At 68.2% G+C, this 54,293-nt stretch carries 54 protein-coding genes (2 of these 54 running past the window's edge); 28 read left to right on the top strand and 26 right to left on the bottom strand.

The genetic code is table 11. The features are described from left to right. Both ACSQ9E_RS21650 and hemC read right to left on the bottom strand, forming a co-directional pair. Nucleotides 1-356: the start of a uroporphyrinogen-III synthase gene (locus tag ACSQ9E_RS21650; RefSeq protein WP_057201275.1), read on the bottom strand. Its footprint begins 451 nt before the window's first position; the window shows 356 of its 807 coding nt (coding positions 1-356); it begins with the start codon at nucleotides 354-356; its stop codon lies beyond the left edge, outside the window. 1 nt (nucleotide 357) lies between these two features. Beyond that, entirely contained in the window at nucleotides 358-1,308 is a 951-nt protein-coding gene (gene hemC, locus ACSQ9E_RS21645; RefSeq protein WP_436219168.1) for a hydroxymethylbilane synthase, read from the bottom strand. A 112-nt stretch (nucleotides 1,309-1,420) separates the two neighbouring features. Between hemC and ppc the strand changes: the two genes are divergently transcribed. Then, entirely contained in the window at nucleotides 1,421-4,210 is a 2,790-nt protein-coding gene (gene ppc / locus ACSQ9E_RS21640; RefSeq protein WP_436219167.1) for a phosphoenolpyruvate carboxylase, read from the top strand. A 166-nt stretch (nucleotides 4,211-4,376) separates the two neighbouring features. Beyond that, nucleotides 4,377-6,407, top strand: coding sequence for an EAL domain-containing protein (locus ACSQ9E_RS21635; protein ID WP_436220249.1), 2,031 nt, complete (start codon nucleotides 4,377-4,379; stop codon nucleotides 6,405-6,407). Here the strand turns inward: ACSQ9E_RS21635 and ACSQ9E_RS21630 are convergent. Continuing rightward, on the bottom strand, nucleotides 6,396-7,745 hold the full coding sequence (locus ACSQ9E_RS21630) for an AI-2E family transporter (RefSeq protein WP_436177044.1): 1,350 nt from the start codon (nucleotides 7,743-7,745) through the stop codon (nucleotides 6,396-6,398). The two genes, ACSQ9E_RS21635 and ACSQ9E_RS21630, sit on opposite strands and share 12 nt — an antisense overlap. A 205-nt stretch (nucleotides 7,746-7,950) precedes the next feature. Between ACSQ9E_RS21630 and ACSQ9E_RS21625 the strand changes: the two genes are divergently transcribed. Beyond that, complete coding sequence (locus ACSQ9E_RS21625; protein ID WP_436220248.1) at nucleotides 7,951-8,733, top strand: hypothetical protein; 783 nt, start codon at nucleotides 7,951-7,953, stop codon at nucleotides 8,731-8,733. Further along, the gene (locus tag ACSQ9E_RS21620) at nucleotides 8,730-9,293 is read left to right on the top strand and encodes a FlgO family outer membrane protein (RefSeq protein ID WP_436219166.1); all 564 of its coding nucleotides are present in this window, start codon (nucleotides 8,730-8,732) and stop codon (nucleotides 9,291-9,293) included. The genes ACSQ9E_RS21625 and ACSQ9E_RS21620 overlap by 4 nt, the downstream gene beginning before the upstream one ends. Before the next feature lie 102 nt (nucleotides 9,294-9,395). Here ACSQ9E_RS21620 and flhC read toward each other — a convergent pair whose 3' ends face one another. From flhC to ACSQ9E_RS21595, 5 genes are all read right to left on the bottom strand, one after another. After that, nucleotides 9,396-9,950, bottom strand: coding sequence for a flagellar transcriptional regulator FlhC (gene flhC / locus ACSQ9E_RS21615; protein WP_057201271.1), 555 nt, complete (start codon nucleotides 9,948-9,950; stop codon nucleotides 9,396-9,398). A gap of 55 nt (nucleotides 9,951-10,005) precedes the next feature. Beyond that, nucleotides 10,006-10,332 carry a flagellar transcriptional regulator FlhD gene (gene flhD / locus ACSQ9E_RS21610; protein ID WP_007853391.1) on the bottom strand — a complete coding sequence of 109 codons (327 nt, stop codon included), beginning with the start codon at nucleotides 10,330-10,332 and terminating at the stop codon, nucleotides 10,006-10,008. A 248-nt stretch (nucleotides 10,333-10,580) separates the two neighbouring features. Continuing rightward, nucleotides 10,581-11,483: a sulfurtransferase gene (locus ACSQ9E_RS21605; RefSeq protein ID WP_436219165.1), complete on the bottom strand. Its 903-nt coding sequence runs from the start codon at nucleotides 11,481-11,483 to the stop codon at nucleotides 10,581-10,583. A 68-nt stretch (nucleotides 11,484-11,551) separates the two neighbouring features. Continuing rightward, the gene (locus ACSQ9E_RS21600; RefSeq protein WP_179683925.1) at nucleotides 11,552-12,463 is read right to left on the bottom strand and encodes a DMT family transporter; all 912 of its coding nucleotides are present in this window, start codon (nucleotides 12,461-12,463) and stop codon (nucleotides 11,552-11,554) included. A gap of 126 nt (nucleotides 12,464-12,589) precedes the next feature. Then, nucleotides 12,590-13,729, bottom strand: a complete 1,140-nt coding sequence (locus ACSQ9E_RS21595) for an aromatic ring-hydroxylating oxygenase subunit alpha (RefSeq protein WP_436219164.1) — start codon at nucleotides 13,727-13,729, stop codon at nucleotides 12,590-12,592. 332 nt (nucleotides 13,730-14,061) lie between these two features. Here ACSQ9E_RS21595 and xseB point away from each other — a divergent pair, with 332 nt between their 5' ends. From xseB to ACSQ9E_RS21570, 5 genes are all read left to right on the top strand, one after another. Further along, nucleotides 14,062-14,304, top strand: coding sequence for an exodeoxyribonuclease VII small subunit (gene xseB / locus ACSQ9E_RS21590; protein WP_057201267.1), 243 nt, complete (start codon nucleotides 14,062-14,064; stop codon nucleotides 14,302-14,304). Next, on the top strand, nucleotides 14,301-15,272 hold the full coding sequence (locus ACSQ9E_RS21585) for a polyprenyl synthetase family protein (protein ID WP_057201266.1): 972 nt from the start codon (nucleotides 14,301-14,303) through the stop codon (nucleotides 15,270-15,272). Before xseB ends, ACSQ9E_RS21585 begins: the two co-directional genes overlap by 4 nt. Nucleotides 15,273-15,383: 111 nt before the next feature. Beyond that, a complete protein-coding gene (gene dxs, locus ACSQ9E_RS21580; protein WP_436219163.1) occupies nucleotides 15,384-17,267 on the top strand; it encodes a 1-deoxy-D-xylulose-5-phosphate synthase in 1,884 nt (627 codons plus the stop codon). 168 nt (nucleotides 17,268-17,435) lie between these two features. Next, nucleotides 17,436-18,518: a TRAP transporter substrate-binding protein gene (locus ACSQ9E_RS21575; protein ID WP_436219162.1), complete on the top strand. Its 1,083-nt coding sequence runs from the start codon at nucleotides 17,436-17,438 to the stop codon at nucleotides 18,516-18,518. 218 nt (nucleotides 18,519-18,736) lie between these two features. After that, nucleotides 18,737-19,819, top strand: a complete 1,083-nt coding sequence (locus ACSQ9E_RS21570) for a TRAP transporter substrate-binding protein (protein ID WP_057264608.1) — start codon at nucleotides 18,737-18,739, stop codon at nucleotides 19,817-19,819. A 461-nt stretch (nucleotides 19,820-20,280) separates the two neighbouring features. On the opposite strand, the gene ACSQ9E_RS21565 is transcribed toward ACSQ9E_RS21570, so the two are convergent. The 3 genes from ACSQ9E_RS21565 to ACSQ9E_RS21555 all read right to left on the bottom strand — a co-directional run bounded on the left by ACSQ9E_RS21565 (nucleotide 20,281) and on the right by ACSQ9E_RS21555 (nucleotide 24,259). Further along, on the bottom strand, nucleotides 20,281-22,062 hold the full coding sequence (locus tag ACSQ9E_RS21565; RefSeq protein WP_436219161.1) for a TRAP transporter large permease: 1,782 nt from the start codon (nucleotides 22,060-22,062) through the stop codon (nucleotides 20,281-20,283). A 17-nt stretch (nucleotides 22,063-22,079) separates the two neighbouring features. After that, complete coding sequence (locus ACSQ9E_RS21560; protein ID WP_057201261.1) at nucleotides 22,080-22,700, bottom strand: TRAP transporter small permease subunit; 621 nt, start codon at nucleotides 22,698-22,700, stop codon at nucleotides 22,080-22,082. 434 nt (nucleotides 22,701-23,134) lie between these two features. After that, entirely contained in the window at nucleotides 23,135-24,259 is a 1,125-nt protein-coding gene (locus ACSQ9E_RS21555; RefSeq protein WP_436219160.1) for a substrate-binding domain-containing protein, read from the bottom strand. Between the two features lie 49 nt (nucleotides 24,260-24,308). On the opposite strand from ACSQ9E_RS21555, the gene ACSQ9E_RS21550 reads away from it, so the two are divergent. Genes ACSQ9E_RS21550 through ACSQ9E_RS21535 form a run of 4 tightly spaced genes read left to right on the top strand, consistent with a single transcriptional unit; the run spans nucleotide 24,309 to nucleotide 27,441 of the window. After that, complete coding sequence (locus ACSQ9E_RS21550) at nucleotides 24,309-25,046, top strand: ABC transporter permease (protein WP_436219159.1); 738 nt, start codon at nucleotides 24,309-24,311, stop codon at nucleotides 25,044-25,046. Then, complete coding sequence (locus ACSQ9E_RS21545; RefSeq protein ID WP_436219158.1) at nucleotides 25,043-25,792, top strand: ABC transporter ATP-binding protein; 750 nt, start codon at nucleotides 25,043-25,045, stop codon at nucleotides 25,790-25,792. Before ACSQ9E_RS21550 ends, ACSQ9E_RS21545 begins: the two co-directional genes overlap by 4 nt. Next, on the top strand, nucleotides 25,789-26,625 hold the full coding sequence (locus ACSQ9E_RS21540; protein WP_436219157.1) for an extracellular solute-binding protein: 837 nt from the start codon (nucleotides 25,789-25,791) through the stop codon (nucleotides 26,623-26,625). Before ACSQ9E_RS21545 ends, ACSQ9E_RS21540 begins: the two co-directional genes overlap by 4 nt. Before the next feature lie 15 nt (nucleotides 26,626-26,640). After that, nucleotides 26,641-27,441 carry a molybdate ABC transporter substrate-binding protein gene (locus tag ACSQ9E_RS21535; protein WP_057264597.1) on the top strand — a complete coding sequence of 267 codons (801 nt, stop codon included), beginning with the start codon at nucleotides 26,641-26,643 and terminating at the stop codon, nucleotides 27,439-27,441. A gap of 7 nt (nucleotides 27,442-27,448) precedes the next feature. Here the strand turns inward: ACSQ9E_RS21535 and ACSQ9E_RS21530 are convergent, their stop codons facing one another. The 7 genes from ACSQ9E_RS21530 to modA all read right to left on the bottom strand — a co-directional run bounded on the left by ACSQ9E_RS21530 (nucleotide 27,449) and on the right by modA (nucleotide 33,806). Then, entirely contained in the window at nucleotides 27,449-27,928 is a 480-nt protein-coding gene (locus ACSQ9E_RS21530; protein WP_436219156.1) for a DUF2269 family protein, read from the bottom strand. Next, the gene (locus ACSQ9E_RS21525) at nucleotides 27,925-28,293 is read right to left on the bottom strand and encodes a DoxX-like family protein (RefSeq protein WP_057264593.1); all 369 of its coding nucleotides are present in this window, start codon (nucleotides 28,291-28,293) and stop codon (nucleotides 27,925-27,927) included. Before ACSQ9E_RS21525 ends, ACSQ9E_RS21530 begins: the two co-directional genes overlap by 4 nt. Further along, nucleotides 28,290-29,432 carry a saccharopine dehydrogenase NADP-binding domain-containing protein gene (locus ACSQ9E_RS21520; RefSeq protein WP_436219155.1) on the bottom strand — a complete coding sequence of 381 codons (1,143 nt, stop codon included), beginning with the start codon at nucleotides 29,430-29,432 and terminating at the stop codon, nucleotides 28,290-28,292. The genes ACSQ9E_RS21525 and ACSQ9E_RS21520 overlap by 4 nt, the downstream gene beginning before the upstream one ends. Further along, the gene (locus ACSQ9E_RS21515; RefSeq protein ID WP_436219154.1) at nucleotides 29,429-31,132 is read right to left on the bottom strand and encodes an EAL domain-containing protein; all 1,704 of its coding nucleotides are present in this window, start codon (nucleotides 31,130-31,132) and stop codon (nucleotides 29,429-29,431) included. Before ACSQ9E_RS21515 ends, ACSQ9E_RS21520 begins: the two co-directional genes overlap by 4 nt. A 92-nt stretch (nucleotides 31,133-31,224) precedes the next feature. Next, nucleotides 31,225-32,316 carry a molybdenum ABC transporter ATP-binding protein gene (modC, locus tag ACSQ9E_RS21510; protein WP_436219153.1) on the bottom strand — a complete coding sequence of 364 codons (1,092 nt, stop codon included), beginning with the start codon at nucleotides 32,314-32,316 and terminating at the stop codon, nucleotides 31,225-31,227. Further along, the gene (modB, locus tag ACSQ9E_RS21505) at nucleotides 32,316-32,996 is read right to left on the bottom strand and encodes a molybdate ABC transporter permease subunit (RefSeq protein ID WP_436219152.1); all 681 of its coding nucleotides are present in this window, start codon (nucleotides 32,994-32,996) and stop codon (nucleotides 32,316-32,318) included. Before modB ends, modC begins: the two co-directional genes overlap by 1 nt. 42 nt (nucleotides 32,997-33,038) lie before the next feature. Continuing rightward, nucleotides 33,039-33,806, bottom strand: a complete 768-nt coding sequence (modA, locus tag ACSQ9E_RS21500; protein WP_436219151.1) for a molybdate ABC transporter substrate-binding protein — start codon at nucleotides 33,804-33,806, stop codon at nucleotides 33,039-33,041. A 127-nt stretch (nucleotides 33,807-33,933) separates the two neighbouring features. Between modA and ACSQ9E_RS21495 the strand changes: the two genes are divergently transcribed. Both ACSQ9E_RS21495 and ACSQ9E_RS21490 read left to right on the top strand, forming a co-directional pair. Continuing rightward, the gene (locus ACSQ9E_RS21495; RefSeq protein WP_436219150.1) at nucleotides 33,934-34,566 is read left to right on the top strand and encodes a LysE family translocator; all 633 of its coding nucleotides are present in this window, start codon (nucleotides 33,934-33,936) and stop codon (nucleotides 34,564-34,566) included. An 18-nt stretch (nucleotides 34,567-34,584) separates the two neighbouring features. Continuing rightward, entirely contained in the window at nucleotides 34,585-35,364 is a 780-nt protein-coding gene (locus tag ACSQ9E_RS21490) for a TOBE domain-containing protein (RefSeq protein WP_436219149.1), read from the top strand. 112 nt (nucleotides 35,365-35,476) lie between these two features. Here the strand turns inward: ACSQ9E_RS21490 and ACSQ9E_RS21485 are convergent, their stop codons facing one another. Then, the gene (locus ACSQ9E_RS21485) at nucleotides 35,477-36,625 is read right to left on the bottom strand and encodes a helix-turn-helix domain-containing protein (protein WP_436219148.1); all 1,149 of its coding nucleotides are present in this window, start codon (nucleotides 36,623-36,625) and stop codon (nucleotides 35,477-35,479) included. 237 nt (nucleotides 36,626-36,862) lie between these two features. Here ACSQ9E_RS21485 and ACSQ9E_RS21480 point away from each other — a divergent pair, with 237 nt between their 5' ends. From ACSQ9E_RS21480 to ACSQ9E_RS21450, 7 genes are read left to right on the top strand one after another with little or no spacing between them, the layout of a single operon-like run. Further along, entirely contained in the window at nucleotides 36,863-37,333 is a 471-nt protein-coding gene (locus ACSQ9E_RS21480) for a (2Fe-2S)-binding protein (protein ID WP_057201248.1), read from the top strand. A gap of 33 nt (nucleotides 37,334-37,366) precedes the next feature. After that, nucleotides 37,367-39,754 carry a xanthine dehydrogenase family protein molybdopterin-binding subunit gene (locus ACSQ9E_RS21475; RefSeq protein WP_436219147.1) on the top strand — a complete coding sequence of 796 codons (2,388 nt, stop codon included), beginning with the start codon at nucleotides 37,367-37,369 and terminating at the stop codon, nucleotides 39,752-39,754. An 11-nt stretch (nucleotides 39,755-39,765) separates the two neighbouring features. Continuing rightward, a complete protein-coding gene (locus ACSQ9E_RS21470; RefSeq protein ID WP_436219146.1) occupies nucleotides 39,766-40,557 on the top strand; it encodes an FAD binding domain-containing protein in 792 nt (263 codons plus the stop codon). 4 nt (nucleotides 40,558-40,561) lie between these two features. After that, complete coding sequence (locus tag ACSQ9E_RS21465; RefSeq protein ID WP_436219145.1) at nucleotides 40,562-41,470, top strand: AAA family ATPase; 909 nt, start codon at nucleotides 40,562-40,564, stop codon at nucleotides 41,468-41,470. A 1-nt stretch (nucleotide 41,471) separates the two neighbouring features. Beyond that, nucleotides 41,472-42,689, top strand: a complete 1,218-nt coding sequence (locus ACSQ9E_RS21460) for a vWA domain-containing protein (RefSeq protein WP_436219144.1) — start codon at nucleotides 41,472-41,474, stop codon at nucleotides 42,687-42,689. A 37-nt stretch (nucleotides 42,690-42,726) separates the two neighbouring features. After that, on the top strand, nucleotides 42,727-43,410 hold the full coding sequence (locus tag ACSQ9E_RS21455) for a CoxG family protein (protein WP_436219143.1): 684 nt from the start codon (nucleotides 42,727-42,729) through the stop codon (nucleotides 43,408-43,410). Between the two features lie 58 nt (nucleotides 43,411-43,468). Continuing rightward, nucleotides 43,469-44,542: an XdhC family protein gene (locus ACSQ9E_RS21450; protein ID WP_436220247.1), complete on the top strand. Its 1,074-nt coding sequence runs from the start codon at nucleotides 43,469-43,471 to the stop codon at nucleotides 44,540-44,542. A 23-nt stretch (nucleotides 44,543-44,565) separates the two neighbouring features. Here ACSQ9E_RS21450 and ACSQ9E_RS21445 read toward each other — a convergent pair whose 3' ends face one another. The 6 genes from ACSQ9E_RS21445 to hppD form a co-directional block, all read right to left on the bottom strand. Next, complete coding sequence (locus tag ACSQ9E_RS21445) at nucleotides 44,566-44,937, bottom strand: helix-turn-helix domain-containing protein (protein WP_436219142.1); 372 nt, start codon at nucleotides 44,935-44,937, stop codon at nucleotides 44,566-44,568. A gap of 17 nt (nucleotides 44,938-44,954) precedes the next feature. Next, the gene (locus ACSQ9E_RS21440; RefSeq protein ID WP_436219141.1) at nucleotides 44,955-45,266 is read right to left on the bottom strand and encodes a type II toxin-antitoxin system HigB family toxin; all 312 of its coding nucleotides are present in this window, start codon (nucleotides 45,264-45,266) and stop codon (nucleotides 44,955-44,957) included. A gap of 74 nt (nucleotides 45,267-45,340) precedes the next feature. Continuing rightward, nucleotides 45,341-45,862, bottom strand: coding sequence for a low molecular weight protein-tyrosine-phosphatase (locus ACSQ9E_RS21435; protein ID WP_436219140.1), 522 nt, complete (start codon nucleotides 45,860-45,862; stop codon nucleotides 45,341-45,343). 63 nt (nucleotides 45,863-45,925) lie between these two features. Further along, the gene (gene phhA / locus ACSQ9E_RS21430; protein WP_436219139.1) at nucleotides 45,926-46,828 is read right to left on the bottom strand and encodes a phenylalanine 4-monooxygenase; all 903 of its coding nucleotides are present in this window, start codon (nucleotides 46,826-46,828) and stop codon (nucleotides 45,926-45,928) included. Between the two features lie 9 nt (nucleotides 46,829-46,837). Then, nucleotides 46,838-47,140, bottom strand: coding sequence for a 4a-hydroxytetrahydrobiopterin dehydratase (locus ACSQ9E_RS21425; RefSeq protein ID WP_057201240.1), 303 nt, complete (start codon nucleotides 47,138-47,140; stop codon nucleotides 46,838-46,840). Next, nucleotides 47,137-48,243, bottom strand: coding sequence for a 4-hydroxyphenylpyruvate dioxygenase (gene hppD, locus ACSQ9E_RS21420; protein ID WP_436177067.1), 1,107 nt, complete (start codon nucleotides 48,241-48,243; stop codon nucleotides 47,137-47,139). The genes ACSQ9E_RS21425 and hppD overlap by 4 nt, the downstream gene beginning before the upstream one ends. 349 nt (nucleotides 48,244-48,592) lie before the next feature. Between hppD and ACSQ9E_RS21415 the strand changes: the two genes are divergently transcribed. The 6 genes from ACSQ9E_RS21415 (at nucleotide 48,593) to ACSQ9E_RS21390 (ending at nucleotide 54,161) form a co-directional block, all read left to right on the top strand. Continuing rightward, nucleotides 48,593-49,567, top strand: coding sequence for a Bug family tripartite tricarboxylate transporter substrate binding protein (locus tag ACSQ9E_RS21415; protein WP_436219138.1), 975 nt, complete (start codon nucleotides 48,593-48,595; stop codon nucleotides 49,565-49,567). Nucleotides 49,568-49,589: 22 nt separating this feature from the next. Beyond that, nucleotides 49,590-51,053, top strand: a complete 1,464-nt coding sequence (locus ACSQ9E_RS21410) for a sulfatase-like hydrolase/transferase (protein WP_428002141.1) — start codon at nucleotides 49,590-49,592, stop codon at nucleotides 51,051-51,053. Then, nucleotides 51,050-51,409: a YidH family protein gene (locus ACSQ9E_RS21405; protein WP_436219137.1), complete on the top strand. Its 360-nt coding sequence runs from the start codon at nucleotides 51,050-51,052 to the stop codon at nucleotides 51,407-51,409. The genes ACSQ9E_RS21410 and ACSQ9E_RS21405 overlap by 4 nt, the downstream gene beginning before the upstream one ends. Beyond that, nucleotides 51,394-51,738: a DUF202 domain-containing protein gene (locus ACSQ9E_RS21400; protein ID WP_428002139.1), complete on the top strand. Its 345-nt coding sequence runs from the start codon at nucleotides 51,394-51,396 to the stop codon at nucleotides 51,736-51,738. The genes ACSQ9E_RS21405 and ACSQ9E_RS21400 overlap by 16 nt, the downstream gene beginning before the upstream one ends. Beyond that, a complete protein-coding gene (locus tag ACSQ9E_RS21395) occupies nucleotides 51,735-52,658 on the top strand; it encodes a LysR family transcriptional regulator (RefSeq protein ID WP_057201234.1) in 924 nt (307 codons plus the stop codon). Before ACSQ9E_RS21400 ends, ACSQ9E_RS21395 begins: the two co-directional genes overlap by 4 nt. Before the next feature lie 90 nt (nucleotides 52,659-52,748). Further along, nucleotides 52,749-54,161 carry an FAD-binding oxidoreductase gene (locus tag ACSQ9E_RS21390; protein WP_436219136.1) on the top strand — a complete coding sequence of 471 codons (1,413 nt, stop codon included), beginning with the start codon at nucleotides 52,749-52,751 and terminating at the stop codon, nucleotides 54,159-54,161. A 4-nt stretch (nucleotides 54,162-54,165) separates the two neighbouring features. On the opposite strand, the gene ACSQ9E_RS21385 is transcribed toward ACSQ9E_RS21390, so the two are convergent. After that, nucleotides 54,166-54,293 carry the 3' portion of a glutathione S-transferase family protein gene (locus ACSQ9E_RS21385; protein ID WP_436219135.1) on the bottom strand. Its footprint extends 559 nt past the window's final position, so only the last 128 of its 687 coding nucleotides appear in the window; its start codon lies beyond the right edge, outside the window; the stop codon is at nucleotides 54,166-54,168.

Below are 54,293 nucleotides of genomic sequence, written 5' to 3'. Positions count from 1 at the left end.
TCGGCGGCGGGGCCATCGATGGCGGCAGGCGGTACGCCCAGCTGTTCCAGCGCGCGCGCCGTGCCTGGCCCGGGGGCCCATGCACGGGTGCCGGCCGGCAGGGGCAAGGCCCCCCCGTGCAGAAAATACAGCACCGCATTGCTGCTCACGAACATCAGCGCACGGTAGCCAGGGGCCTGGGCCAGTCGTGCGCGGGCTTCGGCCAGGGCCTGTACGGCCTGTGGGTCGGTACAGGGGCCGATGGCGATCAGCGGCAATGCCGTGGCGGCCAGGCCGCGCGCGAGGAGCTGTTCCACCCACTGGGCCGCCTCGCGCTCGGGGCGCGTGACGATCACCCGGGGCGCCGTGGCGGCCATGTCAGCCGGCGGCAGATGCCGGGTCCAAGCCCCGGGCACCGCCCGCGCGCAGGCGGCGGGCGATTTCGTCACCCAACGCCTCGGCCTGGGCCAGGGTGGCCACGGGGGCGCTGGCATGGGCGCGCACCAGCGGCGCATGGGCATCTTCGGGGTCGCCCCAGGCCGCATCGAGCTGCAGCGTGCCGTCGGCGCCCAGGGTGCCGTGCGCTGCCAGGGGCATGGAGCAGCTGCCGCCCATGGCGCGGCTCACGGCGCGCTCGGCGGCCACGGTGAGCCAGGTGGCCTGGTGTGCCAGGGGCTCCAATGCGGCGATGAGGTCCAGGCGGTCGCTGCGCACCTCGATGCCCAGGGCACCCTGGCCGGCGGCGGGCAGCATGGTGGCGGGCTCGAAAGCCAGGCGGATGCGTGATTCGAGCCCCAGGCGCTTGAGGCCTGCGGCCGCGAGCACGATGGCGTCGTACTGGCCTTCGTCGAGCTTGCGCAGGCGCGTGTCCAGGTTGCCGCGCAGGGGTTCGATGCGCAGGTCGGGCCGCAGGGTCTGCAGCAGCACCTGGCGGCGCAGGCTGGAGGTGCCCACCACCGCGCCCTGGGGCAGTTCGTCGAGCGAGGCGTAGCGGGGGGAGACGAAGGCATCGCGCGGGTCCTCGCGCTCCATCACGCAGGCCAGGGCAAAGCCCTCGGGCAGCTCCATGGGCACGTCCTTGAGCGAATGCACGGCGATGTGGGCGCGGCCTTCTTCCAGCGCGACTTCGAGTTCCTTGACGAACAGGCCCTTGCCGCCCACCTTGGACAGCGATTTGTCCAGGATCTGGTCGCCCTTGGTGGTCATGCCCAGCAACTCCACGGTATAGCCGCGGGCCTGCAGCAGGGCCTGCACATGCTCGGCCTGCCAGAGGGCCAGGCGGCTTTCGCGCGTGGCGATCACGATGGGGTGGGGCAAATGGCGGCTCAAGTTCGTAACCTGTTTGTAATTATTCAGGGGCGGGCGATGCTAGCATGCGCCCGCACTGGTGGTTTTCAGGGTACGCCTGCGGGCCGCCGCACTTCATCCCGGAGACCCTCGCATGAAACGATCCGACAAGGACCAGCCCCTGATTGACGACATCCGCCTGCTCGGCCGCATCCTGGGCGACGTGATCCGGGACCAGGAGGGCGTGGCTGCCTATGAGCTGGTGGAGCAGGTGCGCAAGCTCTCTGTCGCCTTTCGCCGCGACGCGGACCAGGAGGCCGACCGGGCGCTCAAGAAGCTGCTCAAGACCCTCTCGGGCGACCAGACGGTGAGCGTGATCCGCGCCTTCACCTACTTCAGCCACCTGGCCAACCTGGCCGAAGACCGCCACCACATCCGCCGCCGCGCCGTGCACGAGCGCGCGGGCGACACGCAGGAGGGCAGCATCGAAGTCGCGCTGTCGCGCCTGCGCTGGGCCGGCATCGCGCCCAAGACCATCTCGCAGACCCTGGCCGGCAGCTACGTGGCGCCGGTGCTCACGGCCCACCCGACCGAGGTGCAGCGCAAGAGCATTCTCGACGCCGAGCGCGACATCGCCCAGCTGCTGGCCGCGCGCGACGACATCCAGGTGCGTGCCCAGCTGTACAACACCGCCAAGGACGCGCTCACCCCGCGCGAGCTGGCCGCCAACGAAGCCCAACTGCGCGCCCGCGTGGCCCAGCTGTGGCAGACGCGCCTGCTGCGCTACAGCAAGCTCACCGTGGCCGATGAGATCGAGAACGCGCTGTCGTACTACGAAGCCACCTTCCTGCGCGAAATCCCCAAGATCTATGCCGACCTCGAGACCGAGCTCGGCCAGTACCCGGTGCACAGCTTTTTGCGCATGGGCCAGTGGATCGGCGGCGACCGCGACGGCAACCCCAACGTCACCGCGCAGACCCTGCAGTACGCCCTGGGCCGCCAGGCCGAGGTGGCCCTGCGCCACTACCTGACCGAGGTGCACTACCTGGGCGGCGAGCTGTCGCTGTCGGCCCGCCTGGTGCAGGTATCGGCCGAGATGGAGGCCCTGGCCGCGCGCTCGCCCGACACCAACGAGCACCGCCAGGACGAGCCCTACCGCCGCGCCCTGACCGGCGTCTATGCGCGCCTGGCCGCATCGCTCAAGGAACTGACGGGCGGCGAGGCGGCGCGCCATGCCGTGGCCCCACAGAATCCCTACGTGAGCGCCGAGGCCTTCCTGGCCGACCTGCGCGTGATCGAGGCATCGCTCAAGTCGCACCATGGCGAGGCCCTGGCCGCCGAGCGCCTGCACCCGCTGATCCGCGCCGTGCAGGTCTTCGGCTTCCACCTGGCCACGGTGGACCTGCGCCAGAGCTCCGACAAACACGAGGAGGTGGTGGCCGAGCTGCTGGCCACGGCGCGCGTCGAGACGGCGTACTCCGCGCTGTCCGAGACCGACAAGCGCGCGCTGCTGCTGCGCCTGCTCAACGACGCGCGCCCGCTGCGCGTGGTGGGTGCCAGCTACTCGGACCACGCCCGGGGCGAGCTGGCCATCTTCGAGGCGGCGCTGGCCATGCGCTACCGCTACGGGCACGAGGCCATCCGCCACTACATCATCAGCCACACCGAAACGGTGAGCGACCTGCTCGAAGTGCTGCTGCTGCAAAAGGAAGTGGGCCTGATGCGCGGCACGCTCGATGGCGATGCGCGCAACGACCTCATCGTGGTGCCGCTGTTCGAGACCATCGAAGACCTGCGCAATGCCGCGCCCATCATGCGCGAGTTCTATGCCCTGCCCGGCGTGGCGGGGCTGGTGCACCGTAGCGGCAGCGAGCAGGACATCATGCTCGGCTACTCCGACAGCAACAAGGACGGCGGCATCTTCACCAGCAACTGGGAGCTGTACCGCGCCGAGATCGCGCTGGTGGAGCTGTTCGACGAGCTGGCCACCAACCACGGCATCCAGCTGCGCATGTTCCACGGCCGCGGCGGCACCGTGGGCCGCGGCGGCGGCCCGAGCTACCAAGCCATCCTGGCCCAGCCCCCGGGCACCGTGCGCGGCCAGATCCGCCTGACGGAGCAGGGCGAGGTCATCGCCTCCAAGTACGCCAACCCCGAGATCGGCCGGCGCAACCTCGAAACCCTGGTCGCCGCCACGCTCGAGGCCACGCTGCTGCAGCCCACCAAGCCGGCCACCAAGGCCTTCCTGGAGGCGGCCTCGCAGCTCTCTCTGGCCAGCATGGGGGCCTACCGCGCGCTGGTGTACGAGACCCCGGGCTTCACCGAGTATTTCTTCAACTCCACGCCGATCCGCGAGATCGCCGAACTGAACATCGGCTCGCGCCCCGCATCGCGCAAGGCCAGCCAGAAGATCGAGGACCTGCGCGCCATCCCCTGGGGCTTCAGCTGGGGCCAGTGCCGCCTCACGCTGCCGGGCTGGTTCGGCTTCGGCGCGGCGGTCGATGCCTTCGTGAACGCCGAGGGCAAGGACCCCAAGGCACAGCTTGCGCTGCTGCAGAAGATGTACCGCCAGTGGCCGTTCTTTCGCACCCTGCTGTCCAACATGGACATGGTGCTGGCCAAGAGCGACCTGGCCCTGGCCTCGCGCTACAGCGAACTCGTCACAGACGCGCGCCTGCGCAAGAAGGTCTTCAGCGCCATCGAGACCGAATGGCACCGCACCGCCGAGGCGCTCACGCGCATCACCGGCGACAAGCAGCGCCTGACGCACAACGCGGCCCTGGCACGCTCCATCAAGCACCGCTTCCCGTACATCGACCCGCTTCACCATCTGCAGGTCGAGCTGGTGCGCCGCTGGCGTGCAGGGCAGGGCGACGAGCGCGTGCAGACCGGTATCCACATCTCCATCAACGGGATCGCGGCGGGGCTGCGCAATACGGGCTGAACTGGTCGGGCCGAGCTGGTCCGGCCACTTTGCCATCCCGGTGCCTGCCTGCTAGCATGGGGCTGACCGCAGTGCGCGGCAGGGAGGGCATGGTGTGGGCATTGGTATCGCGGCCCTGAAGGTGCGGCTGTCGCTGCGGCTGCAGGCGGTCGCGCGCGCCGACTCCATGCGCGCCATCCGCGAGGGACTGCTGTGGGTGCTGCCCTGCCTCATGGTGTCGGCGGTGTTCCTGGTGTCGTCGGTGCTCACGCGGATGCTGGGCCTGCCCACGCAGACCACGGACCTGCTGGCTGGCCTGCATGCCGAGATCAGCCGCATCCTGCCGCTGCTGATCGCGGCCTCCATCGGCTACATGCTGGCCATCCGCCACAGCCTGCCGCGCCTGCCCGTGGCCTTCCTGTGCTTTGTGTACGTGGCGCTGGCCGCCTACCTGCTGCGCGGGCACCCGCGTGCCGCCGCCACGCTGGTGCTGTTCATCGCCATCGCCTCGCCCATCGTCAACGTGCCCCTCATGGCCCGGCTGATGCGGGTGCGCTGGCTGCAGCTGTCGCGCGGCTCGCTGGTCAGCGACAACGTGGAAGATGCCATGAACATGGTGTTGCCCGGTGTGCTCACGGCAGGATTGCTGGTCGTGGTGCTGACGCTGCTGCAGCAATGGTCGGGCCTGGCGCACTGGAGCCTGCCCCTGGATGTGGTGGACCCGGACCGGCCTTACCTGAATGCCGTGGCGATCACGGGCATGAATTCGCTGCTGTGGTTCTTCGGCATCCATGGCTACCATGCCTTGCAGCCGCTGTTCCAGGTGCTGGAGCTGGCCGTGGGGTGGAATGCCATCGAGGTGCTGGCAGACCAGCCACCGCCCTACCTGCTCAACGCCGGCCTGCTGGGGGCTTTCGCCTTCATCGGCGGGGCGGGGGCCACCCTGTCGCTGGTGGTGGCCGTGCTGTGGCGTGCGCGCAGTCCCGGCCTGCGCCTGCTGGCCCTGGCCAGCTTGCCCATGGCCCTGCTGAACGTGAATGAGCTGCTGCTGTTCGGCATTCCCCTGATACTGAATCCGCGTCTGCTGCTGCCGTTCATCCTCGTGCCGGCCGTCAACGCCTGCCTGGCGCTGGGCGCCGTGCAGGCGGGCTGGGTGCCGGTGGCCACGATGGCAATGCCGCTGAATGCCCCCGTCCTCTTCAACGCCTACGCCAGCACCCAGGGCTCCTGGCCAGCGGTGGTGCTGCAGCTGGCACTGGTGCTGCTGGGGGCCTGCATTTACGCGCCGGCGGTGCGGGCGCTGGAGCGCCACAACGCCACCACGGTGCACCTGCCGGGGCTGGACACCACGTTCTCGCGCCTGCAGGAGCAGGGCCGCCTGTATGCCAGCGACCCGGTGGTCCTGGCGCAGCAGCGGCAGGCCGGCCGCGAGGAGCTGCTGGCCCAGGTGCGCCGCATGGGCGAGTACGAGTTCTTCCTGGAGTACCAGCCCCAGGTGTCGCCACGCACGGGCGAATGCGTGGGTTGCGAGGCGCTGCTCAGGGCCCGCGATGGCCGGGGGCGCACGCAGTCACCGGGGGCTTTTCTGGCGTGGCTGACCGAGGCCGGGCTCATGAAGGATGTCGACCTGTGGGTGGCCGACGCGGCCCTGCAGCAGTACCGGCGCTGGCGCAGCGCGGGCTTCGAGTTGCCCATCTCCATCAATGTCACCGGGCCCACGCTCATGTCGGCAGCGCACTGCCAGCGGCTGGTGGCGTTGATAGCGCCTGCCGGCGGCTGCATCAGCGTCGAACTCACCGAGGATGCGCTGGCCGCCGACGTGGGCCAGATGCGCGACGCCATCGCCCGCATCCACGCCGTGGGTGCCCAGGTGGCCATCGACGACTTCGGCACCGGCTATTCCTCGCTCAGCTACCTGCACGCCTTTGCGGTGGACACCATCAAGATCGACCGCAGTTTCGTGGTGGCCAGCGCCGACCCCCGGGGGGCTCGCCTGCTGCAGGGCCTGCTGCATTTCTGCCAGAGCCTGGGGGTCGCCATTGTGGTGGAGGGGGTGGAGACGCTGGAACAATTGCAGGTGCTGCCCGCAGACATGGACCTGCAGGTGCAGGGCTGGTACTACGGCCGCGCGATGGGGGCCGACGACCTGCCGGCGTTCGTGCAGCGCTGTACGCTGGCCACCGCCGAACAGGACGCCAGCTCTGCCTCAGTCTCCTAAAAGTTCTCCCACCGCCTTGAGGTCCTCCACCCGGTCGCAGACCGCCTTCACGGCCATCATGACCGGGATGCCCAGGAGCAGCCCCCACAGCCCCCAGAGCCAGCCCCAGGCGAGCACGCTGACGAACACGGCCACGGGGCTCATGCTGCTGGTGCGGCTGGTGAGCCAGGGGGTGAGCAGGTTGCCGATGAGGGTGTGGATGACCAGCGATGCGCCGCCAATGGCCAGGGCCATGTCGATGGTGCCGAACTGCAGAAAGGCCACCAGCGCCGACGCGCCGGCCGTCAAGGCCGAACCGATGTAGGGCGCGAGGTTGAGCACGCCGGCCACCACGCCCCACACCGCCGCATTCTCCAGCCCCAGCGCCCAGTAGGCGCAGCCCGTGGCCACGCCCACCAGGATGCTGGTGAACACCTGCACCAGCAGGTAGCGCTGGATCTGGCCGGTGATGTCGTCGAGCACCTGCATGGTGATGTTGCGCCGCTCCAGGCTGCTGCCCGCAATGCGCACCAGCTTCTGGCGGAACAGGTTGCCCGAGGCCAGCGCGAAGTAGGTCAGGAACACCACCACGGTGAGCTGGCCCACGGCCGATACCAGGCCCATGGTGCCGCTCCACAGGTAGTCGCGGATGTTGAAGGGCGGGCGCTCCACCACCACGCGCTGCACGCCGCGCCGCGCGGGGGTGGCGGCGCTGTTCTCGGCAGCAGCCTGTTCGATCTGGGCAGCGGCCTTCTGCATCGTGTCCAGCGTGCTGGGCATGCCCGCGCGCGCGCGCAGGTTGTCGCGCACCTTCTTGGCCGCCACAGGCAGCGAGTCCACCAGTTGCACCGCCTGGTCGCTCAAGGACCAGGCCATGCTGGCCATGCCCCCCACGATGGCGATGAGCAGCAGGGCCGCGCCCAGCGGGCGCGGCAGGTGCCAGCGGCGCAGGATGTTGACGGCAGGGCGTAGCGCCGTGGTCAGCAGCAGGCTCAGCATCAGCGGGATGAACACCGCGCTGGCCCAGTGCAGCAGGGCCACGCCGGCGAACAGGGCCAGCAGCGCCAGGGACATGTTGCGCACGTCCACCGGCATCTGCAGCATCAGCTGGGTGGGCGTGGCAGGCGCCGCCATGGCGGGCGGGGCGGGCAGGGTCGGGTGCGCGGCTGCTGCCAGGGTGGCGGCATCGGGCGGGCTGGCCATGCGTTCTGGCCCGGCTTCGGGTTGCGGATCGGCGGCGCCGGGCGTTGCCTGCGCCCCCCCCGGCGCTGTGCCGTCGCACGTGTCGGCAGCTGGCGGCTGCTGCGGCAGGGCCGTGGGTGGAGCGTTGGGGTGGGAGGGGGCAGGCACGGCGGTCATGCGGGGATTGTCACGCACTGTGAGCAAATGTTGTGTAGGTGCCGGCGCCAACGCGCTGGCCGCGCAAATGCAACGCAATTGCCCCGTTATTCGCGCCATGGGGGCGCCGCCGGGCCGCTAGCATGGCTGCATGCAAGTTGAACCATTGGCTGGCGGTCTGCCGCAAGGCCCATCCCAAGGACGGCTGCCCGCCGGGCAGTCCGGCATGGCAGTGACCGCGCGCGGCGATGTCCGTGCCCGGCCCGCCCTGCACCGTGTGGTCGTGCCGCTGCTGGCGGTGGCCTCGCTGCTGGCGGCTGGCTGTTCGTCGCTGGACGTGCCGCGGGCCGACAACTACCCGGCATCGAACCAGAAGAAGGCACGCGCCGTGCACCACTGGGACGTGCTGGCCGACGATGTGGCCACGCGCATCACCGGCAAGATCCGCGACTGGCCTGCGGGCGAACACCCCATCTATGTGTCCGCCTCGGGCGACACCAGCTTCAACAACGGCTTTCGCAAGCTGCTGATCACCCGCCTGCTGGACCGGGGCGTGGTGCTCACCAACCAGCCCTCGGCTGTCACCCTGGCGTTCGAAACCCAGCTGGTGCAGCACCCGGGCCGTGTCTCCAACAGCCTGCCCATGCCCTGGACCCGGCTGGCCCTGGGCGTGGGTGTGGCGCGCGACTGGGCCCACCGTGCGCCTGGCGCCGGCTCCATCGTGGCCGGGACGATCGCGATCGGGGCGCTGGCCGATGCCGCGCAGTACACCACCGACGGCCCCGCCGCGGGCGGCCCCACGCGCACCGAGGTGCTCATCACCACGTCGCTGGAAAGCGGCGACCGCTACCTGGCCCGCACCTCCGACGTGTACTACATCGAGCAGGACGATGCCGTGCTCTACCAGGTCCAGCAACCGCCGCCACCTCCCCCCCCGCCGCCCGCACCCACCCCGGTCAAGACCTGGCAGGTGGTGAGCCCGCCGGTGATGATGATGGTGGCGCCATGAAGCGGCGCACCCTGCTGCGCACGGCCGGCGCGCTGCTGCCGGTGCTGGCCCTGCCGGGCTGTGCCTCGTACTATTACGGTGACAAGTCCGGTGGTGGCGGTGGCGGGCTGATGGACCTCATCACCCCCAGCACCATCGAGCGCAACCACCGCGCGGCCGATGCGCTGCTGCTGCAGGCCCCACTGGACCCTGCGCATGCGGTGCTGGTGGCCACGCTGGTCAACGTGGACCGGCTCAATGAATCCTCGCGCCTGGGGCGCATCTTTTCCGAGCAGATCGGCTCGCGCCTGGTGCAGCGCGGCCTGCGCGTGACCGAACTCAAGCTGCGCGAGGACGTGGCCATGCAGCGCACCGGCGAGTTGCTGCTCTCGCGCGAGGTGCGCGAGGTGAGCCGCGCGCACGATGCACAGGCCGTTGTGGTGGGCACATACGCCGTTTCGACCACCACACTGTTCATCAGCCTGAAGATCGTGAACCCGGTGGGCAACACCGTGGTGGCCGCGCACGACTATGCGATGCCGGTGGACGAGAACGTGCGCTCGCTCCTGGCGGCGCGGTAGTCCGGGGCCGTCGGGAAATCCTCTTTCCAGCAAAAAGCCCCGCACGGCGAAACCGGCGGGGCTTTGTCATTCGTGCGCAGTCCGGCGTTGCCGGGCTGGGAGTCAATGCAACATCAGGGCACCGGCGTTCTTGCTCTTGCCAGCGCGGGCAGGCGGGTTGCACAGGCCGCAGGTGTAGTGGCGGTTTTCATAGAGTTCGGTCACGAACTGGCCCTTGCAGTCAGAGCACTGGGTGCGGGTGAGCATGCCGGCGTCCACGAACTTCACCAGGCGCCAGGCGCGGGTGAAGGACAGCAGGGGTTCGATCTCGGCAGTGGTGACCTGCTCGTTGTACAGGCGGTAGGCCTTGGTCAGCAGTTCCACCGAATCCAGGTCCACGCCCTTGGACAGGTATTCGTAGATGTTCAGGAACAGCGAGCTGTGGATGTTTTCCTGCCAGGTCAGGAACCAGTCGGTCGAGAAGGGCAGTTGGCCCTTGGAAGGCGACTTGCCGGCGATCTCCTTGTACAGGCGGATCAGGCGTTCATAAGACAGCGTGGTCTCCGACTCCAGCACCTGCATGCGGGCCCCCATGCCGATCAGCATCGCAGCGCGCTCGATCTGCTTGGATTCGTTGAGGACGCTCTTGGCTGGGGCTTTGGCGGCAGGCGTGGTCATGGCGGGCTTTCGAGAGGGGCGGTGAACAGGAAGGGCTGCAGGAAAGTGCGGTGCTTCAGAGCACTTCCGACACGCGGCTGGCCATCAGGATGTTGGCGTGCAGGGTGTTGGTGGCTTCGTTGCCCACCTTCTTGGCCGTGTGGTTGGTCAGCAAGCTCCACACCAGGTTGTCGTCCACGCGGAAGCTGCAAAGAAGCGTGTTCCGGGAGGCCAGTTTCAGCACTTGTGCGGCCGACAGCGATGCCAGAATATCGGCAGCGTCTTCGTTCATGCCCAGACGGAACACTGCTTCTGCCTTGTCGTGGCGAATCAGGTTCTGCGCCAGCATCAGGTAGGTCAGGTTGGCTTCGCGGATTTCGGCGAGCAGTTGTTCGTTGGTCATGGCAGGGTTCCTTTGTTCCAGTTCCGGGTCTTCGCCTTGCCATGCTGTTTGCATGTTTTGCGTGATCCGTTGAAATGGATTGTGAAACCGGGCCAATCAAAAATTAAGTCAGCGTTGCTCTGTGCAGCGTGTCTGGTTCAGGGGTGGTGCGTGTAGGAATTTGCCTTACAAAACACCAAGCCCCGGTCCTGCGCCCCAGAGCGCTGCGGCCTGCTGCCGCCAGGTGGTCAAACCGCCCCCAACCCTGCTCAGCCGCGTTCCACCGGGCGCGAAGAATCGCTCACCCATTCGCCCCAGCTGCCGGCAAAAAGCGATGTTTTTCCGAGTCCGGCGACTTCCATGGCGATCAGGTTGGGCAGCGCGCTCACACCGCTGCCGCACTGGTGCACCACGCCGGTCGGATCGCGGCCTGCCAGCAGGGCGTCGAACTCGGCGCGCAGCACGGCTGCGGGCTTGAACTTGCCATCGGGGCCGATGTTGTCCACGAAGGGGCGGTTCAGGGCGCCGGGAATGTGGCCGGCCACCGGGTCCAGCGGCTCCACCTCGCCCCGGTAGCGGGGCGCAGCGCGTGCGTCGACTACGGTCTGGCCGGGTTGCTGCAGGTTGGCCAGCACATCGCTGGCCGTGGCCAGGCGGCGCAGCGGCTCCTTGAGTTCGAAGTTGGACTGGAAGTGCGCTGGTTCTTCACCGCTGGCGACTGCGCCGCCCGCGGCCTGCCACGCCTGCAGGCCACCGTCGAGCACGGCCACGGCATCGTGCCCGGCCCACTTGAGCATCCACCACAGGCGGCCGCAGTAGTTGGCCCCCTGGCGGTCGTACACCACAGCCTGCATGCCATTGGCAAAACCCACGCTCGACAGCCAGATGGCAAAGCGCTCGCGGCTTGGCAGCGGATGGCGGCCGCCCGATGCGGGCATGTCCGCCTCCTGGGCCGTCAATACGGTGCCGGAGGCGCCGGGCGCGCCGTGCTTTGCACTCAGGTTCTCGTTGAGATCGGCATACACCGCGCCGGGAATATGGGCCTGCGCATACTGCTGCGCGCCTGCGCTCGATTGCATCAGGTCGAAGCTGCAGTCGAACACCATCAGCGGCGCGCCGCTGGCGATCAGGGTTTGCAGTTCGGTGGCGGAGATCAGGGTGGTGTAGGTCATGGCAGCGGTTGGGGCAATGGCGAAGGGAATGCCTTGCATTGTGTCAATGGTTGGTGTCCACAGTCGTATCAATGTTCTTCAGCCGGGGCTCCGGGGGCCGCGCGGGCGCGCAGCACGGTGGCCGCGATGCCGCTGCCCACGATGAGCACCATGCCCGCCCAGGCGATCGGGGGCAGGTCATCACCGAACAGCGTCACGCTGTAGATGGCCGCGAAGACGATGCCCGAATACTGCAGGTTGGCCACCACCAGCGTGCCGCGCTGCGTCTTGGCGCTGGCGTAGGCCCGGGTCATGCACAACTGGCCGCCAGCGGCCAGGATGCCGATGGGCAGTAGCCACAGGGCCTGCCAGCCCGGCCACACCGAGGTGCCCGTGAACAGCAGGGCCACGCCGCCGGCCACCGCCGAGCCCACCGCGAAATAGAACACCGTGCGCGATTCAGGCTCACCCAGGCGCGAGAGGGCCACCACCTGCATGTAGGCAAACGCGGCCGACAGGCCCGACATCAGCCCGATCATGCCGGCGAAGGCCTGGTTCTGGTCCAGACTGGGGCGCAGCATCATCACCACGCCGACGAAGCCCGTGAGCACGGTGACGATCAGCGTGCCCTGCAGCGCCGGGCGCGGCGTGGCGGCCGAGGGGCGCCACGCCAGCAGCGTGCCGCCGACCAGGAAGGCGGCAATCCACACGCTGCTCATGTAGTTCAGGGTCATGGCAGTGGCCAGGGGCAGGTGGGCAATGGCATAGAACCAGGCACCCAGCGACATCACCCCCACCAGACTGCGCCAGGCGTGCATGCCCGGGTAGGCGGTGCCCAAGGTGACCTTCTGCGAGCGCGCCAGCAGCCACAGGATGGCCATGCCGATGAGGCCGCGGTAGCAGACCAGTTCGGCCGAATTGAAATAGGCCGAAGCGATCTTCACGCACACCCCCATGCTCGCAAAGAGGAACGCGGCCAACACCATCCAGAGGGCTTGCATGGGGAAATGGAATTCGAAAGTGAAAATAGCTGCCGTGCTTGAAGGCCAAGCAATGGCAGCTATTGTAATGAGAGCGCTTTGGGCAATGGCCGCTATTCGGCGGCGTTTACCTTGCTGTTCCGGTTTTCAGCGCTGGGGGACTGCCTCGCCCATGGCGTTGCGGTACCACTCGTGGAAGTGCTGCATGCCGTCTTCCATGGGACTTTGGTAAGGGCCCACTTCGTTGTCGCCGCGCGCCAGCAAGGCCTTGCGGCCGGCGTCCATGCGCTCGCCGATCTCGTCGTCCTCGATGCAGGTCTCCATGTAGGCGGCCTTCTGCGCCTCGACGAACTCGCGCTCGAAGGCGGCGATCTCCTCGGGGTAGTAGAACTCCACCATGTTCAGCGTCTTAGTCGGACTGATGGGGTGCAGTGTGGAGACGGTGAGCACGTGCGGATACCACTCCACCATGATGTGCGGGTACAGCGTGAGCCAGATGGCGCCGTGCTTGGGCGGCTTGCCGCCGCGGAAGGCGAGCAACGCCTCGTGCCAGCGCTCGTACACGGGGCTGCCGGCCTTGCCCAGGCGGTTGGCCACGCCCACGGTCTGCACCGAGTAGTTCTTGCCGAACTCCCAGCGCAGGTCGTCGCAGGTCACGAAGCTGCCCAGGCCCGGATGGAAGGGGCCTACGTGGTAGTCCTCCAGATAGACCTCGATGAAGGTCTTCCAGTTGTAGTTGCACTCGTGCAACTCCACGTGGTCGAGCACGTAGCCGCTGAAGTCCAGGTCGGCGCGCGGGCCCATCTGGGCCAGGTCGGCCGCCACGTCGCAGCCGTTGTCCTCGAACAAAAGGCCGTTCCACTCGCGCAGCGGGTAGTTGTTGAGGTTCAGGCAGGGGTCGTCGGCAAAGTGCGGCGCACCCAGCAGTTCGCCCTTGGCGTTGTACGTCCAGCGGTGCAGCGGGCACACGATGTTGCCGCCCGCGCTGCCCTTTTGCTGCGTGTGCAGCGAACCGCGGCCCTTGAGCATGACGGCCTGGCGGTGGCGGCAGACATTGGAGACGAGCTCCACCCCACCCTGGGCATTGCGCACCAGGGCCCGGCCCTCGGCCTCGTGAGGCAGGGTGTAGTAGTCGCCCGCGTTGGGCACGGACAGTTGGTGCCCCACATAGCGGGGCCCGCGCTGGAAGATGGTGTCCAGCTCGCGCTGGAACAGCGCTGGGTCAAAGTAGCTTGAAACTGGTAGTTGGCTTGCGGCCTGCTGCAGTTGAAGACTTAAATCAGACATGGGTGACCTGACCTAAAGACTCCCCACAGGGAGGTGTGCCACGGTTGGCACATCTGGAAAAAAGAAACCGGCGCATAGGCCGGCTGGACGAGAATGGGATTATAGCCAATGGGGTTATTCGGCGCCCCCATTCCCGCACCCCCCCTGCGTGTATTGGCGCGCTGGCAGCAGTGCGCGCGCCGATGGTGTGGGGTCGGCCGGGCGTGCCTGCCTTCTATGCGGTGGCAACGTTTACCGGCAATGCTCTCCAAACCGGGCCCTGTGCTGCGGCCGCTGGTTCGCTGGGCCTAAAATCGGGGGTTTTTCCATTTGCGGTGCTGCCGCCTCCACCCATGCCCAAGGCCACCGCCACCCCCGCGCCCCCTGCCGAACCCGCCAGCTATGAAGCGGCGCTGGAAGAGCTGGAGCAGCTCGTGGGCCGGATCGAGTCGGGCCAGTTGCCCCTGGACCAGATGCTCGCGGGCTACCAGCGTGGCGCCGCGCTGCTGGCCTTCTGCCGCAAGCGCCTGGATGCCGTGCAGGACCAGATCAAGGTGCTGGACGAAGGCGGCCTGCACGCCTGGACGCCCGAATGAGCGCGGCGCCCGTGGTGAACTCCCCCCTCGACCTGTCTGCCTGGAGCCAGCGGCACCTGGCCCGTGTGGAAGAAGCCCTCTCCCGCTGGGTGGGCGAGGGTGCGCCCGCCGGCCTGGGCGAAGCCATGCGCTATGCGGTGCTCGACGGCGGCAAGCGCCTGCGCCCGCTGTTGGTGCTGGCGGCCGAAGAGGCTGTGTGCAGCGGTGCCGAGGTCGAGGCTTCGGCACACGCCGTGTCCGACGAAGCGGCCCTGCGCGCCGTATCTGACGAGGCTGCCCTGCGGGCAGCGTGCGCCGTCGAGCTGATCCATGCCTATTCCCTGGTGCACGACGACATGCCGTGCATGGACAACGACGTGCTGCGCCGCGGCAAGCCCACGGTGCACGTGCAGTTCGGCGAGGCCCAGGCCCTGCTGGCCGGCGATGCGCTGCAGGCTTTTGCCTTCGAATTGCTGACCCCCGACGACGGCAGCGTGCCCCCGGCAGTGCAGGCCATGCTGTGCCGCCTGCTGGCGCGCGCGGCCGGTTCGGCCGGCATGGCCGGCGGCCAGGCCATCGACCTGGCCAGCGTGGGCGTGGCCCTCACCGAAGACCAGTTGCGCCACATGCACCGCCTCAAGACCGGCGCGCTGCTGCAGGGCAGCGTGATGATGGGCGTGGCCTGCGGCCCGGCGAACGCCCAGGCGCACGAGGCCCTGTCCGACTACGGCGCTGTCATGGGCCTGGCCTTTCAGGTCGTGGACGACATCCTCGACGTGGTGGCCGACTCCGCCACGCTGGGCAAGACCGCCGGCAAGGACGCCGCGAGCGACAAGCCCACCTACGTCTCGCTGCTCGGCCTGGCGCCCGCCCAGGCCTATGCCCGCGAGTTGCAGGTGCAGGCCCATGCCGCCCTGGCACGCAGCGGCCTGGCCGACACCCGCGCCCTGGCCGCCCTGGCCGACATGGTGGTGGACCGCACGCATTGATGGCTGCGGCTGCACTCCCCGCGTCCGTTGATACGATGCACCCAGACCAGGTGCCCACCGGGGGCTGTCCCTTGCCCAGTGAGCACTGATCGATCCGAAAAAGAATAGCCAATGTCAACGACCTCCTACCCCCTGCTGCAGAACGTGAACGACCCGTCGGATCTGCGTGCCCTGTCGCGCGCCGATCTCAAGGCCCTGGCCACCGAGCTGCGCGCCTTCGTGCTCGAAAGCGTGTCGCAGACGGGCGGGCACCTGAGCTCCAACCTGGGCACGGTGGAGCTCACCGTGGCCCTGCACCACGTCTTCAACACGCCCGAAGACCGGCTGGTGTGGGATGTGGGCCACCAGACCTACCCGCACAAGATCCTGACCGGCCGGCGCGACCGCATGCACACGCTCCGCCAGATGGGCGGCATCTCGGGCTTTCCGCAGCGCGCCGAAAGCCCGTACGACACCTTTGGCACGGCACACTCCAGCACCAGCATCTCGGCCGCGCTGGGCATGGCGCTGGCAGCCAAGGTCAAGGGCGAGAACCGCCATGCCGTGGCCATCATCGGCGATGGTGCCATGACGGCCGGCATGGCCTTCGAGGCGCTGAACAACGCCGGCGTGGCCGATGCCAACCTGCTGGTGGTGCTCAACGACAACGACATGAGCATCAGCCCACCCGTGGGCGCGCTCAACCGCTACCTGGCCCAGCTCATGAGCGGCCAGTTCTACGCCGCCGCCAAGAACGTGGGCAAGACCGTGCTGCGCCCGGTGCCGCCCCTGCTGGAGCTGGCCAAGCGCTTCGAGCAGCAGGCCAAGGGCATGGTGGTGCCGGCCACGTTGTTCGAGAAGTTCGGCTTCAACTACATCGGGCCCATCGACGGCCACGACCTCGATTCGCTGATCCCCACGCTGGAGAACATCAAGGGCCTCAAGGGCCCGCAGTTCCTGCACGTGGTTACCAAGAAGGGCCAGGGCTACAAGCTGGCCGAGGCCGACCCCGTGGCCTACCATGGCCCGGGCAAGTTCGACCCGGCCGTGGGCCTGGTCAAGAGCACGGCGACCCCCAAGCAGACCTTCACCCAGGTGTTTGGCCAGTGGCTGTGCGACATGGGCGCGCAGGACCAGCGCCTGGTGGGCATCACCCCCGCCATGCGCGAAGGCTCGGGCATGGTGGAGTTCGAAAAGCGCTTTCCCGAGCGCTACTACGACGTGGGAATTGCCGAGCAGCATGCCGTCACCTTTGCGGCCGGCATGGCCTGCGAGGGCCTGAAGCCCGTGGTGGCCATCTACTCGACCTTCCTGCAGCGCGGCTACGACCAACTGATCCACGATGTGGCGCTGCAGAACCTGCCCGTGGTGTTCGCGCTCGACCGTGCCGGCCTGGTGGGGGCCGATGGCGCCACCCACGCCGGTGCCTACGATATTCCCTTCGTGCGCTGCATCCCCAACATGAGCATGGCCTGCCCGGCCGACGAGCGCGAGTGCCGCCAGTTGCTCAGCACCGCCTTCGCGCAAAGCCACCCTGTGGCCGTGCGCTACCCGCGCGGCAGCGGGGCCGGCGTGGCGCCGCTCGCGGGCCTGGAAGGCCTGCCCTTCGGCAAGGGCGAGATCCGCCGCGAGCGCAAGGCCGCTGGTGGGGCGCAGGGCCCGCGCATCGCCATTCTGGCCTTCGGCACGCTGCTGTACCCCGCGCTTGAGGCCGCCGAGGCGCTCGACGCGACGGTGGCCAACATGCGCTGGGCCAAGCCCATCGACGTGGAGTTGCTGCGCGACGTGGCCGAGCGCCACGACGTGCTGGTCACGCTCGAAGAAGGTGCCACCATGGGCGGAGCCGGCAGCGCCGTGACCGAGGCCCTGAACGAGGCCGGCATCGTGCGCCCGGTGCTGCAACTGGGCCTGCCCGATGTGTTCATCGAGCATGGCGACCCGGCCAAGCTGCTGTCGCTGCAGGGCCTGGATGCAGCGGGCATCGAGCGCGCGGTACGCGCCCGCTTCCTGGCCTGAGAAGTCCGGCCCTGGGCAGTCCCGCTGCGCGGGTGCTGTCGAAAACCCGCACAGCCCGCTGGCGGGGCACCTCCTACAATGCAGGCGCGCTGCATGGATCTGCACGCGCGCCCCTGCGCAGCAGTCGCTGCCGCATCCACCCCCCCGCGGAAACAGGAGACCAGCCGTATGCATCGCCGTTCGCTCATCAAGCACACCGGCCTGGCGGGTGTACTGGCCTCTGGCGTCGCGCCGGCCGTGCACGCCCAAGCCACGCTGCGGTGGCGCATTGCATCGAGCTTCCCCAAGTCCTCGGACACCATCTACGGCGGCGCCCAGGTGTTTGCCAAGGCGGTGCGCACCCTGTCCAACGGCAAGTTCGAAATTTCCGTGCACCCCGGTGGCGAGCTGATGCCGCCCTTCGATGCGGTGGATGGCGTGCAGAGCGGTGCGGTGGAGATGTGCCACGCGGTTCCCTACTATTTCTACGACAAGAACCCGGCGTTTGCCCTGGGGTGTGCCGTGCCCTTCGGTTTCAACGCGCGCCAGATGAGCGCCTGGATGCTGCACGGCAACGGGCGCAAGCTCATGAACGAGTTCTATGCCGGGTTCAACATCGTGAGCTTTGCCTGTGGCAACACCGGCACGCAGATGGGCGGCTGGTTCCTGCGCGAGGTGAAGACCCCCGCAGACTTCAAGGGCCTCAAGATCCGCGTGGGCGGCGGTTTGGTGGCCGAGGTCATGCAGCGGCTCGGCGCCATTCCCCAGAGCCTTCCAGGCGGCGAGATCTACCAGGCACTGCAAAAGGGCAGCATCGACGCGGCCGAGTGGATCGGCCCCTACGACGACCAGAAACTGGGCTTCAACAAGGTCGCGCCGTTCTACTACTACCCCGGCTGGTGGGAGGGCGGGCCCGAGGTGGACCTGTTCGTGAACAAGAAGGCCTACGACGCGCTCACCCCCGACTACCGCTTCATCATCGAAGCGGCGGCCTCCTTCGCGCACGCTGATATGCTGGCCCGCTACGACGCGCTCAACCCCAATGCGCTCAAGCAATTGGTGGCCGCCAAGACCAAGGTGCTGCCTTTCTCGCAGCTCATCCTGGACGCCGCATTCCGCGCTTCGATGGAAGCCTTTGCGCACAACGACGCGAGAAGCCCCGAGTGGAAGAAGATATACGCCGACATGCGCAACTTCCAGCGCGACCAGATTCTCTGGTTCCGCTTTGCCGAGGCGCGTTACGACACCTTCATGTCGGCGCAGAAGATCTGACGGGCAAGCCCTGATGTGCCTCGCCTGCTGGGGAGGCTTGGCACCGTTGCTTGCAGAACCCTGAAGCCCTCTTGCGATAGCCGGGATTTCACGGGAAAACCCGCAAATCTGCAGGGGGGCATGTTCCTACAATGATCTCGGCTGAAACCAGTCCTGGGCTTTCCGTGCACAACGCGTGCTGCCCGGGTTTTGCAATCAAATACATTGGAGAGAACCTCATGGATCGTCGCTCAATCATCAAGAATGCCGGTATTGCTGGCGTGCTGGCCGCAGGCATTGCGCCTGCCGTCCACGCACAGGCCGCCATTCGCTGGCGCCTGGCTTCCAGCTTCCCCAAGTCGCTGGACACCATCTACGGCGGTGCCGATGTGTTCTCCAAGGCCGTCAAGGCCATGTCGGGCGGCAAGTTCGAAATCTCCGTGCATGCTGGTGGCGAGCTGATGCCTCCCTTCGGCGTGGTGGATGGCGTGCAGCAGGGCACCGTCGAAATGGCGCACACCGTGCCGTACTACTTCTATGGCAAGAACCCTGCGTTCGCACTGGGCTCGGCCGTGCCGTTCGGCCTGAATGCGCGCCAGATGACCGCCTGGATGATGCACGGCAACGGCCGCACGCTCATGAACGAGTTTTATGCCGGCTACAACATGATCAGCTTTGCCGGCGGCAACACCGGCACCCAGATGGGTGGCTGGTTCCGCAAGGAAATCAAGGCGGCAGCCGACTTCAAGGGCCTGAAGATGCGCCTGGGCGGCGGCCTGATCGGTGAAGTCATGCAGAAGATGGGCGCCGTGCCCCAGAGCATTCCTGGCGGTGAAATCTACCAGGCGCTCGAGAAGGGCACGCTGGATGCCGCCGAGTGGGTGGGTCCTTACGACGACCAGAAGCTGGGTTTCAACAAGGTCGCTCCGTTCTACTACTACCCCGGCTGGTGGGAAGGCGGCCCGGAAGTGGACTTCTACGTCAACCAGAAGGCGTTCGACGGCCTGTCGGCCGAGAACAAGGCCATCGTCGACGCCGCATCGAAGGCAGCCCACGTCGACATGCTGGCCAAGTACGATGCCCTGAACCCCACGGCCCTCAAGCAACTGGTGGCCGCCAAGACCAAGGTGCTGCCTTTCTCGCAACCCATCCTGGAGGCATCGTTCAAGGCCTCGATGGAAGTGTTCGCCGAGAACGACGCCAAGAGCCCCGAGTGGAAGAAGATCTACGCGGACATGCGCTCCTTCCAGCGTGACCAGGTTCTGTGGTTCCGCTTCGCTGAATCGCGTTTCGACACCTTCATGGCTGCCCAGAAGCTCTGAGGTCCGCCAAGGCGTGGCGGCGGTCGCCGCTGCCGCGCCATGGTCCGAAAACCCGCCCTTCATTGGCGGGTTTTTTTTCGCCCGCCTTTCTTGGTCGAGCAGCGCCATGGCACATGCACCCATGGTTTTCGATGGCCTGCCTATCGCGGGAGCGCTGCCCACGAACCCCATGGCGCCAGCTTCCTGCGCATGCCTGTGGCTCGCGCGTGGGGTCAAGTCCCCGAAGCCCCCGCCAGTGGCCCATTTTGTTGTGCGCGCTTCTTGTGCGCGCACAAGCAGACAGGCCCAGGTTGGCAGGGCAACGAAGCACGCTGATGCCACGGAGTCGCTGCCTGGTCGCCGCCTGGGCAATGAATGCAGGCCGCCAACAAAAAAGCCCCTGCAGGTCCAGAGAGCATGTCTCCATCTGCAGGGGCTGCTGGATGGGGCCGTCATGGTCCCACCCGGTGCTGGTGTATTGCCTACTTCTTGTCGGTGGACATCGAGTCTTGCAGTGCCTTCATCGGGTCATCGGCCTCAGGTGCGGCGTCCGAGGCCGGGGCCGCTGGTGCGCTGCCTTCCATGCCCGCCGTCGGGTCCGCCGCGTCAGGTGCGGTTTGCATGGTGGCTTCCATTTCCTGGCGGACCTTGTCGAGGTCATACACGACCTCCTTGTCCAGCCCGCTGGAGACGATGCCCGGGAACGCAATGACCAGGCCCACCATGATCAACTGGATGATCACGAACGGCACGGCACCCCAGTAGATCTGCATGGTGGTGATCGGCTGGGTCAGCTTGCCGGTCACCTTGTCTATGTACTCCTTGGTCGGCGCCACGCTGCGCAGGTAGAACAGGGCGAAGCCGAAGGGCGGGTGCATGAACGAGGTCTGCATGTTGATGCCCAGCAGCACGCCGAACCAGATCAGGTCGATGCCCAGCTTGTTGGCCACCGGCGCGAGCAGCGGGACCACGATGAACGACAGCTCGAAGAAGTCCAGGAAGAAGGCCAGGAAGAAGATCATGATGTTCACCACGATCAGGAAGCCCAACTGGCCACCCGGCAGGCCGGTGAGCAGGTGCTCCACCCACAGCGGGCCATCCACACCCTGGAAGGTCAGGCCGAAGATGGTGGCCCCCACCAGGATGAACACCACGAAGCATGACAGCTTGGTCGTGGTCTGCATCGCCTGTTTGAGCAGCGTCATGCTCAGGCGGCCGCGCACCAGGGCCATGATGAATGCGCCCAGCGCGCCCATGGCGCCGCCTTCGGTGGGGGTGGCCACACCGAGGAAGATGGTGCCCAGCACCAGGAAGATCAGCAGCAGTGGCGGGATCAGCACGAAGGTCACGCGCTCGGCCACCCGCGAAAGCAGGCCCAGGCGGGTGATCTTGTTGACCATGGCTGCGACGAACGCCAGGGCCACGCCGAAGCACATGGACACCACGATGGTTTCGTCCAGTGCCACGCGCTCCACCGTTTCGCCGGACCACCAGGTGTGCAGGGCGGGCATGTTCTTGGCTACGTAAACCGAAGCGGCCGTGCAGACGATGGTCAACACCGCCAGCGAGGGCAGGCCGTTGTTTCCGTTGTCTTCGCGCAGGGTGCGGGCTTCGGGCGGCAATGCCGGTACCCAGTTGGGCTTGAAGATCGCGATCAGGATCACGTACAGGGCATAGAAGCCGCACAGCATCAGGCCGGGAGCGAAGGCGCCCTTGTACATGTCGCCCACGGAGCGGCCCAATTGGTCGGCCAGGATGATGAGGACCAGGGACGGCGGGATGATCTGCGCCAGCGTGCCGGATGCAGCGATGACCCCGGTGGCCAGACGCCGGTCATAGCCGTAGCGCATCATGATGGGCAGGGAGATCAGACCCATCGAGATGACCGAAGCAGCGACCACGCCGGTCGTGGCCGCCAGCAGGGTGCCCACGAAGATGACGGCCAGTGCCAGGCCGCCGCGCACGGGGCCGAAGAGTTGGCCAATGGTCTCCAGCAGGTCTTCCGCCATCCCGCTTCGCTCCAGTATCAGTCCCATGAGCGTGAAGAACGGAATGGCCAGCAAGGTGTCGTTCTGCATGATGCCGAAGATCCGCAGCGGCACGGCCTGCAGCAGGGCTTCAGGCAGGACGCCGAGCTCCACGCCGATGAAGGCGAAGAACAGGCCGCAGGCCCCCAGGCTGAAGGCCACGGGAAAGCCCAACAGCAGGAAGACGATCAGCCCCGCGAACATGATCGGGGCGAGGTTGTGTATGAAGAATTCCATGATTTTTGGGTCCCCGCTCAAGCGGCCTTGTCGGCGGTGTTACCGGTGTTCTTGGCGGCTTCGGACAGGCGGCGGATCGAGTCGGCCAGCTCTTCCTCTGCCGTCTTCTCGGCTTTCTTGGTCGTCGGGTCTTCGATCAGGCCTTGCAGGAAGGCGATGCGCTTGATGAGCTCGGACCAGCCTTGCAGCAGCAGCAGCCCGAAGCCCAGCGGCATCATGAGGTACACAGGCCAGCGCAGAAGGCCACCCGCGTTGTTGGACATTTCGCCCGAGACGAACGCGCGGTAGAAGAACGGAATGCCGTACCAGAGCACGGCCAGGCACACGGGCGTGAGAAAAACGATGAAGCCGAAAATGTCGATCAGGATCTGCTTGCGCTTGGACAGGCGGCCGGAGATGACATCGACCTTGACATGCTCGTTCTGCAGCAGCGTATAGCCTGCCGCAAGCAGGAACGACGCCGCAAACAGGTACCACTGCACTTCGAGAAAGGCATTGGAGCTGATGTTGAACGCCTTGCGCACGATGGCATTGACGCCGCTGATCAAGGTCGAGGCCAGAATGAGCCAGATGACGTATTTGCCGATCTGGGTACTTAGCCAGTCGACCCCCCGTGAGAATTTAAGTAGAGCCTGCATGGTGTCTCCAATAAAAAGGCTGTGCGTAGGACATGCACGACGCATCCACGGATAGGTGCATGCATCGTACAAACTGTGACAACGGCGCGATTCTACGGAGCACTTTAATGGGAGCCTGACGGCAGCGTGACGGTGTTATCCCTTGTTCCAGCCTCAATTTGCTGCTCTTAAATGTATAGCAATTAGGGTTTCTTCCTAGGCCAAAAACAGCGCCAGACGCGGGAAAAGGGGCAGCCAGGCCCAGTGATGCGGGGGTGAACTGAGCCCTCCCCCGGCGGGGGCCTGGGTTCATGGCTATCGATGCCATACCTCACAGAGTCTCTTGCCCGCTCGGATGGCCGCGCAGGTAGGTTGCGAAGCACTGTGTGGCGCAACTTGCGGCGTTCGGTGGGATCTCCGATGGGCAATGTGCCTGGCCCCTTCAGGCAGGATGCTCAAAATGCCGGGGGCCTTTGGCTGCGCTTGGGCTGGGCAAACTGCCACCAGGGCAGCACGGCGCTCATGGACAGCACCTCGCCGCAGTGCATGGGTGCGTACCCGGGCAGCGCCGCCATCTGCGTCTGCCAGGCCGGGGTCTGCAGCAGGTCGCGCAGCGCCTGGGTGGCCGGCTGCTCCAGGGTCGACTTCAGGCAAGCCAGGTGGTAGCGCTCCTGCACCAGGGGCACGAAGCCCAGCCCCCGCGCATGGGCCGCCAGTTCGATGCCCATGCCCACGTCGGCGGCGCCCGCCGCCACCGCCTGGGCCACGGCCGTGTGCGAGGGCTCATGGCGCTCATAGCCTTGCAGGTCGCCAGGGCCCAGATCCGATTGCGCCAGCAGGTCGTCCAGCAGCACCCGCGTGCCGGTGCCCAGGGGCCGGTTCACGAAGCGCACGCCCTGGCGGGCCACGTCGGCCAGTGTCTGCAGGCCCAGCGGGTTGCCCCGCGCGACGATCAGCCCCTGGGTACGCTGCGCAAAGCCGATGATCTTGTGGCGCCCCGGCCGCAGCAGGGGCTTGTAGGTGCGTGCAGCCAGCGAATTGGCGGCGGGGGCCTCCCGGGTGTGGAAGCCGGCCATCGTGCAGCGGCCTTCGTTGAGCGCCCGGATCGCGTCCACGCTGCCGGTGAAGCGGATATCGAGGTGCAGCGCCCCGGTCTCGCCCGGCGTCGCGGCGTAGGCGCGCAGCGCAGCGAGGGCATCGTCATGGCTGGCATACATGGTGAGCACATGCGCCTGGTCGTCGAAAGCCACAGCAAAGGCGCGCTCCAGGTCGGCATGAAGGGCGGCGATCTGCGGCGCCAGGCGGGCCTGGGCCTGGCGCTCGGCCCATAGCAGCTTGGCGCCGAACTCGCTGAGCTGGGCGGATTGCCCCTTGCCCCAGATGATGAGTTCGCCCCCCAGCTGCTCCTCCCAGCGCTTGAGGGCGCCCCACACGTGGCGGTACGACAGCTGCAGGGCGCGCGCCGCGCCGGAGATGGAGCCTTCCTCGGCCACTGCCTGCAGCAGTTCGGGCAGGGGGTTGCGGATCTGGGCGTCGCCCGCGTTGCGGCTGAGCGTGTAGTGAAGTTGGACCCTATGCACGGACGTTCATATCGCTGGAGATGGAGGAGGTCCCTACGATAGCCCAAGCATGTCCACCCTGACGCAAAGCGCCGCCACCGCCCTCGAACTCACCCTGTCGGCCGACCCGGCGCTGTGGACCATCGTCGGCCGTTCCCTGTCGGTCAGCGCCACGGCCTGTGCGCTGGCATGCGCCGCGGGCCTGGTGCTCGGGGCCTGGCTGGGCGTGGCCCGTTTCGCCGGACGGGGCGCGGTGCTGGCGCTGCTCAACACCCTGCTGGCCGTGCCCTCCGTGGTTGTCGGGCTGGTGGTGTACCTGCTGCTGTCGCGCAGCGGCCCGCTCGGTGCGCTGGGCTGGCTGTTCAGCTTCAAGGCCATGGTGCTGGCCCAGGCCATCCTGGTGCTGCCGGTGGTCACCGCGCTCACGCGCCAGGTGGTGGAAGACGCCGAACGCGCCCATGGCGAGCAGCTGCGCTCGCTGGGCGCCGGCACGCTGCTGCGCAGCCTGCTTCTGGCCTGGGACGAGCGCTATGCGTTGCTCACGGTGCTCATCGCCTCGTTCGGCCGCGCCATCTCCGAGGTCGGCGCGGTGATGATCGTGGGCGGCAACATCGATGGCTTCACCCGGGTCATGACCACCGCCATCGCGCTGGAAACCAGCAAGGGCGACCTGCCCCTGGCGCTGGCGCTGGGCCTGGTGCTGCTGGGCGTGGTGCTGGCGCTCAACGTGCTGATCGCACTGCTGCGCCGCTGGCGCGAACGCGTGGACGGCGGCACGTCCGACGCCCTGGTGGGGGTGGCCGCATGAGGCATCCAGAACCCCTCCCCGTGGCTGTGCCCGCCGCCTCCCCGCTGATCGACCTGCGCGGCGTGGCCGTGCGCTATGGGCGCGTGCAGGCGCTGGCCGACATCGACCTGCGCATTGCCCCCGGTGAGCGCGTGGCCCTGGTGGGTGCCAACGGCAGCGGCAAGAGCACCCTGCTGCGCGTGCTGCACGGCCTGGTGGCACCCAGTGCCGGCCAGGTACAGCGTGGTGCCAGGCAGCGCCAGGCCATGCTGTTCCAGCGCCCGCACATGCTGCGCACCAGCGCCCGGAACAACGTGGCGCTGGCCCTGTGGCTGCGCGGCACGCGCTGGCGCGATGCGCGGGCCCAGGCGCTGGCGGCACTGCGGCGCGTGGGGCTCGAATCCATAGCCCAGCAGAACGCGCGCACCCTCTCGGGCGGGCAGCAGCAGCGGGTGGCGCTGGCGCGGGCCTGGGCCCTGCAGCCCGGCGTGCTGCTGCTCGACGAGCCCACCGCCAGCCTGGACCCGCATGCCAAGCGCGAGGTCGAGGGCCTGATGGCCGACCTCGCAGCCAGCCCTGCCGATGGCAGCGCGCAGGCCGTGACCATGGTCTTCAGCAGCCACAACCTGGGCCAGGTCAAGCGGCTGGCCAGCCGCGTGGTCTACCTGGAGCAGGGCCGCATCGTGGCCGACCTGCCGGTGCACGAGTTTTTCAACGGCCCCCTGCCGGAGGCCGCGCGTTTGTTTGTCAAAGGAGAAATCGGATGAGACACCACTACAAGACCCCACGCAGCCGCCTGCCGTTCGTACCCCACGTGCTCGCACTGGCCATCGTCTTCGCGCACGGCGCGGCGTCGGCGCAAACCACGATCACCATGGCGTCCACCACCTCCACCGAGCAGTCGGGCCTGTTCGGCTACCTGCTGCCCGAGTTCAAGAAGGCCAGCGGCATCGACATCAAGGTGGTGGCCCTGGGCACCGGGCAGGCGCTGGACATGGCGCGCCGCGGCGACGCCGACGTGCTCTTCGTGCACGACCAGGTGGCCGAGGAGAAGTTCGTGGCCGATGGCTGGGGCGTCAAGCGCTACCCGGTGATGTACAACGACTTCATCCTCATAGGCCCCAAGGCCGACCCGGCCGGCACGCAGGGCAAGGATATCGTCGAGGCCCTGAAGAAGCTGGCCACCGGAAACGTCGCCTTCATCTCGCGCGGCGACAAGAGCGGCACGCATGCCGCCGAGCTGCGCTACTGGAAGCTTGCGGGCGCCGAGGCGGCCAAGGGCAGCGGCTACAAGGAGTGCGGCTGCGGCATGGGCCCGGCGCTGAACATCGCCGCCTCCAGCGGCGCCTACGTGCTGGCCGACCGGGGCACCTGGCTCAACTTCAAGAACCGCGCCGACATGGTGGTGCTGGTGGAGGGCGACACGCGCCTGTTCAACCAGTACGGCGTGATGGTGGTCAACCCGGCCAAGCACCCGCAGGTCAAGGTGCAGGACGCACAGAAGTTCGTGGACTGGGTGGTCTCGCCCGGCGGGCAGGCCAGCATCGCCGGCTACAAGATCGGCGGCGAACAGCTGTTCTTCCCGAACGCCGGCAAGTAGGGGTGGGCCCGCGCCATGCACCGGTGGATGCCCACGGCCCTGGTGGCAGGGGCCATGCTGGCCATGGCGGGCTGCGCTAGCCCGCCCGTGGCGCTGCAGGTCTATGCCGCGGGCAGCCTGCGCGAGGTGTTCACCGAGGTGGGCGCCGCGCACCAGGCGCGCACCGGCCAGCCGGTGGAACTGAGCTTCGGCGCCTCGGGCCTGCTGCGCGAGCGCATCGAGCACGGCGCGCCGGCCCAGGTGTTCGCTTCGGCCGATACGCAGCACCCGGCGCGCCTGGCGGCCCGGGGCGGCTGGCAGGCGCCGGTGGTGTTTGTGCGCAACGGCCTGTGCGCGTTGGCCGGCGAGCAGGTGCAGGTGGCTTCCACCACGCTGCTGGCGACCCTGCTGCGGCCCGACATCCGCGTGGGCACCTCCACGCCGCTCGCGGACCCGTCGGGCGACTATGCCTGGGAGCTGTTCCGGCGTGCCGAGGCGGTGCAGCCGGGGGCCTTCGCGGTGCTGGACGCCAAGGCATTGCAGCTCACGGGCGGTGCCCACTCGCCCAAGCCCCCCGCCGGGCGCGGCACCTATGCCTGGATCATGGACCAGGGGCAGGCCGATGTCTTTCTGACCTACTGCACCAACGCCATTGCCAGCCAGCGCGAACTGCCGCGCCTGCAGGTGGTGCAGGTGCCTCCCGAACTGCAGGTGGGCGCGGCCTACGGCGTGTCGGTGCGTGCGGACGCACCGCCCGCCGCCCATGCATTCGTGCAGACCCTGCGCTCGGAACCGGCCCAGGCGGTGTTCAGGCGAATGGGCTTTGCAGCGCCCTGAAGGGTGCTCAAAAATCCAAGGAAGGCTTGGCCACCATGAGGTAGAACACCACGGCCATGGCCACGAAGGCCGGGTAGCCCAGCGCCTCCCACCAGCGCGCACAGCGCCAGTAGGTGGCGGGAAGGGCGTCGCTGCCGGCGTCAAGCGCCTGCTGGGCCAGGGCGCGCATGCGCAACTGCAGCCACACCACGGGCAGCCAGCACAGGCCTGCCAGGGCGAAGAGCGCCAGCGACACGGCGAGCCAGGGCGTGGACAGCGGCAGCCCTGCCAGGTGCGCCATGGCCAGCCCCGTGGCAGGCTGAATGAACACCGTGGGCGTGGTGAACCACCAGTCCGCCCGCACCACCAGCCGCGCCACCACGGCCTGGGCCTGCAGGTTGCCGCTGCGGTTGGCAAAGAACATGTAGTAGGCCGAACCCAGGCCCGTGCCCACCAGCAGCACGCTGGAGAAGATGTGGATCCATTTCAGGGTGAGGTACAGGCTCATGGCTTGGCGTCGCGCAGCAGCACGATCAGGATGGCCGCGATCGGCAGGTTCTTGGTCAGCGGGCCGAAGGGGTGCAGCCACCAGGCCGGCTCGATGGCGGTGGCCAGCAGCGTCATCGCCACCATCAGCAGCAGCGCCACGGCATACGCGGCGCGGCCGGGCCACAAGGCGATCCACAGGCCCACCACGGCATCGGCGGCGGCGCCGGCCAGCACCAGGGCGGTGATGAGTTCGGGGCTGCTGAAGGGCAGGGTGGCCAGCAATTGCCGGCTCTGGCCGTCGAGCTCCCAGACGCTGACGACTGCGGTGGCAAGCCAGACGAAGACCAGGCTGTAGCGCAGCAGGCGGCGTTGTGCGTCGCTCACGGGGTGGTGGCCTCTTCCACCACATCCGTCAGCATGCCCCACTTCGCGAACTCGGGGGCGAAGGCATCCAGGGGCAGCAGGCTGGTGCTGGTGTGCGCACCAATGGGCAGGATGGGTGGAACGGCCTCGCCGCGCGCGAGCTGGCGCGCCAGCAGGATGGCGGCCATGCACGGGATCTCGGGGCCATGGTCGTTGTCGGCGGCAATGTGCCAGGCACGGTGCCGCAGCGCGCCCTCTGCATCGGCGCCGGCCACGCGCACCACCATGCCGCCCAGCGGCGTTCCCAAAAAGTCGAACGCCCCGCCGGTGTGGTGCATGAGTCCGGCCAGGCGCTCGGGGCGGCGCAGCACGCCCCAGGCGCGCAGTGCGGCGATGGCGGCAAAGGCGCGCTGGGCCAGGCCCACTTCGAGCGCGGCGCGAAAGCTCACGCGCTGCGTGACCCGGTAGTGGGCGGGCAGCAGCTCCAGGTCGGGGATGTCGCACACCGCTGCCAGGCGGGGGCGCAGGCGCTGGAACTGCACCGGGGTGGGCGCCGCCCAGCCGAGCCGGTTCTGCCAGCGGCCTTGCTCCCACACGGCAATGGCTTCGCCGCAGTAGCTGAGGACGGCCGCCAGCGTGGCCTGGCCGCGCGGTGCGCGCTGGGCCGGGGCGATGCAGGTGTCGATGCTGTCGATGCGCTGCCAGCCGGCGCACAGGTGGCCCACCACGGCCGACGACAGCGCCGGCACCGTGCTGGCCCCGCAGACCGCCGTGCGCCCCGCCGCCGTGAACCGGGCATGCAGCGCCTCAGGGAAGTCGCAGACGAAGCGGCGTCCGTCGGCCAGGTCGATGTAGTGGGCGCCCGCTTCGGCGGCCGCCTCGGCCACCGAATAGCCCTGCGCCTGGAACGGCCCTGCCGTGTGGACCACCAGGCCCACGCCGTGCGCGCGCAATGCCTCAATCAGGCCGGGTGCGGTGTGGTCCAGCGCGATGCCCCGGGCACCCGGGCCCAGCGTGGCGGCCAGGGCCTGGGCACGGGCGGCGCTGCGGCCGGCCACCAGCAGGTGGATGCTGCTGTCGCCTGCCAGCGCCCGGCAGATGCGTGCGCCGAAGTTGCCGTAGCCCCCCAGGACCAGCACGGTCAACGGTGTTGCGCTCATCGGCCGGACCCCTGCGTCTGCATCCACTGGGCGGGCGCTGCAGGGGCACCGCCCGCGCCCGGCACACCGGCTGTGGTGCCCAGCTGTGCCCGCAGTGCGGCCAGGTGCTGGTGCCATTGGGTCTGGTTCCAGCCGGGCACGTCGGCGGCCGGCATGGGCTTGCAAAAGACATAGCCCTGGATGGTGGCAAGCCCGCAGGCCGCCAGGGTCTGCAGCTCGGCCGCGGTTTCGACCCCTTCCACCACCACCGACAGGCCGAACTCGCTGGCCAGCGCCCCCACATGCCGCAGCATCGACTGGCGCCGCGGGTCCTGGGTCAGCTGGCGCACGAAGAGGCGGTCGCACTTGATGCCGGCGATCGGCAGGTCGGCCAGCATGCCCAGCGAGGAATAGCCCGCGCCGAAGTCGTCCATCAGCACGCCCACGCCAATGGCCTGCAGGTGGCGGATGGATTCGAGCATGCGCGGGCCGCTGGCGATCAGCGCGTGCTCGGTCAGCTCCAGCTTGAGGCAGTTGCCGGGCAGGGCATGGCGCGCGAGCTCGGCCTGCAGCCAGGACGCAAAGCCTTCTTCGAGCAGGGTGGCCGGCGCCACGTTCACGCTGAACTTCGCGCCTGCCATGCCTTCGCCACGCCATCGGCAGGCCGAGGCCATGGCGTTGACCAGGATCAGCCGGTCCACCAGAGGAGTCTTGCCCTGCAGTTCGCAGACCAGCAGGAAGGCCTCGGGGTGGATGGCCCCGAGCAGCTCGCTTCGCACACGTAGCAGCGCCTCGAACTGCACCTCGCCGCGGTCCAGGTCGACAATGGGCTGGAAGTGCAGGGCCAGTTGATCGGGCTGCAGCAGCATCGGCAACTGGTCCGCGATCAGGGACAGCTGAATGTCTCCCTCGGGTGGGTGCACTTCGTAGCTCGACGTGCGCATCAAGGACAGGCCGCGGCGCAGCAACTGCTGGCGCGCCTGGTCGAAGCGCATGTTGCTCAACTGCTCGGTGGCGATGGCCATGCCGAACAGCAGCACGATCACCAGCAGAGCCACCCCGTCTGTGGGGGCGGCGCTGTCGGGCCATTCCAGGGGAAAGGTGTTCACCAGCAGCCAGTGCAGCACCAGGATGGCGGCGCCGGCCAGCAGCTTGTCGTGCCATTGCTGGGGAATGTAGATGCGCGTCAGGGCCTTCATCTTGGCCGCGCGGTGGCGTATCGAGGTGTACGCGGTGATGCCTATGGCCGTGGCCAGGGCCAGCACGATGGCCAGACCGTTCACCCGCGCGTAGCTCGATACATAGCCCTCGGAGATGGTGAAGTGCGCGGCCAGCATGCCCAGCGACAGCCCGGCCCCGGCCAGCAGGATGCGCGCCTTGCGGGTGCTGGTGCTCAGTGTGGGAACGGTCAGCCGCGCGCTCAGTGCCATGATGACCAGGCCCGTGAGCGCCGGCACCAGGCCCAGCGTATGGCCAGCCAACTCGGCATACATGAGCATGCCCACCACGTCCAGCGCCCAGACCACGCAGCCGATGCACAGGGCGGCCTGCGATCCGCTGATGCGCCGGCTCGACGGGTCGATGGCAAAGGCCGTGTGCTCCACGAGCCGCTGGCACACATGCACCACCAGCGACGCGAAGATCCAGAACAGCAGGCTGTGCAGCAGCGGCGGAAAGCCCACCGCGAACATCTGCGCGGTGTCGTGCCCGATTGAAAACATTCTGTCCCTTCCCCCCAAATCGTGTGCAGTCATCATACGACCTGCCGATAGCGAGGCCTGGGGGATTGTCCGTGACGAAAGGCCCTCGGAGATCAGTTCACGATGGCAACGCCCTTGACCTGGGCGTACACGCGTTGGCCCGGCTCCAGCGCAAGGGCCACGGCCGAGCGCTGGGTCACCCGCGCCAGCAGCCGCGTGGGGCCGGCATCGAGCGCCACCATGCACTGCCCGGGGCTGTCTTCGCTGACCTGCACCACCGTGGCGGGCAGGATGTTGAGGATGCTGGTGTCCACCTGCTCGGCCAGGGTCAGGCTCACATCGCGCGCCTGGATGCGCAGGCGCACCGGCTCGCCTGCCGGCCGGGCCGTGGCGCTGGCCAGCAGCAGTTGGCCGCCGGCGAACTGCACGGTGGTGATATGGTCAGCCGCGTCATGGCGCAGCACCGTGCCCTCGACCACCGAGGCGGCCGCATCGCCATGCGCCAGCGGCAGGTCCAGCCGCACCAGCATGTCCTCGGTGCGCCCGCTGGCCAGCACCCGGCCGTCCTGCATCAGCACCATGTGCGCAGCCAGGCGCGCCACCTCGTCGATGGCGTGGCTCACGTACAGCACGGGTATGTCCAGCGCCTGGTGCAGCCGCTCCAGGTAGGGCAGCACCTCGGCCTTGCGTTCCCCGTCCAGCGCGGCCAGGGGCTCGTCCATCAGCAGCAAGCGCGGCCCGGTGGCCAGGGATCGGGCCATGGCCACGCGCTGCCGCTCGCCGCCCGAGAGCGCGTGCGGCCGGCGGTCCATCAGGTGGGCGATGCCCAGCAGGTCCACCGCCTGGTCCAGCGCCACGGTGGGCCGCTCCCGGGGCGTGCGTTTGCGGCCATAGTCGATGTTGCCGCGCACGCTCAGGTGTTCGAACAGGCTGGCCTCCTGGAACACATAGCCCAGCGCACGCTGGTGCGTGGGCCGCCAGATGCGCTGGCCGTCGTCCTGCCAGACCTCGCCGTTGACCACCACCCGGCCCGGCTCGGCGCGTGCCAGCCCCGCGATGGCGCGCAGGCAGGTGGTCTTGCCGCAGCCCGAGGGGCCGAACAGGGCGGTGACGCCGCGCCCGGGCAGCGTGAGGTCCACGTCCAGCGTGAAGCCGCCGGGACGGGCGAGCACCAGGCGTGCGGCGATCTGGTCGTCTGCGGCCATCAGGACACCATGGACGCGCGGCGGCGCGTGAGGTTCAGCCCCAGCAGCACCAGGAAGGAGAACAGCACCATGCCGCCCGCCAGCCAGTGCGCCTGTGTGTATTCAAGGGCTTCCACATGGTCGTAGATCTGCACCGAGACCACGCGCGTCACGCCCGGAATGTTGCCGCCCAGCATGAGCACCACGCCGAACTCGCCCACCGTGTGGGCAAAGCTCAGGATGGCCGCGGTGATGAAGCCCGGGCGCGCCAGCGGCAGCGCCACGGTGAAGAACCGGTCCAGCGGCCCCGCGCCCAGCGTGGCCGCCGCTTCGAGCGGCCGGTTGCCGATGGCCTCGAACGCCGCCTGCAGCGGCTGCACCGCGAACGGCAGCGAATAGATCAGCGAGCCCGCCACCAGCCCCCAGAAGGTGAAGGGCAGGGCGCCAATGCCCAGCCACTGCGTGAACTGCCCGATGGGCCCGTTGGGCCCCATGGTCACCAGCAGGTAAAAACCGATCACCGTGGGCGGCAGCACCAGCGGCAGCGCCACCACGGCCGACACCGGCCCGCGCCAGCGCGAGGGCGTGTGTGCCAGCCACCAGGCCAGCGGTGTGCACAGCACCAGCAGCAGCGCCATGGTGGTGCCCGCGAGCCGAAGCGTGAGGCCGATGGCCGCAAGATCGGCGCTGGAAAAAGGCATGGGTGGTTGAGTCGGTCTTATGTATTTGAAAGCAGTCGCCCGTCAGAAACTATAGCCGTAGGACTTGATGATGGTTCTGGCTTTCTCGCCTTTCAGGTACTGCATCAGCGCCGTGGCCGCTGCATTGCCCTTGCCGGTTTCCAGCAGCGCAGCATCTTGGCGGATCGGCTCGTGCAGGTCGGCCGGCACCTGCCAGGCCGAGCCCTGGGCGATCCTGCCGTCCACCATCACCTGCGACAGGGCCACGAAGCCCAACTGCGCATTGCCGGTGGCCACGAACTGGTAGGTCTGCGCGATGTTCTCGCCCTGCACGAAGCGTGGCTGCAGCGTGGCCGCGAGGCCGAGCTTATCCATCACCTGCGTGGCGGCCAGGCCGTAGGGGGCCAGCTTGGGGTTGGCGATGGCCAGGTGCTTGAAGTCGCCGGTCTTGAGCACGGCGCCCTTGTCGTCCACGTAGCCTTCCTTGGCGCTCCACAACACCAGCGTGCCGATGGCGTAGGTGAAGCGCGAGTTGACCACCACCTTGCCCTCGCGTTCGAGCTTGGCGGGCGTGGTGTCGTCGGCCGACAGCAGAATCTGGAACGGCGCGCCGTTGGTGATCTGCGCATAGAACTTGCCCGTGGCGCCGAACGACAACTCGGCCTTGTGGCCCGTGTCGGCCTCGAAGGCGGCCGCGATCTTCTGCATGGGCGCCGTGAAGTTGGCGGCCACGGCCACCGACACCTGTTCGGCATGGGCGGCAGTGGCACCAGCAAAGGCCAGGCCGATGGCGCTGAGGAGGGTGAGAAGGCGGGCGTCGGGCTTCTGCATGGAGGTAGGGCGCGCAAGCGCTATTCAGTGATGGAATAGCGAAAGTATAAAAGCACTCCCTTGCCGCCGCCGAGGCGGCCCTTTGCCGCGTGGCGTCATTCAGGTGCCATCCTCTACACTGGTCGCCATGATGTTCCCTCCCGAAATCCTCGCCGCCTACCTTGCCGCCGTGATCATCGTGGTCTTCGCGCCGGGGCCGGACAACATCCTGGCCATCAGCCGCGGCCTGAGCCAGGGGCGCCTGGCCGCCGTGCTGTCGTCCATCGGCGCGGGCCTGGGCATCATGGTGCATACCGTGGCGGCCACGCTGGGGCTCACGCTGATCGTGCAGGCCTCGCCGGTGGCCTTCTGGGTGGTCAAGATCGCGGGTGCGGCCTACCTGCTGTACCTGGGGTACAAGGCGCTCACGTCGGGCAACCTGATCTCGTTCACGCCGGCCGCGCGCCAGCCATTGGCCAAGGTGTTCGGTGTGGGCCTGTTCTCCAACGTGCTCAACCCCAAGCCGGGGCTGTTCGTGCTGGCCTTCATCCCCCAGTTCGTCGATGCATCGCGCGGGCCGGTGGCCACGCAGATGCTGGTGTACGGCGCCATCTTCGCGGTGCTCACGGCCCTCATCTTCTCGGTGCTGGGCAGTTGCGCAGCGCAGCTCTCGGGCTGGCTGGCACGCCGCCCGCGCGCCACGAAGTGGCTCAACACCGGCGCCGGTGTGACCTTCATCGCTTCGGGCATCTCGGTGCTGGCGCTGGGCAACCGGCGCTAGGCACGGCGTCGTCGCTCGATGCCCGGCCGCTCCTCCGTTTCTTTCGCCGGTGCGCTCAGCCATGACATGGCCGACAAGCGCATCGCCATCCTGCGCGAGATCGGCGCGGGCGGCTCCATCTCGCAGGCTGCGCGCGCCGTGGGCGTGAGCTACAAGGCCGCCTGGCAGGCGCTCGACACCCTGACCAACCTGGCCGGCACGCCCCTGGTGGACCGCGCCGTGGGCGGTGCCGGCGGCGGCGGTGCGCAACTGACCGATGCCGGCCACCAGCTGCTGGCGGCCGCCGATGCCATGGCCGAGGCGCGCAGCGCCGTGCTGGCCCGCTTGGAGGGCCGGGCAGGCCCTGCGGCAGCGCGCCTGGCGGTGCGCACCAGCATGCGCAACCAGTGGCCCTGCACCGTGCAGCGGCTCGAAGCGCTGGGCCAGATCGTGCGCGTGCACCTGGGCCGGACTGCGGACGATGGCGCCGCCTTTCTCAGCGCCCGCATCACCCGTGAAAGCGCCGAACTGCTGGGCCTGGCGCCCGGCCTGGTGGTGCAGGCGCTGTGCAAGGCCACGGCGGTGCAGGTGGAGCGCGCCGGGGTCGATCCGCCGCGGGCCGAACCCGGGGTCTGCCGGCTGCCCGCCAAGGCCGTGCGTGTGGTGCGCGGCGAGACGGGCGACGAGGTGTCCGCCGAGCTCACGGGTGGCATCCAGATGGTGGGCTTCGCCGTGCCGGACAGCGGCCTGCGCACCGGCAGCCGCGTGCTGCTGGTGGTAGAGGACAACGCCGTCGTGATCGCGCTCGCACAGGGCTGATACGGATTTGCCTTCAAGCGTCTAACGTCGTTGGTTCGCCTTGCCGAGCTATAGCACTGTCCGCGGCTTGCCGCCTAGTCATACGGTTGAAGGCAGATCCGTAGGGGCCGGATCAGTGCCCTTTCGGGGCCCCTAATTTGCGGTAGACGGTTGCCCGGCTGATGCCCAGTGCGCGCGCCGCCTCGGCCACATTGCCGCGGGCGTCCTGCACGGCCTGGCGGATGAGGGCGGTTTCGGCTTCGCGCAGAGGCGCACTGGTCGCAGCATGGGCAGGCGCGGGCGCCCGCGCCAGGCCACTGCCCTGGCCGGCAGGCCGGGCAGGCAGTGCCATGCCCTGCAGCCGCAGGCCTGACCACAAGGGCATGTCCATTGGCGCAGGGCCGCTGCGCTGCTGCTGCAGCGCAGCGTCGAACAGCAGCGGCCAGGGCAGGGCCAGCAGGTCCCCGGCGTGCGGCCGTGTGCCCGGCGCGCGCAGCGGCTGCGGCACCAGCTGGCGTGCCGTGCGGTTGGTGCCCACCACATAGCCGTCGGCATCCAGCAGCATCAGGCCGTCGCCTTCGCCGCCCAGTGTGCTGCCAGGCCAGTTCAGGCGCAGCAGCAGCGCGTGGGGCAGCTGCAGCAGCAGCGCGTCTTCGATGGCGCGTGCGGACCGGGCCACCAGGTGGCGCAGCTCGGGGCGTTCGGGCACGTCCACGCCCGTCAGGTCGAGCATGCCGATGCACTGGCCCTGCGGGTCGAACAGCGGTGCACCGGCGCAGCTGTAGCTGGTGTTGTCGTTGAAGAAGTGCTCGCCCCGGTGCAGCCACACGGGCTGCAGCTCGGCCAGGGCCGCACCGATGGCGGTGGTGCCCACGGCCGCCTCCGACAGGTCGATGCCCACGCGGCCGATGGCGCGCACGCGCGCATCGTGGCGGTCCAGTGCGCCCTGCACATCCACCACCACGCCGCGCGTGTCGGTGAGGATCGCGAAGTAGTGCATGCCGGCAATCGCGCGGGTCAGGTGGGCCAGCACGGGGCGGGCGGCCTGCAGCAGGTGGCGATGCTGTTCGGCCAGGTTGCGCAGCATGGCCGCGCTCACCAGGTCGAAGGCCACGCGCTGGCCGGGCGCGCGCCCCAGCGCCAGGCAGCGCAGCCAGGAGCGCACGATCCAGGGCTCGATGCCCAGGGCGGCCGGCACCTGCCCCTGGCTGAGCAGGGCGGTGCGCGCCTGCGCAATCAGGGCCTGGCGCTCGGCGGGCGGGGGCAGGGCGGCGGACAGCATGGCGACTCCCGGGTGTGGCTGGCTGGTGGACGGCTGGCTTGGAGGGCCTTGGCGGTGCGGTCGCGGCACCGGCAGGCAATCCGCATGATGCGCGGGTGTGCACTGCAACATGTTTCATTTTGAGAATATCCGCCGCAGCGCGCCGTGAATCTAGGGTTGACCCTAGGAATCGGGCCCCGCGCCCAGCCCAAGATGCGGCTTGCAGATCCAGCCAACACCCTCCGAGGAGACAGCCAGATGCAAGTCCAGTTCACCGTCAACGGCCGCGCGGCCAGCGTTGACGTTCCCCCCAACACCCTGCTGGTCCACGCGCTGCGAGAGCACCTGCTGCTCACCGGCACGCACGTGGGCTGCGACACCAGCCAGTGCGGCGCGTGCACCGTGCACGTCAACGGCCGGGCCGTCAAATCCTGCGCCATGCTGGCCGTGCAGGCCCAGGGCGCCGAGGTGCAGACCATCGAAGGCCTGGCCGCACCCGACGGCACCATGCACCCCATGCAGGCGGCCTTCAAGGAGTGCCATGGCCTGCAATGCGGCTTCTGCACGCCGGGCATGGTGATGAGTGCGGTGGACCTGTGCAAGAACCATCCCCAGGCCAGCGAGGGCGAGATCCGCGAGCTGCTGGAGGGCAACATCTGCCGCTGCACCGGCTACCAGAACATCGTGCGCGCGGTGCAGCATGGCCAAAAAGCCATGGCCTCCGCCTGAGTCACGTCCCTCATTCCACCAGGAGACAAGACCATGGGTGCATCCGACTTTTCCAAGCTTCCCCACATCGGTGAATCGCTTCGCCGCAAGGAAGACTACCGTTTTCTGACCGGCGCCGGCCAGTACACCGACGACGTGGTGCTGGCCGCGCAGAGCCACGCGGTGTTCCTGCGCTCGCCGCACGCGCATGCGCGCATCGTCAGCATCCACATCGACGCCGCCAAGGCCGCGCCTGGCGTGCTGGGCGTGTTCGTGGGCACCGATGTGGCGGCCGACAACATCAACGGCCTGCCCTGCGGCTGGCTCATCACCAGCACCGATGGCCAGCCCATGAAGGAGCCGCCGCACCCCATCCTGGCGCAGGGCAAGGTGCGCTACGTGGGTGACCAGGTGGCCATGGTCGTGGCGCTCACGCAGCAGCAGGCACGCGATGCGGCCGAGCTGGTGGAGGTGGACTACGACGTGCTGCCCGCCGTGGTAAGCGTGGCCGATGCCTCAGCCGGCAAGGTGGCCGGTGCCGGCCTGCACGATGCCGCCGCCGACAACCACTGCTACAAGTGGGCGATTGGCGACAAGGGCGCGGTGGACTCGGTGTTCGCCAATGCTGCGCACGTGACCCAGCTTGATCTGGTGAACAACCGCCTGATCCCCAACGCCATGGAGCCGCGCACGGCCATCGGCTCGTACAGCCGCGCCAACGACGAGTACACGCTGTACGTCAGCAACCAGAACCCGCACGTCGAGCGCCTGCTCATGACGGCCTTCGTAATGGGCTTGCCCGAGCACAAGGTGCGCGTGATCGCGCCCGACGTGGGCGGGGGCTTCGGCTCCAAGATCTTCTTGTATGCCGAGGACGTGTGCCTGACCTGGGCCGCCAAGAAGCTCAACCGCAACATCAAGTGGGTGGCCGACCGCAGCGAGTCCTTCCTCACGGACGCGCATGGCCGCGACCATGTGAGCCATGCCGAGATGGCCATGGACAAGGACGGCAAGTTCCTGGCCATGCGCGTGCACACCGATGCGAACATGGGCGCCTACCTGTCGACCTTTGCCAGCGCCGTGCCCACCATCCTCTACGCCACGCTGCTGGCCGGGCAGTACACCACGCCGCAGGTCTACGTGGAGGTGGATGCCTGGTTCACCAACACCTCTCCGGTCGATGCCTACCGCGGCGCGGGCCGGCCCGAGGCCACCTACCTGCTCGAACGCCTGGTCACCCGCTGCGCCTGGGAGCTGGGCCTGTCGCAGGACGAGATCCGCAAGCGCAACTTCATCACTACCTTCCCCTACCAGACCCCGGTGGCTCTGCAGTACGACGTGGGCGACTACCACGCCTGCATGAACCAGGCGCAGGAGCTGGCCGACGTGGCCGGCTTCGAGGCGCGCAAGAGCGCCAGCGCCGCCAAGGGCCTGCTGCGCGGCATGGGCTACAGCAGCTACATCGAGGCCTGCGGCATCGCACCCTCGAACATCGCCGGGGCCCTGGGCGCGCGTGCCGGCCTGTTCGAATGCGGCGAGGTGCGTGTGCACCCCACGGGCAGCGTGACGGTGTTCACCGGCTCGCACAGCCATGGCCAGGGGCACGAGACCACCTTCGCGCAGGTGGTGGCCGCGCGCCTGGGCATCCCGGTGGAGAACGTAGACATCGTGCACGGCGACACGGGCCGCGTGCCCTTCGGCATGGGCACCTACGGCTCGCGCTCCATCAGCGTGGGCGGGGCGGCCATCATGAAGGCGCTGGACAAGATCGAGGCCAAGGCCAAGAAGATCGCCGCCCACCTGATGGAGGCCAGCGACGCCGACATCGACTTCAGCGGCGGCGAGTTCACCGTGCGCGGCACGGACAAGAAGATCCCCTTCGGCCAGGTGGCGCTCACGGCCTACGTGCCACACAACTACCCGCTCGACAAGCTCGAACCGGGGCTCAACGAGACCGCCTTCTACGACCCCACCAACTTCACCTTCCCGGCCGGCACCTACATCTGCGAGGTGGAGGTGGACCCCATGACCGGCTCCACCCGGGTGGACCGCTTCACTGCGGTGGATGACTTCGGCACCATCATCAACCCCATGATCGTCGAGGGCCAGGTGCATGGCGGGCTGGTGCAGGGCATCGGCCAGGCGCTGATGGAGAACTGCGTGTACGACCGCGAGACCGGCCAGTTGCTCACCGGCAGCTTCATGGACTACGCCATGCCGCGCGCCGATGACTTTCCCGAGTTCAAGCTCGGCCATGTCTGCACGCCCTGCACGCACAACCCGCTCGGTACCAAGGGCTGCGGCGAGGCCGGGGCCATCGGCTCGCCGCCGGCGGTGATCAACGCCTTGCTCGACGCCCTGCGCCCGCTGGGCGTGAAGGATTTCGACATGCCGGCCTCTCCTCACCGCGTGTGGGATGCCATTCAATCCGCCAAGGCCTGAGGAGAAGCACCATGTACGCATTCACCTACGAAACCCCGGCCAGCGTGGCCGATGCGGCGCGCCTGGCGGCTGCGGGCGGCAAGCCCATCGCGGGCGGCCAGAGCCTGCTGCCCTCCATGCGGCTGCGCCTGGCCAATCCGGGCCAGATCATCGATCTGAATGGCATTCCTGAACTGGCGGGCATCCGCCGCGAAGGCAATGCCCTGGTGATCGGCGCAATGGCGCGGCACATGGACGTGGCCGGCAGCGCCGAGGTCAAGGCGGCCATCCCCGCGCTGGCCGACCTGGCCGCACACATCGGCGACCGCCAGGTACGCGCCCGCGGCACGCTGGGCGGCTCGGTGGCCAACAACGACCCTGCGGCCTGCTACCCCAGCGCCGTGCTGGGCCTGGGCGCCACCGTCATCACCGACCAGCGCGAGATCGCGGCGGACGACTTCTTCGTGGGCATGTACACCACGGCGCTGCAGGAGGGCGAACTGATCACTGCGATCCGCTTCCCCGTCCCGAAGCGCGCGGGCTACCTCAAGTTCAAGCAGGCGGCTTCGCGCTTCTCGCTGGTAGGCGTGTTCGTCGCGCAGACCGATGCCGGCGTGCGCGTGGCCGTCACCGGTGCCGCGAGCAGCGTGTTCCGCCAGCAGGCACTGGAGGCCGCGCTGAACAAGGACTTCTCGGTAGCCTCGGCCGCCGGGGTGAAGGTGGACGCCAGCGACCTGAACACCGACATTCACGCCAGCGCCATCTACCGTGCCAACCTGATCAGCGTGCAGACGCAGCGGGCCGTGGCGCAGATGCTGGGCTGACGCCTTGCCACCAGAACTGGCCTCCATCGACGACCTGGTGCAGGCCCTGCAGCGCGTAGGCTATTTCGCCGACCGGCGCCTGGCGACCGCCGTGTTCCTGGCGCTCAAGCTGCAGCGCCCGCTGCTGCTCGAAGGCGAGCCCGGCGTGGGCAAGACGGCGCTGGCCAAGGCCCTGTCCGAGGTGCTGGCGCGCAGCCTGATCCGTTTGCAGTGCTACGACGGCCTGGAGCAGCGCGAGGCGCTGTACGAGTGGAACTACGCTGCCCAGTTGCTGCACATGCGTGCCGCCGAACTGGAGCCAGGGGGCGCCAGGGACATCGAAGCCGAGGTCTACCAGGAGCGCTACCTGATCCGCCGCCCGCTGCTGCAGGCGCTGCAGGCCCCCGCACCCGGCGCCGTGCTGCTGATCGACGAGGTGGACCGGGCTGACGAGCCCTTCGAGGCCTTTCTGCTCGAATACCTGGGTGAGTATCAGGTCAGCATTCCCGAGATCGGCACGGTGCGCGCCACGGCCACCCCGGTGACCCTGCTCACCAGCAACCGCACGCGCGACCTGCACGATGCCGTCAAGCGCCGCTGCCTGTACCACTGGCTCGACTATCCCGAGCGCGAGCGCGAGCTGGCCATCGTGCGCGCCCAGGTGCCCGGTGCCAGCGAAGCCCTGGCCGCGCAGGTGGCCGACTTCGTGCACCGGCTGCGCAGCCAGCCGTTTGCCAATGCCTTCCAGCGCGCGCCCGGCATCGCAGAGAGCGTGGAGTGGGCCAAGGCGCTGGTGGCGCTCGACACCCTGGTGGTGGACCCCGAGATCGTCTCCGACACCGCAGGCATCCTGTTCAAGCAGCGCGAGGATGTGGCGGCGCTGACGCGGGACATGGCGGCAGAACTCCTGAAGCCGGTGGAAGAAGCGGGCTGACATGAATGCCGCACCCTCTGCCGCCACAGCATCCCAGCTCGGCGATGCCCGCACCGGCAAGCTGGCCGACAACCTCACGGGCTTTGGCCGTACCCTGCGCCGTGCCGGCGTGCGCGTGGATGCTGCGCGCATGGCGCTGGCCCAGCAGGCGGTGATGCTGGTCGGCATGCCGCGCCAGGACTTCGCGGCCGCGCTGGAGACCGTGCTGGTCAGCCGCGAGCAGGACCGCCAGGTGTTCCGCGAGCTGTTCGACGCCTACTTCAAGAACCCCAACGTGGCGCAGAAGCTGCTGGCCCAGATGCTGCCCAGCGCCGAATCGAAAGCCGAGCCCGTGAAACGCCGCCCGCGCGTGAGCGAGGCGCTGGCGCCCGTGCGCGCCGCGCGCAACGCCCCGCCGCACGAGGAGGACAAGGTCGATTTCGACGCCGCGATGACCGCCAGCGACATGCAGCGCCTGCGCCAGGCCGATTTCAACCAGCTTTCGGCCAGCGAGTACCGGCTGGTGGCGCAACTCGCGCGCGAGATTCCGCTGCCGCTGCCCGATTTTGCCGCGCGCCGCACCCGGCCCGGCGCGCGCGGCAGCCGCCCGCACTGGCCCGGCGCCATGCACCAGGCGGCGCGCACGGGCGGTGAATTCCTGCGGGTGCCGCTGCTGCAGCGCCGTCGCCAGCCCCTGCCGCTGCTGGTGCTGGTGGACGTGTCTGGTTCCATGGAGCGCTATGCACGGCTGCTGCTGGCGTTTTTGCATGCCGCCACCGCGCCGCGCCGCGCGGGCGCGTTGCGGCGCGACGTGTTCGCCTTCGGCACCGGCCTCACGGACCTGACCCCGGCCTTTCGCCTCGCGGACACCGATGCCATGCTGGAAGCAGCCAGCCACGCCATCGACGATTTTGCCGGCGGCACCCGCATGGGCGAGAGCCTGCGCACCCTGCGGCTGCGCCATGCGCGCCGGCTGGTGGGTCGGCGCACGCTGGTGTTGCTGATCACCGACGGCCTGAACACGGGCGCCCCCGAGCTGCTGGGGCAGGAGCTCGCCTGGCTGCGCCGCCACTGCGCGCGCCTGCTGTGGCTCAACCCGCTGCTGCGTTTTGGCGGCTATGCGCCCACGGCGCGCGGCGCATCGGTGCTGCACCGAGAGGCGCACGGCATGCTGGCCGTGCACAACCTGAGCCGCCTGCAGGACCTGGCCGGCAGCCTGGCGGCCGTACTGCGGCAATGACGGCCCCGACCTGACCGAATCACCGAGGAAGATCACCATGGAAATGCAAGCCAGCCGCCCCCTTGCCGCCAGCCAGAGCCAGGCCTGGGAGGCGCTCAACGACCCCGAGGTGCTCAAGCTGTGCATTCCCGGCTGCGAAAAGATCGAGCCCACGGGCGAGAACCAGTACAGCGTGGCCATGGCCCTCAAGATCGGGCCGGTGTCCGCCAAGTTCGCGGGCAAGATCACGCTGTCCGACATCGTGCCGCCGGAGAGCTACACCATCGCCTTCGATGGGTCGGGCGGCGTGGCTGGCTTTGGCAAGGGCAATGCCCAGGTGCGGCTGGAGGCGCTGCCGCCCGAAGGCGGCGAGGAGCGCTGCACGCTGCACTACACCGTGCATGCCACCGTGGGCGGCAAGATCGCCCAACTGGGCCAGCGCCTGATCGACGGCGCCGCCAAGGGCATGGCCGAGGACTTCTTCAAGCGCTTCGACAACGAGATGCAGCGCCGCCATCCACCGGCCGCGGGGGAGAGCGATGCCGACCCCCCCGACACCGTGCCGGCCGAGATCCCCACCCAGCCGGGCGAGGACGCCGGGCCGCCGAGCGGCTTTGTGCCGAGCCAGCGGGCAGGCCTGCAGCCTGCTGGCGGCCCCGAGTCCCAGGGCGGCGGCATCCCTGTCTGGGTGTGGGTCGCCGGCGCCGTCGCCTTGGTCGCGTTGGCATGGTGGCTGAACTAGCGGTATCCCTCGGCGCACGGAACCGCCGGGCCTTGGGCACAATCTACGCACGATGACGATGGAAAACCTCGATGTGATGGTGTTGCGCTCCCTGTACGGCTGGCGTGCCGCCGGCCGGCGTGCGCTGCTGGCCACGGTGGTGCGCACCTGGGGGTCATCCCCCCGGCCCGTGGGCTCGATCATGGCGCTGTGCGACGACGGTGCGGTGGTGGGCTCGGTCTCGGGCGGCTGCATCGAGGACGACCTGATCGACCGCCACACCCGCGCCTATGCGCAGGAGCGCGCCGGGGCCACGGGGCATGAGCACCGCATTCCCCAGGGCCCGCCATCCTTCGTCAAGTACGGCATCACGGCCGACGAGGCACACCGCTTCGGCCTGCCCTGCGGCGGCACACTGGAACTGCTGCTCGAATACGACCCCGATCCCGCCGGCCTGGCCGAGCTGATCGCCGCGCTGGAGGCCGGCCGCCTGGTGCAGCGCACCGTGCGCCTGGCCGATGGCGCAGCCACCCTGGCCATGGCCACCGAGCCCGCCGAACTGGCCGTGGATGCACAGCAGTTGACCAACACCTTCGGCCCCGAATACCGCATGCTGATCATCGGCGCCGGGCAGATGGCCGAGTACCTGGCCACCATGGCCCTGTTCAACGGTTTCGCCGTGACCGTGTGCGACCCGCGCGAGGAATACCGCCATGGCTGGAAGGTGCCCGGCGCCACCCTGGTGAGCGATATGCCCGACGACGTGGTGGTGCAATTCAAGCCCGACCGGCGCAGCTGCGTGGTGGCGCTCACGCACGACCCCAAGCTCGACGACCTGGCCCTGCTCGAAGCCCTGTCGTCCGAGGCCTTCTATGTGGGCGGCATCGGCTCGCGGCGCAACAACGATGCGCGCCGCGCGCGCATGATCGAGCACTTCGAGCAAACCGAACAGGGCCTGGCGCGCCTGCGCGGGCCCATCGGCATCTACATCGGCAGCAAGACCCCGCCCGAGATCGCCGTGAGCGTGATGGCCGAGATCCTGGCCGTGAAGAACGGCGTGGCCCTGCCGCGCGTGATGGAGGTCGGCCAGGCGAAGAACGACCGCGACGTGGCGCACAACGATCCCGGGCCGCTGGTCTGTGCGGTGCGCTGAGCGGTCTCGCGCATCGGGCGTGGCTATGCGAGGGTGTAGTCGGAAATAAGCACCGACGCTGGAATTCCGAGCCGTGTGTTGAGCCGACGGATCATGGCGAGGGTGAGGGGGCGTTTGCGGGCGAGCACTTCGTACACGCGATTGCTCTTGCCGATGATCGGCTCCAGATCCTTGACGGTGATGCCGCTCTGTTCCATCCTGAATCGGATGGCTTCGATGGGATCGGGGGAGCCGATGGGGTAGTGCCTGCTCTCATACGCTTCGACCAGCGTTCCCAGAACTTCCAGTTCTTCACCTTCCGGGGAGTCCGGTGCCGGGTCCAGATCGACGAGTGCAGAAACGCGCGCCAGGGTGGTGCGGTAGGTCAGTTCATCTCGGATGGCTTTGACTTCCATGCTGGTGCTCCTCGGAGTTATTTCGACTGGTCGACTGTTGTGGCATCCACCTTGTCGTACTGGGTGTGGGTCCCGACAAACTTGATGTACACCCACTGCATGCGGTAGGCGATGGCGACGATGAGGCGGTAGTCGTTGCCCTTGATGTTGAACACCACGCGGTTGTTGCCCACGATGCTGGCGTTGCCGAACTGGGCCTTGACATCGGCCGGGGTGGTCCACGCGGCTGTTTTAACCTCTTCGTGCCAGGCCTCCAGTGCGCCACGTGCATCCTGATACTGGGGCTGGCTGTAGAAGCCGATCAGTGTGGAATGGGCGACGATGTGCATGGATGGATTTTAGTCCCATTTTGGGATCAATGCTTTTGGCGCTCTGGATCTGCCGGGACAGACATGATCTCAGGTCAGCGATCCTGGGCTTGGCTGCGGTCCTGCAGCTCCCGCTGTACATGCTGCAGCAGCCCCTCGCAGGCATCCTCCACCAGGTCCAGTACATCGTCGAAGCCCGTGGCGCCGCCGTAGTAGGGGTCGGGCACCACCGGGCTTTGCATGTGCAGGCAGAACTCCGTGAGGCGCCTGAGCTTGTGGGCGTGCGCGGGCGGGCACAGCTCCTGCGCCATGGCCAGGTTGTCCCAGTCCATGGCGAGGACCAGGTCGTGCGCGGCAAAGTCGGCCAGCAGCATCTGCCGCGCGCGCAAATCCGACAGGTTGTAGCCGCGCCGTGAGGCATGGCGCTGCGAGCGGTGGTCCGGCGGCTCCCCCGGGTGGTAGTTGTGCGTGCCGGCCGAGTCCACGCGCACCCGGTCGGCCAAGCCTGCGGCCTGCACGCGGTGGCGGAACACGCCGTGCGCCGTGGGGCTGCGGCAGATGTTCCCCATGCAGAGAAAAAGGACGCAGTAGCCTGCTGCGGTTGGTTGCTGTGCCATGTGTGTGCCCCTCATGCAAAACGGCCCGCGTGGGGCCGTTCTGGAGTGTCGCATGGCAGGCGATCAGGCGTGCGCCACCTGGCGCTTGGCGTCGTGGTAGGCCAGCGTCCCTCGGGTCACCACGCTGTCGCCGGGCAGCACCGCGCCCGCATCGTGCTCGGGGGCCCCCTTCAGCCGGTCGTAGATCGGCGCGAAGTCGATCTTGGCCAGCTCCAGCAGCTCGTCCAGGTGGCCCAGCACAAAGTAGGATTCCTGGAAGTCGTCGATGCGGTAGTTGGTCTGCATCACCCGCTCCAGCTCAAAGCGCACGCGGTTGGGCGAATCGCTTTCGACCGAAAAGCGCGTCTCGCTGGCCGAGGAGGCAATGCCCGCACCGTAGATGCGCAGGCCGTCGCTCTGCTGCACCAGGCCGAACTCCACGGTGTACCAGTAGACCCGGGCCAGCTTTTCCAGCACGCCCAGGCGGTAGGCCCTGAGGCCGCCTTCGCCATAGGCCTGGATGTAGTCCGCGATCACCGGGTTCATCAGCATCGGCACATGGCCGAACACGTCGTGGAAGACATCGGGTTCTTCCAGGTAGTCGAGCTCATGCGGCTTGCGGATGAACTGGCCCGCCGGAAAGCGCCGGTTCGCCAGGTGCTCGAAGAACACCTCGTCGGGCACCAGTCCGGGCACGGCCACCACTTCCCAGCCGGTGCGCTTCTTGAGTACCTTGGACATCTGCTCGAAGTCGGGAATCTGCTCCGGGCCAATGGGCAGGTCCTGCATGCCGCGGATGAACTCGTCGCAGGCGCGCCCGGGCAGCAGTTTCGATTGCCGCTCGAACAGGGTGCGCCACACGCCGTGCTCTTCCTGGGTGTAGCGGGCCCAGCCCTGGTCGATGGTCCAGTCGGGGCGCTCCGGGGCTTGTGCCTCTCCGGCCGCCAGCCCGTGCTTGGCGGTTTCCTTGAGTTGCTGCTGCAGCATGCCTGTCTCCTAAGCGGCGGCCTGGGCTGCCGCGATGCGGTTCATCAGCCGGGCCATCTCGATGTCCTTGCCAGAGATGCCGTCCACGTCGTGCGTGGTCAGCGTGACCGACACGCGGTGGTAGACGTTGGACCACTCGGGGTGGTGGTTCATGCGTTCCGCATGCAGGGCGACCTGGGCCATGAAGCCGAAGGCCTGCACGAAGTCGGCGAACTGGAACTCCTTGGTGATCAGGCCGCCGCGCGCCTCGGCATGCGTCCAGCCGGCCAGGGAGGGCAGTTGCGCTGCCAGCTCCTCGGGCGTGAGCTTCATGCCGCTTCCTTGGCGGGGGCCTTGTCGGTGGCGGTGAGCACACCGCGGTTGATCTGGTCGCGCTCCAGCGATTCGAACAGCGCCTTGAAGTTGCCTTCTCCAAAGCCTTCGCGGTAGTTGCCCTTGCGCTCGATGAACTCGAAGAACACGGGGCCCAGCATGGGCTGCGAGAAGATCTGCAGCAGCAGGCGCGGCTGGCCGCCTTCGGTGGTGCCGTCGAGCAGAATGCCGCGGGCCTGCAGCTCGCCCACCTGCTGGCCGTGGCCGGGCAGGCGCTTTTCCAGGTTCTCGTAATAGACCTCGTTGGGCGCGGTCAGCAAGGGGATGCCGGCCATCTGCAACTGGTCGATGGATTCGAGCAGGTTGTCGGTCAGCAGCGCGATGTGCTGGATGCCTTCGCCGTTGAACTGCATCAGAAACTCTTCGATCTGGCCGCCGCCCTGGCGCGATTCCTCGTTCAACGGGATGCGGATCAGGCCGTCCGGTGCCGTCATGGCCTTGGAGGTCAGGCCCGTGTACTCGCCCGAGATGTCGAAGTAGCGGATTTCGCGGAAGTTGAACAGCTTGGTGTAGAAGTCGGCCCAGTAGGACATGCGGCCGCGGTACACGTTGTGCGTGAGGTGGTCCACCACCTGGAAGCCATGGCCCTTGGGGTGCAGGTCCACACCGGGCAAAAATTCGAAGTCGATGTCGTAGATCGACTTGCCGTCTTCGAAGCGGTCGATCAGGTACAGCGGCGCACCACCGATGCCCTTGATCGCGGGCAGGCGCAGCTCCATGGGGCCGGTGGGGATCTCGACGGGCTGGGCACCCAGCTCCAGGGCGCGGTTGTAGGCCTTGTGCGCATCGCGCACGCGAAAGGCCAGGCCGCAGGCCGCGGCGCCATGCTCGCCGGCGAAGTAGGCGGCGTTGCCAGGTTCGTTGTTGACGATGAAGTTGATGCCGCCCTGGCGGTACAGCAGCACGTTCTTGGAGCGGTGCTTGGCCACCAGCGAAAAGCCCATCTTCTCGAACATCGGCTCCAGCAAGCCGGGCTTGGGCGAGGAGAATTCCACGAACTCGAAGCCGCACAGGCCCATGGGGTTGTCAAACAGATCGGTCATACATCGTCTCCAGAAGTGGGCAGCACTAAGGCCGGGGGATAGGGAGACTGTAGGGATTTCAAGGCGCAGTTATCTTGCAATTTCGGCATGCCAAGCACCGTTGTGCGCTGGATTCATGCGGGAAACCAAATGCAGTGCATTTGAAGAGCGCAAAGCACTGAACTTGTGCAGGCTTGCTGCTCATTGGGGCGTGGTTGAGCCAATGCACAAGGCCATCCTGGCAGTGCAGGCATGCGGGCCCCTGAGGAGGTGAAAGGCATCAAGTTTCTGCATGCCTTGGGCGCTGAAACGGTATTTCTCACGCCGGCATCCCTTGACCATACTCAAGCCCCGTAACAGGAGACAAGCGATGAACACCACCCGCCGCCAGTTCGTGGGCCTGCTGGGCGCCTCGGCCCTGGCCGCCCACAGCCCCTTTGCCTTCGCGCAGGACAGAACCATTCGCGTGCTCGTGGGCTACGCCGCGGGCGGCGCTGCCGACACCGTGGCCCGTGCCGTGGCCGAAGGCGTGCGCGGCCATGGCTTCAACATGCTGGTGGACAACAAGGGCGGTGCCGGCGGCCGGCTGGCCACCGAGGCCCTGATCGCGGCGCCAGCAGACGGCGCCACCCTGCTCATGACGCCCATGGGCAACCTGACCCTGTACCCCCACGTCTTCAAGTCCCTGTCGTACGACCCGCTCAAGCAGTTCGTCGGCGTGGGCAAGGCCTGCAGCATGAGCTTTGCCCTGGCCGTGAGCGCCAACAGCCCGGCAAAGACGCTCAAGGAGTTCCTGGACCTGGCGCGCAAGGACAACGCCCTGGCCGCCTACGGCACGCCCGGTGCGGGCACGGCCATGCACTTCATCGGCCAGCTGCTGGGCAAGGCCGCCAAGGTGCCGCTGGCGCACGTGGCCTACCGCGGCGGCTCGGCCGCGGTGACCGATGCCATCGGCGGCGTGCTGCCCTGCGTGATCACCACCCTGCCCAACCTGCTGCCCATGCACAAGTCGGGCAAGCTGCGCATCCTGGCGATCTCCGATGAGGCGCCGCTGGCCGCGCTGCCCGGCGTGCCCACCTTCAAGTCGTTGGGCTACGGCGACCTGGCGATCACCGAGACCTTTGCCCTGTTCGCTCGGGCCGGAACGCCCGCGCCCCTGGTCGCGCAGCTCAACAAAAGCGCCACGGAGGCCGTGCAGTCCGAAAAGATCGCCTCGCTGCTGCACAAGCTCGAATACCAGCCCCAGACCGCCACCACCGAAGCCCTGGACAGGCAACTGCGCGAGGACCATGCGCGCTGGGGCCAGATCGTGAAGGCATCCGGCTACACACCTGAAGACTCGTGACTTGATGAGGGATACCCGACCCATGCCACGCCGCAACGTCATCGTGATCATGTCCGACGAGCATGATCCCCGCATCATGGGCTGTGCCGGCCATGCCTTCGTGAAGACGCCGCACCTGGACGCACTCGCCGCGCGCGGCGTGCGCTTCACCGATGCCTACACCCCCAGCCCCATCTGCGTGCCTGCGCGCGCCGCTTTCGCCACCGGCCTGCGCGTGCACCAGACGCGCCACTGGGACAACGCCATGCCCTATGTGGGCGACCCTCGCGGCTGGGGCCATGTGCTGCAGCGCCAGGGGGTGCGCGTGGAGAGCATCGGCAAGCTGCACTACCGCGCCGAGGAAGACCCCGCCGGCTTCGACAAGGAGCACATCCCCATGCATGTGGTGGGCGGCCATGGCATGGTGTGGGCGTCCATCCGCGACCCCTACATTTCCAGCCCCAGCGGCAAGCGCATGCTGGGCGAGCACATCGGCGCTGGCGAATCGCACTACACCGCCTACGACCGCGAGGTCACTGGCCGTGCGGTCGAGTGGATCCGCGATGCGGGAACCCGCCCCGACGAGCCCTTCGTGCTTTATGTGGGCCTGGTGGCGCCGCACTTTCCGCTGGTTGCTCCTGAGGAGTTCTTCGCGCTGTATTCCGATGAAGTGATGCCGGAGCCCAAGCTGCAGCCTGCAAGCGGCTACCAGCGCCACCCCTGGGTGCAGGCCTACGCGGACTTCATGGACAACGAAGGCGAGTTCAAGAGCCCCGAGGAGCGGCGGCAGGCCTTCGTGGCCTACTACGCGCTGTGCAGCTTCCTGGACCACAACGTGGGCCGCATCACCCAGGCCCTGCGCGATGCAGGGCTGGAGGGCGACACCACCCTGGTCTACACCTCGGACCATGGCGACAACCTGGGCACGCGCGGGCTGTGGGGCAAGTCCACGCTGTACCAGGAAAGCGTGCGCGTGCCCATGCTCGTGGCGGGCCAGGGCGTGCAACCCGGGGTCTGCGAGACGCCGGTGGACTTGCTCGATCTGTTCCCCACCATCCTGCAGGGCGTGGGCATCGACCCGGCGCCCGAGATGCAGGACCGGCCCGGCCGCTCGCTGCTGGACCTGGCGCAAGGCCCGGCCGAGCCCGAGCGCGTGGTCTTCAGCGAATACCACGCGGCCGGCAGCAACACGGCCGGCTTCATGGTGCGCAAGGGGCGCTACAAGTATCACTACTACGTGCGCCACCGGCCCGAACTGTTCGACCTGGTGGCGGACCCTGAGGAACTCGCCGACCTGGCGGGCGATCCCGCCTTTGCCGACGTGCTTTGCGCCATGGAGGCCGAGCTGCGCGCTATCTGCGACCCTGAGGCCGTGGACGCTCTGGCCAAGGCCGACCAGCAGCGCATGATCGAGCGCCTGGGCGGCGTGCAGGTGGCCTCGCGCATGGGCGCCGGGGGCGCCACGCCCGTACCGCAGGAGGCGCTGGCCACTGCCGAGGCCCGATGAAGGGGCCTGCCTGGCGGCATGAGGGCGAGGAGCCCGACTACCGCTTCACCCTGGCCAATGAGCGCACCTTCCTGGCCTGGATCCGCACCGCCCTGGCCGTGCTGGCGGGCGGCGTGCTGCTCGATCAGTTCGCCACCCGGCTGCAGCCGCGCCTGCTGGTCTCGGCCATTGCGCTGCTGATGTGCGCGCTGGCCGCCGCCTTGTGCGTGCTGGCCTACCGGCGCTGGCGCGCCAACGAGATCGCCATGCGCCGCAAGGGCGCGCTGCCCGCTACGGCGGCGCTGGCCGTGCTGGCGGCCGGCTTGTTCCTGGTGGCGGTGCTGCTGCTGGGCCTGGTGCTGTGGCTTTCGCTCTAGGGACCGCGCGCGATCCGGGCCTGCAGCCCGAGCGCACCAGCCTGGCCTGGACGCGCACGGCCCTGGCCGTGCTGCTGAACGCCCTGGTGGCGCTGCGCGGCGCCTGGATCGATGGCTCGGCCATGCTGCTGGCCACTGGCGCCATGCTGGCGCTGGCGGCCTGTGCGCTGTACGGCTATGGCGTGCACCGCGGCCGTGTGCTGCTGGCCTGCGAAGGCCAGGTACCCCCCCGGCCGGCCTGGCCCGGGTGGCGGCATTGGTTCTGCTGGCCTGCGCTACGGGCGTGGCGGGCGTCGCCTGGCACCTGCTGCATTAGAGTCTGGGCATGACCCCCCGCCAGCTCAAGTACTTCGTCGAGATCGCGCGGTCCGGCAGCATCACGACGGCCGCTTCCACCCTGCACATCGCCCAGCCGGCGCTGAGCCACCACATCGCGGCGATGGAGGAAGAACTGGGCGTGGTGCTGCTGCAGCGCCATGCGCGCGGCGTGCGCCTCACCATGGAGGGGCAACGCCTGTTTGACCGGGCGGCCTCCATCCTGCGGCAGATGGAACGCCTGCGCGAGGACGTGCGCGACGCGGCCTCGCAGTTCCGCGGCGTGGTGCGCGCCTGCATCGTCGGCTCGGTCGCGCCCGTGCTGGTGGTGCCCCTGTACCGGCTGATAGAGGAGCGCGCGCCCGAGGTGCAGCTGCACCTGAGCACCGCCATGTCGCGCGAGGCCCAGACCCTGGTGGAGGCGCGGCGCGTCGACCTGGCGCTGCTGCCCACGGCGTCCGAGATGGCCAAGCTCGAATCCCGGCCCGCTTACGAGGAGGATTTCTGCCTGTTCGGCACCCGGGAGCAGATGGGCGATGCCACGGGCGATATCGCCTTCCGCGCAATCGGCGACCGCCCGCTGGTGGAGCCCGACCGCGAGCACGACCTGCGCAAGCTCATCGAGCGCACGGCCGTCGCGCTCGATTGCCCGCTCAACGTGCGCTATGAGGTGAACAGCTCCGATCTGCTGCGCAGCATGGTCTGCGGCGGGCTGGCCTTCGCGGTCATGCCGCGCAATTCCTTCCCGGCGTTCGAGGCGCGCGGCATCGTGGCCCGGCGTATCGTGGAGCCGGTCCTGAGCCGTACCCAGTCGGTGGTCTGGTCGATGGAGCAGCCGCTGACGCCGGCTGGCCAACTGGTGCGCGACCTGCTGCTGGAGCTCATTGCCCAATTGCTGGCAGACGGGCAACTGGTGGGGCGCACGCTGCCATGAGGTTTATCTGATGGCGCATGGGTGCAAGGCGTATTTCTCCGCGTGCTTGTCTTTCCGTACAGTGCAATGACTTCAACGGAGACAAATGCAATGCAGACGATATCGCGGCAGGACATGCCGGTGCAAGACCTGGTGGATGCCCTGGCTGGCGTCCTTTCGCCCGCCCAGATCGTGCAGGACCCCGGCGTGACCGCCAGCCATGCGGGCGACTGGAGCGAGGCACCGCGCCATGCGCCCGCCCTGGTGGTGTTCCCTCGAACGCCGCAGGAGGTGGCTGGCGTGCTCGCGGTGTGCAGCCGCCTGGGCCAGCCCGTGGCCATTCAGGGTGGGCTGACGGGGCTGGCCGGTGGGGCCACGCCCTCGGGTGTGGAAGTGGCCCTGTCGCTGGCCAAACTCAACACCATCGAAGACATCGACACCGTGGGCGGGACGGCCGTGGTGCAGGCCGGCGTGGTGCTGGAGCAGCTGCAGCAGCGGGTGGAAGCAGAGGGTTGGTCCTTCCCGCTCGACCTGGGGGCGCGCGGCTCTTGCCAGGTGGGCGGCAATGCGGCCACCAATGCCGGCGGCAACCGGGTGATCCGCTTCGGCACCATGCGCGACCTGGTGCTGGGGCTGGAGGTGGCGCTGCCCGACGGCCGGCTCATGACCATGCTCAACCGCGTGACCAAGAACACCACGGGCGTGGACCTCAAGCACCTGTTCATCGGCGCGGAGGGCACGCTGGGCGTGATCACGCGCCTGGTGCTCAAGCTCTCGCCTCGGGCCACGGCGGCGAACACGGCGCTGTGCGCGCTGCCCTCGTTCGATGCGGCCACGCACCTGGTGCGCGACCTGCGCCGCGCACTGCCTGCGCTGTCGGCCTTCGAGGTGATGTGGGACGACTACCTGGAGGCGGCCATGGAGGTGACGCGGCTGCGCCAGCCCTTCGATGCGCCCCACCCGGTCTATGTGCTGGTCGAGACACTGGGGGCCAACGACGAGCGCGACCGCGAAGCGCTGGAGCGCGAGCTGGGCGAGGCCCTGGAGCAGGGCCTGATTTCCGACGTGGTGGTGGCCCAGTCGGTGGAAGACGGCAAGAAGCTCTGGGCCTACCGCGAATCCATTGGCGAGCTGCTGGGCCAACTCAAGCCGTTTGCGGCCTTCGACGTCGGCATCCCCATGGCGGCCATGGACGCCTTTGTGGAATCGGTGGGGTCCGAGCTGGAGCGCCGCTTCCCGGCGCAGCGCCACCTGTTCTTCGGGCACATCGGCGATGGCAACCTGCACGTGCTCTCCGGTCCTCATGCGTCACCGGACAGCCTGCACCAGGTGGAAGAGGTGGTCTATGCCGCCACCGGCCGTGTGGGCGGCTCCATCTCGGCTGAGCATGGCATCGGCGTGGTGAAGAAGGAATTCCTCGCGCACAGCCGCTCGCCGGTGGAGATCGAACTCATGCACAGTCTCAAGGCACTGCTCGATCCCGCGGGCATTCTGAACCCAGGCCGTATTCTGGATACGGCCTGAGCTGTCAGCCCATCACCACCGGGCCGCCCTTCTGGATGCCGCGCTGGTAGGCCGGGCGGGCCTCCATGCGCTTTTTGTAGGCCTGGATGTTGGGGCAGGTGCTGGCCTTGCTGGAGCGTGACAGGGCAGCCT

Origin of the sequence: Acidovorax sp. LjRoot118 (genome assembly GCF_964253575.1) — a bacterium.
Taxonomy (GTDB): domain Bacteria; phylum Pseudomonadota; class Gammaproteobacteria; order Burkholderiales; family Burkholderiaceae_C; genus Acidovorax.
This window is presented reverse-complemented; position numbering and strand designations above follow the sequence as displayed.

Bases quoted from the DNA above. Each gene is read 5' to 3' on its own strand.
- ppc (WP_436219167.1), top strand. From the start codon at position 1,421: ATGAAACGATCCGACAAGGACCAGCCCCTGATTGACGACATCCGCCTG.
- ACSQ9E_RS21635 (WP_436220249.1), top strand. From the start codon at position 4,377: ATGCGCGCCATCCGCGAGGGACTGCTGTGGGTGCTGCCCTGCCTCATG.
- ACSQ9E_RS21630 (WP_436177044.1), bottom strand. From the start codon at position 7,745: ATGACCGCCGTGCCTGCCCCCTCCCACCCCAACGCTCCACCCACGGCC.
- ACSQ9E_RS21625 (WP_436220248.1), top strand. From the start codon at position 7,951: ATGGCAGTGACCGCGCGCGGCGATGTCCGTGCCCGGCCCGCCCTGCAC.
- ACSQ9E_RS21620 (WP_436219166.1), top strand. From the start codon at position 8,730: ATGAAGCGGCGCACCCTGCTGCGCACGGCCGGCGCGCTGCTGCCGGTG.
- flhC (WP_057201271.1), bottom strand. From the start codon at position 9,950: ATGACCACGCCTGCCGCCAAAGCCCCAGCCAAGAGCGTCCTCAACGAA.
- flhD (WP_007853391.1), bottom strand. From the start codon at position 10,332: ATGACCAACGAACAACTGCTCGCCGAAATCCGCGAAGCCAACCTGACC.
- ACSQ9E_RS21605 (WP_436219165.1), bottom strand. From the start codon at position 11,483: ATGACCTACACCACCCTGATCTCCGCCACCGAACTGCAAACCCTGATC.
- ACSQ9E_RS21600 (WP_179683925.1), bottom strand. From the start codon at position 12,463: ATGCAAGCCCTCTGGATGGTGTTGGCCGCGTTCCTCTTTGCGAGCATG.
- ACSQ9E_RS21595 (WP_436219164.1), bottom strand. From the start codon at position 13,729: ATGTCTGATTTAAGTCTTCAACTGCAGCAGGCCGCAAGCCAACTACCA.
- xseB (WP_057201267.1), top strand. From the start codon at position 14,062: ATGCCCAAGGCCACCGCCACCCCCGCGCCCCCTGCCGAACCCGCCAGC.
- ACSQ9E_RS21585 (WP_057201266.1), top strand. From the start codon at position 14,301: ATGAGCGCGGCGCCCGTGGTGAACTCCCCCCTCGACCTGTCTGCCTGG.
- dxs (WP_436219163.1), top strand. From the start codon at position 15,384: ATGTCAACGACCTCCTACCCCCTGCTGCAGAACGTGAACGACCCGTCG.
- ACSQ9E_RS21575 (WP_436219162.1), top strand. From the start codon at position 17,436: ATGCATCGCCGTTCGCTCATCAAGCACACCGGCCTGGCGGGTGTACTG.
- ACSQ9E_RS21570 (WP_057264608.1), top strand. From the start codon at position 18,737: ATGGATCGTCGCTCAATCATCAAGAATGCCGGTATTGCTGGCGTGCTG.
- ACSQ9E_RS21565 (WP_436219161.1), bottom strand. From the start codon at position 22,062: ATGGAATTCTTCATACACAACCTCGCCCCGATCATGTTCGCGGGGCTG.
- ACSQ9E_RS21560 (WP_057201261.1), bottom strand. From the start codon at position 22,700: ATGCAGGCTCTACTTAAATTCTCACGGGGGGTCGACTGGCTAAGTACC.
- ACSQ9E_RS21550 (WP_436219159.1), top strand. From the start codon at position 24,309: ATGTCCACCCTGACGCAAAGCGCCGCCACCGCCCTCGAACTCACCCTG.
- ACSQ9E_RS21545 (WP_436219158.1), top strand. From the start codon at position 25,043: ATGAGGCATCCAGAACCCCTCCCCGTGGCTGTGCCCGCCGCCTCCCCG.
- ACSQ9E_RS21540 (WP_436219157.1), top strand. From the start codon at position 25,789: ATGAGACACCACTACAAGACCCCACGCAGCCGCCTGCCGTTCGTACCC.
- ACSQ9E_RS21535 (WP_057264597.1), top strand. From the start codon at position 26,641: ATGCACCGGTGGATGCCCACGGCCCTGGTGGCAGGGGCCATGCTGGCC.
- ACSQ9E_RS21530 (WP_436219156.1), bottom strand. From the start codon at position 27,928: ATGAGCCTGTACCTCACCCTGAAATGGATCCACATCTTCTCCAGCGTG.
- ACSQ9E_RS21520 (WP_436219155.1), bottom strand. From the start codon at position 29,432: ATGAGCGCAACACCGTTGACCGTGCTGGTCCTGGGGGGCTACGGCAAC.
- ACSQ9E_RS21515 (WP_436219154.1), bottom strand. From the start codon at position 31,132: ATGTTTTCAATCGGGCACGACACCGCGCAGATGTTCGCGGTGGGCTTT.
- modC (WP_436219153.1), bottom strand. From the start codon at position 32,316: ATGGCCGCAGACGACCAGATCGCCGCACGCCTGGTGCTCGCCCGTCCC.
- modB (WP_436219152.1), bottom strand. From the start codon at position 32,996: ATGCCTTTTTCCAGCGCCGATCTTGCGGCCATCGGCCTCACGCTTCGG.
- modA (WP_436219151.1), bottom strand. From the start codon at position 33,806: ATGCAGAAGCCCGACGCCCGCCTTCTCACCCTCCTCAGCGCCATCGGC.
- ACSQ9E_RS21495 (WP_436219150.1), top strand. From the start codon at position 33,934: ATGATGTTCCCTCCCGAAATCCTCGCCGCCTACCTTGCCGCCGTGATC.
- ACSQ9E_RS21490 (WP_436219149.1), top strand. From the start codon at position 34,585: ATGCCCGGCCGCTCCTCCGTTTCTTTCGCCGGTGCGCTCAGCCATGAC.
- ACSQ9E_RS21485 (WP_436219148.1), bottom strand. From the start codon at position 36,625: ATGCTGTCCGCCGCCCTGCCCCCGCCCGCCGAGCGCCAGGCCCTGATT.
- ACSQ9E_RS21480 (WP_057201248.1), top strand. From the start codon at position 36,863: ATGCAAGTCCAGTTCACCGTCAACGGCCGCGCGGCCAGCGTTGACGTT.
- ACSQ9E_RS21475 (WP_436219147.1), top strand. From the start codon at position 37,367: ATGGGTGCATCCGACTTTTCCAAGCTTCCCCACATCGGTGAATCGCTT.
- ACSQ9E_RS21470 (WP_436219146.1), top strand. From the start codon at position 39,766: ATGTACGCATTCACCTACGAAACCCCGGCCAGCGTGGCCGATGCGGCG.
- ACSQ9E_RS21460 (WP_436219144.1), top strand. From the start codon at position 41,472: ATGAATGCCGCACCCTCTGCCGCCACAGCATCCCAGCTCGGCGATGCC.
- ACSQ9E_RS21455 (WP_436219143.1), top strand. From the start codon at position 42,727: ATGGAAATGCAAGCCAGCCGCCCCCTTGCCGCCAGCCAGAGCCAGGCC.
- ACSQ9E_RS21450 (WP_436220247.1), top strand. From the start codon at position 43,469: ATGGAAAACCTCGATGTGATGGTGTTGCGCTCCCTGTACGGCTGGCGT.
- ACSQ9E_RS21445 (WP_436219142.1), bottom strand. From the start codon at position 44,937: ATGGAAGTCAAAGCCATCCGAGATGAACTGACCTACCGCACCACCCTG.
- ACSQ9E_RS21440 (WP_436219141.1), bottom strand. From the start codon at position 45,266: ATGCACATCGTCGCCCATTCCACACTGATCGGCTTCTACAGCCAGCCC.
- ACSQ9E_RS21435 (WP_436219140.1), bottom strand. From the start codon at position 45,862: ATGGCACAGCAACCAACCGCAGCAGGCTACTGCGTCCTTTTTCTCTGC.
- phhA (WP_436219139.1), bottom strand. From the start codon at position 46,828: ATGCTGCAGCAGCAACTCAAGGAAACCGCCAAGCACGGGCTGGCGGCC.
- ACSQ9E_RS21425 (WP_057201240.1), bottom strand. From the start codon at position 47,140: ATGAAGCTCACGCCCGAGGAGCTGGCAGCGCAACTGCCCTCCCTGGCC.
- hppD (WP_436177067.1), bottom strand. From the start codon at position 48,243: ATGACCGATCTGTTTGACAACCCCATGGGCCTGTGCGGCTTCGAGTTC.
- ACSQ9E_RS21415 (WP_436219138.1), top strand. From the start codon at position 48,593: ATGAACACCACCCGCCGCCAGTTCGTGGGCCTGCTGGGCGCCTCGGCC.
- ACSQ9E_RS21410 (WP_428002141.1), top strand. From the start codon at position 49,590: ATGCCACGCCGCAACGTCATCGTGATCATGTCCGACGAGCATGATCCC.
- ACSQ9E_RS21405 (WP_436219137.1), top strand. From the start codon at position 51,050: ATGAAGGGGCCTGCCTGGCGGCATGAGGGCGAGGAGCCCGACTACCGC.
- ACSQ9E_RS21395 (WP_057201234.1), top strand. From the start codon at position 51,735: ATGACCCCCCGCCAGCTCAAGTACTTCGTCGAGATCGCGCGGTCCGGC.
- ACSQ9E_RS21390 (WP_436219136.1), top strand. From the start codon at position 52,749: ATGCAGACGATATCGCGGCAGGACATGCCGGTGCAAGACCTGGTGGAT.